The 57,671-nt window shown below is 67.6% G+C and carries 40 protein-coding genes, 10 pseudogenes and 1 riboswitch (2 of these 51 running past the window's edge); of the genes and pseudogenes, 35 read left to right on the top strand and 15 right to left on the bottom strand.

Going from position 1 to position 57,671, the window contains the following annotated elements; translation table 11 throughout:
* Both tatB and tatC read left to right on the top strand, forming a co-directional pair.
* Nucleotides 1–425: the 3' portion of a Sec-independent protein translocase protein TatB gene (gene tatB, locus DL544_RS20875; RefSeq protein ID WP_053500646.1), read on the top strand. 34 nt of this gene lie to the left of the window's left edge; only the last 425 of its 459 coding nucleotides appear in the window; its start codon lies beyond the left edge, outside the window; the stop codon is at nucleotides 423–425.
* Nucleotides 422–1,171, top strand: coding sequence for a twin-arginine translocase subunit TatC (gene tatC, locus DL544_RS20870; protein ID WP_005420449.1), 750 nt, complete (start codon nucleotides 422–424; stop codon nucleotides 1,169–1,171). Before tatB ends, tatC begins: the two co-directional genes overlap by 4 nt.
* Nucleotides 1,172–1,254: 83 nt before the next feature.
* Here the strand turns inward: tatC and DL544_RS20865 are convergent, their stop codons facing one another.
* The 3 genes and pseudogenes from DL544_RS20865 to DL544_RS20855 all read right to left on the bottom strand — a co-directional run bounded on the left by DL544_RS20865 (nucleotide 1,255) and on the right by DL544_RS20855 (nucleotide 4,768).
* Nucleotides 1,255–2,166 (bottom strand): BPSS1780 family membrane protein, encoded by a 912-nt coding sequence (locus tag DL544_RS20865; RefSeq protein WP_005420447.1) that lies wholly within the window; start codon nucleotides 2,164–2,166, stop codon nucleotides 1,255–1,257.
* A gap of 49 nt (nucleotides 2,167–2,215) precedes the next feature.
* A pseudogene (locus DL544_RS20860) lies at nucleotides 2,216–2,961 on the bottom strand (glutamine amidotransferase).
* Complete coding sequence (locus DL544_RS20855) at nucleotides 2,933–4,768, bottom strand: GspE/PulE family protein (protein WP_065177804.1); 1,836 nt, start codon at nucleotides 4,766–4,768, stop codon at nucleotides 2,933–2,935. Before DL544_RS20855 ends, DL544_RS20860 begins: the two are co-directional and overlap by 29 nt.
* Before the next feature lie 83 nt (nucleotides 4,769–4,851).
* Here DL544_RS20855 and glyQ point away from each other — a divergent pair, with 83 nt between their 5' ends.
* The 4 genes and pseudogenes from glyQ (at nucleotide 4,852) to DL544_RS20835 (ending at nucleotide 13,818) form a co-directional block, all read left to right on the top strand.
* The gene (gene glyQ, locus DL544_RS20850) at nucleotides 4,852–5,763 is read left to right on the top strand and encodes a glycine--tRNA ligase subunit alpha (protein WP_005420440.1); all 912 of its coding nucleotides are present in this window, start codon (nucleotides 4,852–4,854) and stop codon (nucleotides 5,761–5,763) included.
* Nucleotides 5,764–5,850: 87 nt separating this feature from the next.
* Nucleotides 5,851–7,926: a glycine--tRNA ligase subunit beta gene (gene glyS / locus DL544_RS20845; protein WP_065177805.1), complete on the top strand. Its 2,076-nt coding sequence runs from the start codon at nucleotides 5,851–5,853 to the stop codon at nucleotides 7,924–7,926.
* A 242-nt stretch (nucleotides 7,927–8,168) separates the two neighbouring features.
* Nucleotides 8,169–9,965, top strand: coding sequence for an autotransporter assembly complex protein TamA (locus tag DL544_RS20840; protein WP_139728174.1), 1,797 nt, complete (start codon nucleotides 8,169–8,171; stop codon nucleotides 9,963–9,965).
* Nucleotides 9,962–13,818: pseudogene (locus DL544_RS20835) on the top strand (translocation/assembly module TamB domain-containing protein). Before DL544_RS20840 ends, DL544_RS20835 begins: the two are co-directional and overlap by 4 nt.
* Before the next feature lie 50 nt (nucleotides 13,819–13,868).
* Here DL544_RS20835 and DL544_RS20830 read toward each other — a convergent pair.
* Nucleotides 13,869–14,969 carry a hypothetical protein gene (locus DL544_RS20830; RefSeq protein ID WP_065177807.1) on the bottom strand — a complete coding sequence of 367 codons (1,101 nt, stop codon included), beginning with the start codon at nucleotides 14,967–14,969 and terminating at the stop codon, nucleotides 13,869–13,871.
* Nucleotides 14,966–15,742: a hypothetical protein gene (locus DL544_RS20825; protein WP_005420424.1), complete on the bottom strand. Its 777-nt coding sequence runs from the start codon at nucleotides 15,740–15,742 to the stop codon at nucleotides 14,966–14,968. Before DL544_RS20825 ends, DL544_RS20830 begins: the two co-directional genes overlap by 4 nt.
* A gap of 122 nt (nucleotides 15,743–15,864) precedes the next feature.
* On the opposite strand from DL544_RS20825, the gene DL544_RS20820 reads away from it, so the two are divergent.
* Both DL544_RS20820 and DL544_RS20815 read left to right on the top strand, forming a co-directional pair.
* Nucleotides 15,865–18,012, top strand: coding sequence for a S46 family peptidase (locus DL544_RS20820; protein WP_139728017.1), 2,148 nt, complete (start codon nucleotides 15,865–15,867; stop codon nucleotides 18,010–18,012).
* 135 nt (nucleotides 18,013–18,147) lie between these two features.
* Nucleotides 18,148–21,594 (top strand): hybrid sensor histidine kinase/response regulator, encoded by a 3,447-nt coding sequence (locus DL544_RS20815; RefSeq protein ID WP_139728016.1) that lies wholly within the window; start codon nucleotides 18,148–18,150, stop codon nucleotides 21,592–21,594.
* Nucleotides 21,595–21,673: 79 nt separating this feature from the next.
* Here DL544_RS20815 and DL544_RS20810 read toward each other — a convergent pair whose 3' ends face one another.
* From DL544_RS20810 to acs, 3 genes are all read right to left on the bottom strand, one after another.
* Nucleotides 21,674–22,249, bottom strand: a complete 576-nt coding sequence (locus DL544_RS20810; RefSeq protein ID WP_005420421.1) for a manganese efflux pump MntP — start codon at nucleotides 22,247–22,249, stop codon at nucleotides 21,674–21,676.
* An 88-nt stretch (nucleotides 22,250–22,337) separates the two neighbouring features.
* A riboswitch (yybP-ykoY riboswitch) is annotated at nucleotides 22,338–22,427 on the bottom strand.
* 181 nt (nucleotides 22,428–22,608) lie between these two features.
* Nucleotides 22,609–23,274, bottom strand: coding sequence for a response regulator transcription factor (locus DL544_RS20805; protein ID WP_005420420.1), 666 nt, complete (start codon nucleotides 23,272–23,274; stop codon nucleotides 22,609–22,611).
* Nucleotides 23,275–23,353: 79 nt separating this feature from the next.
* Nucleotides 23,354–25,297 carry an acetate--CoA ligase gene (acs, locus tag DL544_RS20800; protein WP_139728014.1) on the bottom strand — a complete coding sequence of 648 codons (1,944 nt, stop codon included), beginning with the start codon at nucleotides 25,295–25,297 and terminating at the stop codon, nucleotides 23,354–23,356.
* A gap of 243 nt (nucleotides 25,298–25,540) precedes the next feature.
* Here acs and DL544_RS20795 point away from each other — a divergent pair, with 243 nt between their 5' ends.
* The 7 genes and pseudogenes from DL544_RS20795 to xth all read left to right on the top strand — a co-directional run bounded on the left by DL544_RS20795 (nucleotide 25,541) and on the right by xth (nucleotide 31,291).
* Nucleotides 25,541–26,968, top strand: coding sequence for a DcaP family trimeric outer membrane transporter (locus tag DL544_RS20795; RefSeq protein WP_053498792.1), 1,428 nt, complete (start codon nucleotides 25,541–25,543; stop codon nucleotides 26,966–26,968).
* Nucleotides 26,969–27,156: 188 nt separating this feature from the next.
* Entirely contained in the window at nucleotides 27,157–27,459 is a 303-nt protein-coding gene (locus DL544_RS22695; RefSeq protein WP_479692453.1) for an MFS transporter, read from the top strand.
* Nucleotides 27,417–28,238: pseudogene (locus DL544_RS22690) on the top strand (MFS transporter). Before DL544_RS22695 ends, DL544_RS22690 begins: the two are co-directional and overlap by 43 nt.
* A 232-nt stretch (nucleotides 28,239–28,470) precedes the next feature.
* Nucleotides 28,471–28,749, top strand: a complete 279-nt coding sequence (locus DL544_RS22685) for a hypothetical protein (RefSeq protein ID WP_479692427.1) — start codon at nucleotides 28,471–28,473, stop codon at nucleotides 28,747–28,749.
* Nucleotides 28,750–28,877: 128 nt separating this feature from the next.
* A pseudogene (locus DL544_RS22680) lies at nucleotides 28,878–30,207 on the top strand (aldehyde dehydrogenase family protein).
* A gap of 11 nt (nucleotides 30,208–30,218) precedes the next feature.
* On the top strand, nucleotides 30,219–30,362 hold the full coding sequence (locus DL544_RS22245) for an aldehyde dehydrogenase family protein (protein ID WP_306287070.1): 144 nt from the start codon (nucleotides 30,219–30,221) through the stop codon (nucleotides 30,360–30,362).
* Nucleotides 30,363–30,523: 161 nt separating this feature from the next.
* The gene (gene xth, locus DL544_RS20780; RefSeq protein ID WP_005420392.1) at nucleotides 30,524–31,291 is read left to right on the top strand and encodes an exodeoxyribonuclease III; all 768 of its coding nucleotides are present in this window, start codon (nucleotides 30,524–30,526) and stop codon (nucleotides 31,289–31,291) included.
* A gap of 70 nt (nucleotides 31,292–31,361) precedes the next feature.
* Here the strand turns inward: xth and DL544_RS20775 are convergent, their stop codons facing one another.
* Nucleotides 31,362–31,613, bottom strand: coding sequence for a GlsB/YeaQ/YmgE family stress response membrane protein (locus tag DL544_RS20775; RefSeq protein ID WP_005411656.1), 252 nt, complete (start codon nucleotides 31,611–31,613; stop codon nucleotides 31,362–31,364).
* Nucleotides 31,614–31,697: 84 nt separating this feature from the next.
* On the opposite strand from DL544_RS20775, the gene DL544_RS20770 reads away from it, so the two are divergent.
* From DL544_RS20770 to DL544_RS20730, 9 genes and pseudogenes are all read left to right on the top strand, one after another.
* Nucleotides 31,698–32,297 carry a 4'-phosphopantetheinyl transferase family protein gene (locus tag DL544_RS20770; RefSeq protein WP_065177813.1) on the top strand — a complete coding sequence of 200 codons (600 nt, stop codon included), beginning with the start codon at nucleotides 31,698–31,700 and terminating at the stop codon, nucleotides 32,295–32,297.
* Nucleotides 32,298–32,336: 39 nt separating this feature from the next.
* Complete coding sequence (rsmG, locus tag DL544_RS20765; RefSeq protein ID WP_005420388.1) at nucleotides 32,337–32,975, top strand: 16S rRNA (guanine(527)-N(7))-methyltransferase RsmG; 639 nt, start codon at nucleotides 32,337–32,339, stop codon at nucleotides 32,973–32,975.
* Nucleotides 32,976–33,087: 112 nt separating this feature from the next.
* A complete protein-coding gene (locus DL544_RS20760) occupies nucleotides 33,088–33,885 on the top strand; it encodes a ParA family protein (RefSeq protein WP_005420387.1) in 798 nt (265 codons plus the stop codon).
* Nucleotides 33,885–34,807, top strand: a pseudogene (locus tag DL544_RS20755) (ParB/RepB/Spo0J family partition protein). The gene DL544_RS20760 and the pseudogene DL544_RS20755 overlap by 1 nt, the downstream one beginning before the upstream one ends.
* A 125-nt stretch (nucleotides 34,808–34,932) precedes the next feature.
* A complete protein-coding gene (locus DL544_RS20750) occupies nucleotides 34,933–35,667 on the top strand; it encodes a suppressor of fused domain protein (RefSeq protein ID WP_053498802.1) in 735 nt (244 codons plus the stop codon).
* A 45-nt stretch (nucleotides 35,668–35,712) separates the two neighbouring features.
* Nucleotides 35,713–36,678 (top strand): NAD-dependent epimerase/dehydratase family protein, encoded by a 966-nt coding sequence (locus DL544_RS20745; RefSeq protein ID WP_005420382.1) that lies wholly within the window; start codon nucleotides 35,713–35,715, stop codon nucleotides 36,676–36,678.
* A gap of 90 nt (nucleotides 36,679–36,768) precedes the next feature.
* On the top strand, nucleotides 36,769–37,491 hold the full coding sequence (locus tag DL544_RS20740) for a glycosyltransferase family 2 protein (RefSeq protein ID WP_005420380.1): 723 nt from the start codon (nucleotides 36,769–36,771) through the stop codon (nucleotides 37,489–37,491).
* Complete coding sequence (locus tag DL544_RS20735) at nucleotides 37,491–37,838, top strand: lipid-A-disaccharide synthase N-terminal domain-containing protein (RefSeq protein ID WP_019661748.1); 348 nt, start codon at nucleotides 37,491–37,493, stop codon at nucleotides 37,836–37,838. The genes DL544_RS20740 and DL544_RS20735 overlap by 1 nt, the downstream gene beginning before the upstream one ends.
* A gap of 264 nt (nucleotides 37,839–38,102) precedes the next feature.
* A pseudogene (locus tag DL544_RS20730) lies at nucleotides 38,103–39,880 on the top strand (DUF885 domain-containing protein).
* Between the two features lie 94 nt (nucleotides 39,881–39,974).
* Here the strand turns inward: DL544_RS20730 and DL544_RS20725 are convergent.
* The 5 genes and pseudogenes from DL544_RS20725 to DL544_RS20705 form a co-directional block, all read right to left on the bottom strand.
* Nucleotides 39,975–43,183: pseudogene (locus DL544_RS20725) on the bottom strand (efflux RND transporter permease subunit).
* Between the two features lie 10 nt (nucleotides 43,184–43,193).
* Nucleotides 43,194–44,399, bottom strand: coding sequence for an efflux RND transporter periplasmic adaptor subunit (locus DL544_RS20720; protein ID WP_139728012.1), 1,206 nt, complete (start codon nucleotides 44,397–44,399; stop codon nucleotides 43,194–43,196).
* The gene (locus DL544_RS20715) at nucleotides 44,396–45,649 is read right to left on the bottom strand and encodes a TolC family protein (protein ID WP_139728010.1); all 1,254 of its coding nucleotides are present in this window, start codon (nucleotides 45,647–45,649) and stop codon (nucleotides 44,396–44,398) included. The genes DL544_RS20720 and DL544_RS20715 overlap by 4 nt, the downstream gene beginning before the upstream one ends.
* A gap of 64 nt (nucleotides 45,650–45,713) precedes the next feature.
* Nucleotides 45,714–46,043 (bottom strand): annotated as a pseudogene (locus tag DL544_RS22675) (hypothetical protein); the annotation flags it as partial.
* Between the two features lie 203 nt (nucleotides 46,044–46,246).
* On the bottom strand, nucleotides 46,247–46,636 hold the full coding sequence (locus tag DL544_RS20705) for a RidA family protein (protein ID WP_065177819.1): 390 nt from the start codon (nucleotides 46,634–46,636) through the stop codon (nucleotides 46,247–46,249).
* A 108-nt stretch (nucleotides 46,637–46,744) separates the two neighbouring features.
* Between DL544_RS20705 and DL544_RS20700 the strand changes: the two genes are divergently transcribed.
* A complete protein-coding gene (locus DL544_RS20700) occupies nucleotides 46,745–47,638 on the top strand; it encodes a LysR family transcriptional regulator (protein WP_139728008.1) in 894 nt (297 codons plus the stop codon).
* 143 nt (nucleotides 47,639–47,781) lie between these two features.
* Complete coding sequence (gene dnaQ, locus DL544_RS20695; protein ID WP_065177821.1) at nucleotides 47,782–48,291, top strand: DNA polymerase III subunit epsilon; 510 nt, start codon at nucleotides 47,782–47,784, stop codon at nucleotides 48,289–48,291.
* A gap of 13 nt (nucleotides 48,292–48,304) precedes the next feature.
* Here dnaQ and DL544_RS20690 read toward each other — a convergent pair whose 3' ends face one another.
* Nucleotides 48,305–49,519 carry a glycosyltransferase gene (locus DL544_RS20690; RefSeq protein ID WP_065196788.1) on the bottom strand — a complete coding sequence of 405 codons (1,215 nt, stop codon included), beginning with the start codon at nucleotides 49,517–49,519 and terminating at the stop codon, nucleotides 48,305–48,307.
* A gap of 280 nt (nucleotides 49,520–49,799) precedes the next feature.
* Here DL544_RS20690 and rpmB point away from each other — a divergent pair, with 280 nt between their 5' ends.
* From rpmB to DL544_RS20645, 9 genes and pseudogenes are all read left to right on the top strand, one after another.
* Nucleotides 49,800–50,036 carry a 50S ribosomal protein L28 gene (gene rpmB / locus DL544_RS20685; RefSeq protein ID WP_005411638.1) on the top strand — a complete coding sequence of 79 codons (237 nt, stop codon included), beginning with the start codon at nucleotides 49,800–49,802 and terminating at the stop codon, nucleotides 50,034–50,036.
* Between the two features lie 10 nt (nucleotides 50,037–50,046).
* A complete protein-coding gene (rpmG, locus tag DL544_RS20680; protein WP_169411268.1) occupies nucleotides 50,047–50,214 on the top strand; it encodes a 50S ribosomal protein L33 in 168 nt (55 codons plus the stop codon).
* 483 nt (nucleotides 50,215–50,697) lie between these two features.
* A complete protein-coding gene (locus tag DL544_RS20675) occupies nucleotides 50,698–50,946 on the top strand; it encodes a hypothetical protein (protein ID WP_005420350.1) in 249 nt (82 codons plus the stop codon).
* A 125-nt stretch (nucleotides 50,947–51,071) separates the two neighbouring features.
* Nucleotides 51,072–52,490 (top strand): cardiolipin synthase, encoded by a 1,419-nt coding sequence (gene cls, locus DL544_RS20670; protein ID WP_065177824.1) that lies wholly within the window; start codon nucleotides 51,072–51,074, stop codon nucleotides 52,488–52,490.
* A gap of 45 nt (nucleotides 52,491–52,535) precedes the next feature.
* On the top strand, nucleotides 52,536–53,957 hold the full coding sequence (locus tag DL544_RS20665; protein WP_139728006.1) for an FAD/NAD(P)-binding protein: 1,422 nt from the start codon (nucleotides 52,536–52,538) through the stop codon (nucleotides 53,955–53,957).
* Nucleotides 53,958–53,966: 9 nt separating this feature from the next.
* Nucleotides 53,967–56,158, top strand: a pseudogene (gene uvrD, locus DL544_RS20660) (DNA helicase II).
* A 118-nt stretch (nucleotides 56,159–56,276) separates the two neighbouring features.
* Nucleotides 56,277–56,603 (top strand): low molecular weight protein tyrosine phosphatase family protein, encoded by a 327-nt coding sequence (locus DL544_RS20655; protein ID WP_065177827.1) that lies wholly within the window; start codon nucleotides 56,277–56,279, stop codon nucleotides 56,601–56,603.
* A 217-nt stretch (nucleotides 56,604–56,820) separates the two neighbouring features.
* Nucleotides 56,821–57,374, top strand: a pseudogene (locus tag DL544_RS20650) (hypothetical protein).
* A gap of 204 nt (nucleotides 57,375–57,578) precedes the next feature.
* Nucleotides 57,579–57,671 carry the beginning of a universal stress protein gene (locus DL544_RS20645; protein WP_005420335.1) on the top strand. Its footprint extends 354 nt past the window's final position, so 93 of the gene's 447 nt are visible here — the first part of the coding sequence; the start codon lies at nucleotides 57,579–57,581; its stop codon lies beyond the right edge, outside the window.

The following is a 57,671-nucleotide window of genomic DNA, read 5'->3' as shown; positions in this document are numbered from 1 at the left end:
TCGCGGTGGTCGCCCTGGTGGTGCTCGGTCCCGAGCGCCTGCCCAAGGCGGCCCGCTTCGCCGGCCTGTGGGTGCGCCGTGCCCGCAATCAGTGGGATTCGGTGAAACAGGAACTGGAACGCGAACTGCAGGCCGAGGACATCAAGCGGCAAATGCAGGAGGTGCGCCAGGGCATGCAGGACACCGAGAACCAGCTGCGCGCCAGCGGCGAGGCGATCCGTCGCGAAGCGCAGCAGGCGCAGCAGCAGGGCGATGCGCTGGCGCAGGAAGTACGCGCGCCGGCGCCTGCGGATCCGCCGCCGCATATGGGCGGCCTGCCGCCTGCCGATGCACCGGTACAGGAGGGCATTGCGCCAGAGCCGATGCCGGCGACACCCCCTGAAGCCGGTGCTCCGACGCCGCAGCGCACGGAGCGCCAGCCATGAGTGAACAGGATTTCGGCGAAAGCTCGCTGGTCGAACATCTGGTGGAACTGCGCGGCCGCCTGGTGCGCGCATTGCTGGGCCTGGGCGTGGTGCTGCTGGCGCTGCTGCCGTTTACCCAGAAGCTGTACAACGCGCTGGCCGAACCGCTGGTCTCGCAGCTGCCCAACGGGCAGACGATGATCGCGACCAATCCGGCCGGCGCCTTCTTCGCGCCATTGAAGCTGACCTTCTTCGTTGCCCTGTTCGTGGCGGTGCCGTGGCTGCTGTACCAGCTGTGGGCCTTCGTCGCCCCGGGGCTTTACGCGCGTGAGAAGCGCCTGGCGGTGCCGCTGCTGGTGTCTTCGGTACTGCTGTTCTACACCGGCTGTGCCTTCGCCTACTTCCTGGTGCTGCCGGCGGTGTTCCATTTCCTGACCACCTTCAGCCCGGACGTGATCGCGATCACCCCGGATGCGAATGCCTACCTGGATTTCGTGCTGGCGATCTTCTTCGCCTTCGGTGGCAGCTTCGAACTGCCGGTGGCGATGGTGATCCTGGTGCTGCTGGGCTGGGTGACGCCGCAGCAGTTCAAGGAAGGCCGTGGCTACGCGATCGTCGGCATCTTCGTGCTGGCGGCGGTGCTGACCCCGCCGGACGTGGTCTCGCAGCTGATGCTGGCGATCCCGATGTGCCTGCTCTACGAGCTGGGCATCCACGCCGCACGCTGGCTGGTGCCGTCGTCGGCCGTGAAGAAACCCGCCGCCTGAAAAAAACAAAAGGGGACGGAGGGGATTAAGTCGCTATCGGCACAGTGGCACAAACGACTTAATCCCCTCCGTCCCCTTTTTCGTCAGGCGTGGAAGATGTCGCTTGAGGTCGGGGTGGTCGGGACCGGCGGTGCGGCGCGACTGCCACGGTGCACGAACATCTGCTTCCACGCGGCATAGACCGCGCCGACATACAGCGGCATCAGCACCGTGGTCAGCACCAGCTGGGCGATGAAGGCGGCGGCCAGCGGGCCACCGATCAGCATCGCGATCTGGATCACGATCACGAACAGGATGTAGATGCAGAACGCGGCGATCAGGCCGAGCACGGCGAACACGATCATCGCGCCGATGTTCTCGATGCAGCCCTGCAGGCTCAGGCGCAGCGCGTGCATGCCGCTCTGCTTGTCGAACACCACCAGCGCCGGCTGGGTGAACATTGCCAGCGACAGTGCGACCGCGCTCAGGAACACCAGCAGCATCCACAGCGCGATGCGCTTGGCCGGCAGGTTGGCCACCAGCGCCGCGGCATCGTCCGGCTTGATCTGCTGGCCACTGCGGCTGATCTCTTCCATCTTGGTCATGACCTCGCTGAAGGCGGTGAAGCCTTCGCGACCGATCATCATGAACAGCAGCGCGCCCAGCAGCAGTACCGCCAGCACCTGGATCGCCAGCGGCACCAGCAGGTGGCTGACGCGGTGGTCGCGGATCGGCTGCAGCAGGTGCGAGGACAGGCCCGGGCGGCCTTCGTCGATCTCACCCACGGCGTAGAGCATGCCGCCGAACATGATCGGCGAGATGGCCAGGGTCATCAGCTGCACGGCCATGCCGGCGGCGCCGGGAATCAGCGTCGACAACAGGGTGACCACCCAGCTCACCAGCAGCCAGGCCAGGCCGATCCGGGCCAGCTGCAGCGGCGCACGCCGATACAGCGAGAACGTATCCAGCAACCACTGGGCGCCCGCCGAGGCCGGCAGCTTGCGAATCTCTTTCATGGACATCCGGGAAGGACAGGAGGGGACGGGCGGTTGCCCGTGCCGCTGATTATCCCTGTTTTGCCGCCGGCTGGGCTGAAGACAGCCGCGCCTGTCGGACGAAGCGGCGCAGCAGCTGGCGGGCCAGCGGTGCGGCGCTGACTGCGCGCTCGATGCTGCGCGCACAGCCGCCGTGGCGGCCGATGCAGTCGGCGCGGGCGCGCACGTAGCCGCGCATGTGGTGGGTGGCGAATTCGGGTGGAACTGCACGCCCCAGGCCTGGCGCCCCCAGCGGAACGCGTGGCAGCCATCCAGCGGCGAGCGTGCAAGCACCTCGGCACCGTCGGGCGCGCGCAGCACGGTCTGCAGGTGGGTGGCGTGGGCGGCAAAGTGCTGCGGCAGGCCCTGGAACAGCGGATCCTGTGCCGCCTGTGGCTGCAGCTCCAGTTCGATCGTGCCGGACTCGCGCCCGGCCGGGTTGTAGGCCACCTCACCGCCCAGCGCATGCGCCAGCAGCTGGTGGCCGTAGCAGATGCCGAACACCGGCAGGTCAGCGTGGGCGGTCTGGCGCAGCCAGGCCGCGCTGCGCTCGCTCCAGTCGGCGTGGTCAGTAACGAAGGCGGCCGAGCCGGTCACCAGTACCCCGGCAAAACCGTGCGGATCGGGCAGGGCGCCACCGTGTTCGACATCGACCACCACCGTCTCATGTTCCTCCAGCCCGGCGGCGACGCGGATCCAGTGCGGAAAGCGCCCGTAGCGGCGCAGCGACGGTACCGGGCGGCCGGTTTCAAGGATCAGGAAGGGGGCTGGGTTCATCCGGGGGCGGCAGCACTGACAGGACTTCCTCGATTGTAGTCAGCCCCTGCGCCACCTTTTCAAGCCCGGCCTGGCGCAGGGTTCGCAGCCCTTCAGCGCGCGCGGCACGGGTGAAACCGGCCAGATCCATGTCGGCGCGGATCTGCCCGCGCAGCCGCGAGCCCAATGGCAGCAACTCATACAGGCCGATGCGGCCGAGGAATCCGGTGCGCCGGCACTCCAGGCAACCGACCGGACGACAGGGCGTGGCGGCATCTGGATATGCAGCCTGGCTATCAGCCAGCACCGCCCAGTCGGCCGCACCGAGGGTGTGCGGCTGCTTGCAGTGCGGGCACAGGGTGCGCACCAGGCGTTGGGCGAGGATGCCGTTGAGGGTGCTGGCCAGCAGGTAGTGCGGCACGCCCAGGTCGAGCAGGCGGGTGACCGCCGACGGTGCATCGTTGGTGTGCAGGGTGGACAGCACCAGATGGCCGGTCAGCGAGGCCTGCACCGCCATCTGCGCGGTTTCCAGGTCGCGGATCTCGCCGATCATGATGATGTCCGGGTCCTGCCGCAGCAGGGTGCGCACGCCGCTGGCGAAGTCCAGGTCGATGTTGGCCTGCACCTGCATCTGGTTGAACTCGGGCGCGATCATCTCGATCGGGTCCTCCACCGTGCACACGTTCACGTCCGGCGTGGCCAGCCGCTTCAGCGTGGAATACAGGGTGGTGGTCTTGCCCGAGCCGGTCGGGCCGGTGACCAGCACGATGCCGTGCGGGCGCTCGACCAGTGCATTCCAGCCAGCGGCCTCCTGCGGGCTGAAGCCGAGCTGGTCGATGCTCTTGAAGGCGGCATCGGGGTCGAAGATGCGCATCACGCACTTCTCACCGAAGGCGGTGGGCATGGTAGACAGGCGCATCTCGACCTCGCGGCCACCCGGCGAGCGGGTCTTGATGCGGCCGTCCTGCGGGCGCCTGCGCTCGGCCAGGTCCATGCGGCCGAGTACCTTGATGCGGCTGACCACCGCGGTCATCACTGCCGGCGGCACCTCGAACACCTTGTGCAGCACACCATCGATGCGGAAGCGCATGCGTCCCATCTCGCGGCGCGGTTCCAGGTGGATGTCCGAGGCGCGCTGCTCATAGGCGTACTGCAGCAGCCAGTCGACGATGTGCACGATGTGCTGGTCGTCGGCATTGACGTCGCCGGTGCGGCCCAGCTCGACCAGCTGCTCGAAGCTGGGCAGGGTGGTGTTGGCCTCGCCGCGGACGTCGCCGCGCGCGCCACGCACCGAACGGGTCACCCCGTAGAACTCCATGGTGTAGCGGTGCAGGTCGAGCGGATTGACCACCGCCAGCTCGATGCGGCGGCGTGTCAGGTGCTGCAGGTCGCGGCGCCATTCCTGCACCAGCGGCTCGCTGGTGGCCACCAGTACCCGTTCGGCATCCACTGCCAGCGGCAGGAAGCGGTGGCGACGGGCATAGGCGTGGGAGACCAGCGCGGTGACCGCAGCGACGTCGACCCGGGTCGGATCGATGCGCAGGTAGTGGTTGCCGGTGCGTTGGGCCAGCCATTCGGTCAGGCGTTCCAGGGTCAGTTCGCCGCCGTCGCGGGTGGCCAGCTTGAGGTTGGACAGCAGCACCAGCGGGTGCACTTCACTGGCATTGCGCGCGCCCTGTGCGGAAAACCGCATGCGCTCGCCCTCGTGCTCGGCGACCAGGCCGTCGGCCAGCAGCGCCGCACCCACCTGCTCGAAATGCAGGCGGCCCCACGGCAGCGGGACGCCGCCTGGCTCGCCGGGCGTGCCCACCGGCAGCCGATGTTCCATCTGCCTGCTCCTCCCGGGTACGGAATGCCCCGCAGGTCGGCCGTTATACTAGCGCACCCCCTTGCCGGCCAAGACTCGTACGCATGTCCGCGACCCCGACCGTTCCGATCACCTTCCAGGGCCTGATCCAGACCCTGAACCAGTTCTGGGCCCAGCAGGGCTGCGTGCTCATCCAGCCGCTCGACCTGGAGGTGGGCGCCGGTACCTTCCACCCGGCCACCTTCCTGCGGGCGATCGGGCCGGAAAGCTGGAACGCGGCCTACGTGCAGCCGTCGCGCCGCCCGACCGACGGCCGCTACGGCGAGAACCCGAACCGCCTGCAGCGCTACTACCAGTACCAGGTGGCGATGAAGCCGGCGCCGGACAACATCCAGCAGCTGTACCTGGATTCGCTGAAGGCACTGGGCATCGATCCGCTGGTGCACGACCTGCGCTTCGTCGAGGACAACTGGGAATCGCCGACGCTGGGCGCGTGGGGCCTGGGCTGGGAAGTCTGGCTCAACGGCATGGAGGTGACCCAGTTCACCTACTTCCAGCAGGCCGGTGGCCTGGAGTGCCGCCCGGTGCTGGGCGAGATCACCTACGGTCTCGAGCGCCTGTGCATGTACCTGCAGAACTGCGACAACGTCTATGACCTGGTCTGGACCTACGGCCCGGACGGCCAGCCGGTGACCTACGGCGACGTCTACCACCAGAACGAGGTGGAGCAGAGCACCTACAACTTCGAATACGCCGACGTGGACGAAATGTTCCACCGCTTCGACGCCTGCGAGCGTGAAGCGCAGAAGCTGGTGGAAGTGGGCCTGCCGCTGCCGGCCTACGAGCAGGTGATGAAGGCCAGCCACACCTTCAACCTGCTCGATGCGCGCCGCGCGATCAGCGTGACCGAGCGCCAGCGCTACATCCTGCGCGTGCGCGCGCTGGCCCAGGCGGTGGCCAGGGCGTATTACGAGCAGCGCGAGAAGCTGGGCTTCCCGGGTGCGAAGAAGGCCTGACCGCCTTCCTGCACCGTCCCGCTTTTCATCAACTACCCGGGGCGCCGGACGCGTTGCGCGCTGCGCCCCCACCACAGGATCGAACCGATGAGCCAACTGTCCCCCCTGCTGATCGAACTGGGCACCGAGGAGCTGCCGGTCAAGGCGCTGCCGGGCCTGGCCCAGGCGTTCTTCGACGGTGTTGTCGAAGGCCTGCGCAAGCGTGGCGTCGCGCTGGAGCTGGGCGATGCCCGCCCGCTGTCGACCCCGCGCCGGCTGGCCGTGCTGCTGCCGGGCGTCGGCCTGGAACAGCCGGAACAGCACAGCGAAGTGCTGGGCCCGTACCTGAACATCGCGCTGGACGCCGAAGGCCAGCCGACCAAGGCCCTGCAGGGCTTCGCCGCCAAGGCCGGGATCGACTGGACCGCGCTGGAGAAGACCACCGACAACAAGGGCGAGCGCTTCGTGCACCGCGCGGTGACCCCGGGCGCGAGCACCGCCAGCCTGTTGCCGGAAATCCTGCGCGAGGCGATCGCGGCGATGCCGATTCCCAAGCCGATGCGCTGGGGCGATCACGCCTGGGGCTTCGCCCGCCCGGCGCACTGGCTGGTGCTGCTGCACGGCGCCAACGTGGTCGAGGCCGAACTGTTCGGCCTGCAGGCCGGCCGTGCCAGCCGTGGCCATCGCTTCCACCACGACCAGGCCGTGTCGCTGGCGCAGCCGCAGGATTACGTTGAAGCGCTGCGCGCCGCGTTCGTGCTGGTCGACCCGAGCGAGCGACGTGCGCGCATCGTCGCCGAGGTCGAGGCCGCTGCAGCCGGGGCCGGTGGCAGCGCCCGCATCACCGACGACAACCTGGAGCAGGTGGTGAACCTGGTCGAATGGCCGTCGGCGGTGCTGTGCAGCTTCGAACGCGCCTTCCTGGCAGTGCCGCAGGAAGCACTGATCGAAACGATGGAGATCAACCAGAAGTTCTTCCCGGTGCTGGATGCCGCCGGCACGCTGACCGAGAAGTTCATCGGCATCGCCAACATCGAATCGAAGGACGTGGCCGAAGTGGCCAAGGGCTACGAGCGGGTGATCCGCCCGCGCTTTGCCGATGCCAAGTTCTTCTTCGACGAGGACCTGAAGCAGGGCCTGATGTCGATGGGCGACGGCCTGAAGACGGTGACCTACCAGGCCAAGCTGGGCAGCGTGGCCGACAAGGTGGCGCGCGTGGCCGCACTGGCCGAAGTGATCGCAGCCCAGGTCGGTGCCGATCCGGCGCAGGCCAAGCGGGCTGCCGAGCTGGCCAAGAACGACCTGCAGTCGCGCATGGTCAACGAATTCCCGGAACTGCAGGGCATCGCCGGCCGCCACTACGCCGTGGCCGGTGGTGAATCGGCCGACGTGGCGCTGGCCATCGACGAGGCCTACCAGCCACGCTTCGGTGGTGACGACATCGCGCTGTCGCCGCTGGGCAAGGTGCTGGCCATCGCCGAACGCGTGGATACGCTGGCCGGTGGTTTCGCTGCAGGCCTGAAGCCGACCGGCAACAAGGACCCGTTCGCGCTGCGCCGCAATGCGCTGGGCCTGGCCCGCACGATCATCGAAAGCGGCTTCGAACTGGACCTGCGCGCGCTGATGGCCAGCGCCAATGCCGGCCTGGCCGCGCGCAACGTGCAGGCCGATGTCGGCGAGCTGTACGACTTCATCCTCGACCGCCTGAAGGGCTACTACGCTGACAAGGGCGTGCCGGCCACGCACTTCAACGCCGTGGCCGAGCTGAAGCCGGCTTCGCTGTACGACTTCGATCGCCGCCTGGATGCAATCGGCACCTTCGCCGCGCTGCCGGAGGCAGAGGCGCTGGCCGCGGCCAACAAGCGCATCCGCAACATCCTGCGCAAGGCCGAGGGCGAGATTCCGGCGCAGATCGACGCGGCACTGCTGCAGGAAGATGCCGAGCGCGCGCTGGCCGAAGCGGTCACCGCCGCCATCGATGACACCGGCGCCAGCCTGCACCAGAAGGACTATGTGGCGGTGCTGGCACGCCTGGCGCGCCTGCGTCCGCAGGTCGACGCGTTCTTCGATGGCGTGATGGTCAACGCGGAAGATCCGGCACTGCGTGGCAACCGCCTGGCGCTGCTGACGATGCTGGGCGAGCGCCTGGGCAAGGTGGCGGCGATCGAGCATCTGTCGAGCTGACGCCCGTATCGGTAGTGCCGGCCGCTGGCCGGCATTGCCCCGATCTGTGGGTGCCGGCCAGCGGCCGGCACTACCGGAACATCGCCGGCGTTGTCTATCGGGGTCATTGCCGACATCGTGGACGATGCCGGCATCCTGATTGGTCGGTTGCGACAATCGACACTTTGCGGTGTATTTTGACCGCCACTTAACAACCGATCCGCAATGACGTGATGCATTTCGCATCGTCACCTCCGGTCGGTATGCTGTGCCGCATGCAGCCAAAGAAATACGCCCTGCCGCTGATGGTCCTGTCGCTGGCCGCCACTTCCGTGGTCCATGCGCGCGGCACCATCGACAAGGTGGACATCAAGAGATTGGACAAGGGCGACGACGCCGCAATCATCGAGAACATCCAGGAATCGCTGTCGCTGTACGACACGATCGGCAAGGAGCAGGGCGAATCGCGCCTGGAGTACCTGCTGTCGCAGGCCGAGCGGCAGACCCGCCAGGCGCTGGAGCCGTTCGGCTACTACAACCCGGTGATCAAGGTCGAGGCGCCGCGTGAGGACGAGCACGTGCGCGTGCTGATCCACGTCGACAAGGGCGCCCCGGTGACCGTGCGCCGCGAGCACATCGACATCACCGGCCCGGCGATGTACGACCAGTACCTGCAGGACGACCTGGCCGCCTTCAAGCCCCGCAAGGGCCAGCGCTTCGAGCACACCCAGTACGAAGCCAGCAAGATCACCATCACCCGGCGCCTGGCCGAGCGCGGCTACTTCGATGCCGACTACACCCAGCGCCAGGTGCAGATCACCCGCGCCGACAACGCCGCTGACATCGACCTGACCTGGGACAGCGGCCGCCGCTACAACATGGGCCCGGTGCGCTTCGAGCAGGATTACTTCGTCGACAAGCTGTTCGATCCACTGGTGTACTGGGACCAGGGCAGCTACTACCACGAGGGCAAGCTGGACCGGCTGCGCGAGTCGCTGACCAAGCTGGACTACTTCAGCGTGATCGACATCCAGCCGCGCCCGGACCAGGCCGACGAGAACGGCGAAGTGCCGGTGGACGTGAAGCTGACCCGGGCCAAGCGCACCATCTACACCGCAGGCCTGAGCTACGGCAGCGAGAGCGGCCCGGGTGTGCGCGGTGGCATCGAGCGGCGGTTCCTGAACAACCGCGGCCACAAGATGAACACGCAGCTGGACTATGCGCAGAAGCGCAAGAGCCTGGTTACCAGTTACCGCATTCCGGCCTTCAACTGGCTTGATGGCTGGTACACCTTCGCTGCCAGCGCGTATGACGAGCAGACCGACTACATCGACCTGCGCAACTTCAAGCTGATCGCCAGCCGCAGCGGCGAGATCAACGAACACTGGACCGCGATCGCCTCGATCAACGCGCTGCGCGAGCGCTGGCGCTATGCCTCCGGCACCGAATTCACCGACGCGGTCTACAACACCTCGACGCTGGTGTACCCGCAGATGGTTGCCGACTACGTCAACGTCGACGACGAGATGTTCCCGCGCAAGGGCATCAGCGGCGCTGCAACGGTGCGTGCCGGCGTGGAAGGCGCCGGCTCGGATACCAGCTTCGTGCAGGCCAACGCCGTGTTGCGCTGGTACATCCCGGTGGGTGAAAGCAATCGCCTGATCCTGCGCGGCGAGGGCGGCACCACCTGGACCAGCGATCTGGTGGCGATGCCGCCGAGCCTGCGCTACTTCGCCGGTGGTGACCGCAGCATCCGCGGCTACGCCTACCGTGAGGTCGGCCCGCGTACGCCGAAGCCGGACAAGTACGCGCTGGGTGCCAAGAACCTGGTGATCGGCTCGGCCGAGTACGAGCACTACTTCAACGGTGGCCCCTGGGGTGCGGCGGTGTTCGTCGATACCGGCAGTGCCTTCGACAACACCATCGACCTGCATACCGGCGTTGGCTTCGGCGTACGCTGGAAATCGCCGGTGGGCCCGGTGCGCATCGACGTGGCGCACGGCCTGAACAACCCGGATTCGCAGTTCCAGCTGTACCTGAACATCGGAGCGGACCTGTGAGCGCGTCCGCACCGACCCCGAACACCCCGCCGCCACGCGTGCGCTTCTATCGCCGTCGCCGCTTCTGGGCATGGTCGGGTGTGGGCGTGCTGGGCCTGGTGCTGCTTGCCCTGCTGGCGGTCTACTGGCTGCTACAGACCGTGGCTGGCCGTGACGTACTGCTGGCGCAGGTGGTGGCGCGGCTGCCGGTGGGCGCCAGCTTCACCTGGGACAAGGTGGACGGCCCGGTGGCCGGACCGCTGACCCTGTACAACGTCGACTTCCGCTATGACGACATCCATTTCCACGCCGAGCGTGCCCACCTGGAGCCGGACCTGCGCCCGCTGTTGGGCCGCAAGCTGCTGCTGGACAAGCTGGAGCTGACCAACGCGACGTTGAACCTGGCCAAGAGCGATGAGCCGTTCAAGCTGCCGTCGTGGCCCGATTCCCTGCCGCAGATCGAGATGCCGCTGGCGATCCAGGCCGATGCCATCGCCATCGATGGCTTCCGCATCAGCCAGGCCAACGAACCGGTGATCGACATCAGCCGCGTGCGCGGCGGCATCGAGATCGCCAACGGCGAGTTCCAGGCGCACAAGCTGGTGGTGGACAGTGACATGGGCAACTTCACTGCCCAGGGCCGTTACATCCCGGCCAAGGACTACGACACCGACGTGACGGTGACGGCGGTGTTGCCGGCACCGCGTGGGCGCACAGCCGCTACCGTCGGCCTGGTCGCCCGCGGTGACCTGTCGCACATGGAAGTGGCGGTGGCCGGGCGTGCACCGAAGCCGCTGCACGCGATGCTGGTGTTCGATGGCCGCACCGACCCGACGTGGAACGCCAGCGTGCGCAGCGACGAGCTGGATCTGGCGTTGCTGTCGCCGGCCTTGGCGAGCTCGGCGATCACGCCGTTGTCGCTGGATTTCACCGCTGCTGGCAAGGGCGGCAATGCCAACCTGCGTGGCAGGGTGAAGCAGGGCGAGCAGGAACTGGAACTTGCACCGTCCGTGGTGTCATTGCAGGACCAGGTGCTGAAGGTTTCGCCGCTGCTGCTGAAGGGTCTCGGTGGCGAAGCCCGCCTGGAGGGTACCGCCGATTTCAGCCAGGAAGACCAGCAGAAGCTCAACTTCTCGGTGGTCGCGCGTGACCTGAGCTATGTACCGGCGCCCGATCCGAACACCGCCGGCAGCGCACCGGTGCCGGTCACTCTGAAGGAAGCACGCTTCGGCCTGGCCGGTACCCTGAAGGCCTGGGCGGCGATCGGCCGCGCCGAGGTCGAACGCGAAAAGCAGAAGGCGCAGCTGCAGTTCGACGTACGCGGCAATGACCAGGCCGCGTCGATCCACCAGCTGCAGGCGCAGACGCCCGGTGGCCAGCTGCAGGTGGAAGGCCAGGTGGCGTGGGCGCCGCAGCTGGACTGGGACGCCAAGGCCACGCTGAAGGACTTCGACCCGGCTACTTCGTGCCGGGCTGGAATGGCCGCCTGTCCGGCAACCTGGCCTCCAAGGGCCGCCAGCTGCCGCCGCCGGCCAATGCCGCACCGGGCACCGCCGGTACGCTGGAAGCCACGGTGGACCTGCCCTCGCTGAAGGGCATGCTGCGCCAGCGCAATCTCGACGCACAGGGCAAGTTCGCGCTGCAGGGCGCGCAGGGCCAAGGTGACCTGAAACTGGCGCTGGGCAGCAGCCGGGTGACCGCGTCGGGCAAGGTCGGCGACCGCCTCGACATCGATGCGCGTTTCGAGCCATTGCAGTTGAGCGACCTGCTGCCGGCCGCCGACGGTGGCCTGCGTGGCCAGGTACAGGTGAAGGGCCCGCGCGATGCGCCGGACATCACCGCTGACCTGGTCGGCAACAACCTCAACTGGGACGGCTACGGCGCCGAGAGCGTGAGCATCAAGGGCCGCCTGCCGTGGCGCGGCGACAGCGGCACGCTGGCCGTGCAGGGCCAGCAGGTCAACGCGGGCATGTTGCTGGAGCGGCTGAACATCGACGCACAGGGCAGTGTGTCCAACCTGCGCCTGGCCGCGCAGACCCGCAACGAGATGGGTGCGGTCGAGCTGCAGGGCAGCGTGCGCCAGCAGGGCACGCAGTGGCGTGGCGAGCTGGCGTCGCTGCGCATCGCACCGGTGAAGGGCGATGCCTGGGCGCTGCGTGCACCGGCGGCGTTCGCGATCAACGGCAGCACCTACACCCTGTCCGAAGCCTGCCTGGCCGCCGCGAGCAGCGGCGCGCTGTGCGCACAGGCCAACTGGCCGCGCGAAGGCCTGGTGGTGCGCAGCGACGCGCTGCCGCTGGCGCTGGTGCAGCCGTGGTTGCCGCCGCAGTCCGGGCGCCGCATCTACCTTCGCGGCGATGTCAGCCTGGACGCGCACATCCGCCCGCGCGGCAACGCCTGGGAAGGCCATGTGGAGGTGCGCTCGAAGGAAGGCGGCGTGCGCCTGGGCGAGAACCGCAACACCGTGGGCGATACCACCCGCGGCGAGCTGGTGCGCTATGACCAGTTCTCGCTGAAGCTCGACATGACCCCGGCCAGCATCAAGGGCTACCTGGGCATGGGCTTCCAGGGCAATGGCTTCGTCGACGCCAAGATGCAGACCGGCTGGGAAGCCAGTGCGCCGCTTAATGGTGAGCTCTACCTCAACATGTCGCGGCTGTACTGGCTGGAGCTGTTCTCGCCGGACATCGTGCGACCGACCGGTCTGATCGAAGGCCACGTCAGCCTGCGCGGGACGCGAGGCCAGCCGTCGCTGGGCGGTGACGCACAGCTGAGCAACTTCAAGGGCGAATTCCCCGCGCTGGGCCTGACTTTCGACCAGGGCAAGGGCAGCTTCGTGGCCCAGCCCGATGGTTCGGCCAAGATCACCGCGCAGGCCAACTCGGGCCAGGGCACGCTGTACGTGGACGGTGGCCTGTCGTGGTTCGGCGATGCGCAGCCGCTGCAGCTGAAGATCCATGGCGAGAACGTGCTGCTGTCCAACACCAGCGAACTGCGCATCGTCGCCAACCCCAACCTCGACTTCACCCTGGCCAAGGCGGCGATGGAGCTGCGCGGCACCGTGCACGTGCCCGAGGCCGACATCGATCTGGAACGCCTGGACCGCGGCACCTCGGTGTCCGAAGACGTGGTGGTGCTCGACCCGGCCGATCCGGAAGAGTCGCGCACCTCGCCGCTGGACATGGACCTGACGGTCAGCCTGGGCGACAAGGTGAAGATGACCGGGTTCGGCCTGAAGGGCGCGCTGACCGGCAAGATGCAGGTCTGGGCCAAGCCCGGCCGCGAAATGACCGCCAATGGCGGCCTGGAAGTGAGCGGCCGCTACAAGGCGTATGGGCAGGACCTGACCATCACCCGTGGCAACCTCAACTGGAACTACAACGCGGTGTCCGACCCGCGCATCAACATCCGCGCCGAGCGCCGCATCGGTGATGTCACCGCCGGCATCGACGTGACCGGGCGTGCCCAGCAACCGCGTGCCGACGTGTGGTCCGATCCGGCGATGTCGCAGTCCGAGGCACTGGCCTATCTGGTGCTGGGACGCAGCCTGACCGGCGCCAGCAGCGACCAGGCGCAGCAGGTCAACGCGGCCTCGGCGGCGCTCTCGGCTGGCAGTGGCCTGCTCGCCTCGCAGCTGGGTGCCAAGCTGGGCCTGGATGATGCAGGCGTGAGCCAGTCGCGCGCGCTGGGTGGTTCGGTGATCGGCGTCGGCAAGTACATCTCGCCCAAGCTTTACGTGGGTTACGGAGTGTCGCTGGTGGGCGCCGGTTCGGTGATCACGCTGAAGTACCTGCTGCGCCGCGGGTTTGATGTGGAAGTGGAATCGAGCACGGTGGAAAACCGTGGTTCGATCAACTGGCGGCGGGAGAAATGACCGGGTCGGGGCGGCGCCCTTTCATTGAAAGGGTCCGACCCCCGGCTTCTTCAGCTGCGGCGCAGCCGCTGGCGGTGCCCGGACAGGTCCATGCTCCACAGCAGCAGCGCACCCAGCAGCGCCGGCAGCACGCTGAGCACGGACAGCATCATCAGGAATGACACTGGCAATTCCATGCGGACGGGCTTGCCCCGGCGCAGCTGGTAGCGGATCCATGCCGTGGCCAGCACGGTCCAGGCCAGCAGCCAGCACAGCGGTGCCAACCACAGCGAAGGCGAGGGCACCCACAGGTAGACGGCGGTACCGACCACTGCGATGGCTGCGCAGGCGACCGGCAGGGCCAGCCAACGCAGCCGGGAAGGCGGCACGGACGGGTCTTCAGGGGCGCTCTGCCAGACGAACAGATGACGCAGGCCAATGGCCAGCAGCGTGCCGAGCAGTGGCGCCAGCGCTGCCGTGCCCAGCACGATCGCCCTGCGCTGCTCTTCCGACTGGTAGGGCAGCAGCGTGTTGGCGATCTGGGTGGTGGCCAACGCGATGAAGGCCATCAACGTCAGTGCCACGCTTGCCAGCAGTGCACGCAGCAATGACAACTGTGCTGCGGTGAGGCGGGTGACATCGCTGGCGCCGGCCCAGAAGCGGGCTTGGCCCGCATCGATGCCGGGCGGCAGAGGACGGTCCTCCTGGCAGCCCAGTACGTCCATCAACGCTGCGGCCTGGCGCGGCACGCGCAGCGGCAGCGCGGACATCAGGTTGCGCAGGTGCGAACGCGGTTCGCGCAGCTGCTGAAGGCGGCTGGCAGCGTCATCGTGGCTGGTCCAGCGTCCGCCACGCGCCTCCATCTGCTGGGCCAGCAGATCGGTCTGCGCGGGCAGTTGCAGCCAGTCCTGCCAGGCGTGTTCGGCCAGCTCGCGCAGTTCGCCTGGTGCCAGGCCGCAGCCCGCGTCGTCCCAGCCGAAGGCCTGGTAAAGCGCCGCGGCTTCGGACAGGTTCATGGGCGCCTGCCGCGCGCGCAGCGCCTGCAGCACCCTAGCACTGGCTTCAGCGCGCTCGTCCAGGGACCACTGGCTGCGCAGACCCTGCAGGTACACCGCGAAAGGTTGCGGGTCGGTGGATTTGGCGCGCTCCAGCAGGTCCATCCAGTTGCTCATGGGTTTGCCTCGTGTGGGGGCTGCAGGCTTGAACGATCACTGTCTGCATTGCCGGGGGAGCTGGAAAATGCCCCGCGGAGGATTGCGATGGCGGCCAGCAGGGCGCACGTCAGAAGCAGTGCCAAAGCGACCGTTCGCCGCGTGAAGCGTCTGCGTGACGGCACGGAATGGTGCAGGGCGTCGCATGCGGCCGCCCAGAACATGACCTGCCTGCGCTGCAATGGCGGTGGGAGCGCCACGTGCGCCATCACAGGTACGCCGACAAGGTAATGCAGCGTTTCACGCATTTCGTGCCGCGTGCGCACGGACAGCGCCTGGATGCGCGCGCGCAGTGGGTGCCAGGGGCCACTGAGCCGGGCGACACGGGTGCGGGCCTGCACCACCGAAACCGGCGCATTCTCAAGATGCATGTAACGGGCGAGCGCGGTCTCGTTGCCTGGCACCAGCAACCAGCACAGGTGCATGCTGTGGCCGAGGGCGGCCATGTCGTAGCACTCGCGGATACTGTCCCGGTCATACCACTGGAAGCGGTCGGCCAGCTGCTCGAAGTTCGCTTGCGGGAACGGCGTAGTGCCCTTCATCAGCCGTTGCCAGGTTGCCAGGTTCACCGCGCCAGCATCCGCAGGGGGCTGCAGTTCCGGGGACTGCTGCAGCCAGGCTGCGAAGTCTGCCGGATCGCGTTGCTGACCGTTGCGGACGATGCGGTCGGCAAGCGCCTCGGCGGCAGATGGCCCTGTCGAATGCGTGGTGCCCAGATCGATTCCTGCGATCATCGGTCCTTCCCTGGTATCCGTGCCTGATTCTAGCCAGCATCGGTGCCCCCAACCATCAGCCGTTGCCCCACGCGGCCCCAGCGGCTATGGTCCCGGGCTGTTCTGTCGTACCGGATTGCCTCATGTCACCACGCAAAGCCCTTCCCACCGCCCTGGCCCTGGGCCTGACCCTCGCCGCCGGTGCCCACGCCGATGAAGGCATGTGGATGCCGACGCAGCTGCCGGAGCTGGCCAAGCCGCTGCAGGCCGCTGGCTTCAAGGGTAATCCGGCCGACCTGGCCAATGTCACCGCGCCGCCGCTGAGCGCCGTGGTGCGCGCCGGTGGTGGTACCGGTTCGTTCGTGTCCGCCGACGGCCTGCTGCTGACCAACCACCACGTGGCGATGGGCGTGATCCAGTACAACAGCTCCCCAGAGCACGACCTGATCAACGGTGGCTTCATCGCCAGGGACCGTGCCGATGAGCGCCCGGCCAACCCGGACTTCCGCGTGCTGGTCACCGTCGGCTTCGACAAGGTGACCGACCAGGTGCTGGCGCAGGCCCGCGGCAAGACCGGCCGTGCCTACTTCGACGCCGTCGATGCCGCCAGCAAGCAGATCGTGGCCGAGTGCGAGAAGGATGGCAGTGTGCGCTGCTCGGTGGCCAACATGTACTACGGCACCGACTTCTACCGCATCGCCCAGCTGGAACTCAGCGACGTGCGCCTGGTGTACGCGCCGCCGCGTGCGATCGGCAACTATGGCGATGAGATCGATAATTTCATGTGGCCGCGCCACACCGGCGACTTCACCCTGCTGCGCGCCTATGTGGGCAAGGACGGCAAGCCGGCCGCCTACAGCAAGGACAACGTGCCCTACCAGGCGCCGGCACACCTGCAGATGTCGGTGGAGGGCCCGAAGGAGGGCGACTACGCGATGCTGGCCGGTTATCCGGGCATCACCTACCGCCACCGTACCGCGGCAGAATTCGCCGGCCAGATCGACACCGTGCTGCCGCGCCGCGTTTCGGTGTTCCAGCAGATGATCGACACCATCGAGGCGGCAACTGCCAAGGACGCGCAGGCACGTACCCGTTACGCTTCGCAGCTGCAGTCGCTGAAGAACAACCGCAAGCGCGCCGCCGGTGAGCTGGAAGGTCTGCTGCGCAGCGACGCCAAGGCCCAGCGTGCCGCCGACGAGACCGCGATGCTGGCCGCCACCGACCGCAGGTACCAGAGCGACATCAAGGCGCTGCTGGCCAACCTGTCACAGGGCGCGGCGGTGGGCGAGCGTGACCTGCTGCTGGACCAGATGGCCGCACAGAGCCAGTTGCTGCGCTCGGCGCTGCTGCTGGAGCGCCTGCGCATCGAATCGGCCAAACCGGACGCGCAGCGCGAGAGCGGTTACCAGCAGCGCGACCAGGCGATGATCGAAGGCGTGCTCAAGCAGGTCCAGCGCCGCTACGCACCGGAGGTCGAGAAGGCCCTGCTGACCACCCTGCTGACCCGTTACCAGCAGCTGCCGGACGCGCAGCGCGTGGCCGAGTTCGACGCCGCCTTCGGCCGTACCCCGCAGCAGCTGGCCAAGGCACTGGATACCCTGTACGCCGGCACCCAGCTGGGTGACGAGGCGCAGCGCCTGTCGCGCTTCGCGGCTGCGCGCGAAGGCAAGGCCCTGGCCGCCGATCCGCTGATCGCCGTGGCCGGCCCGCTGGTGGCCGCGCAGCTGCGCATCGAGAACGAAAGCAAGACCCGCGAGGGCGAGCAGCTGCGCCTGCGCCCGGCCTACATGCAGGCGCTGTTCGCCTGGCGTGCCAAGCAGGGCCGCGCCGTGTACCCGGATGCCAACCGCACCCTGCGCATCAGCTACGGCAAGGTCGAGGCACTGCACCCGCGCGATGGCGTGACCTACTCGCCGGTGACCACCGTGGCCGGCATCGTCGAGAAGAACACCAACGCCTATCCGTTCGACGCACCCAAGCCGCTGCTGGCCGCGATCGCCAAGGGTGACTTCGGCAGCACCGCCGATCCGGCACTGAAGACCCAGACGGTCAACTTCCTGACCAACCTGGACACCACCGGCGGCAACTCCGGCTCGCCGGTGCTCAATGCCAAGGGCGAACTGATCGGCCTGAACTTTGACAGCAACTGGGAGTCGGTCAGCGCCAGCTGGTGGTTCGACCCGCGCTACAAGCGTGCCGTGCACGTGGACATGCGCTACCTGCGCTGGCTGCTGGCCAAGGTCTACCCGGCGCCGGAACTGCTGAAGGAAATGGGCGTGCCGGCCCAGTAAGAAGCCGGCCACGACCCACGGTCGTGGCCCGCACCGCGTAAGCCCCCACACTGGTGGGGGCGGTTGCCCCCAACGAGCCCGTACACCCGGCCGCGCCTGGCCTACACTGCGGGTTCCTCCGACGGAAACACACGCGTGGTCTCCAGTTGGGTCCTGCTGCTGGTCTCGGTTGCCTATGCCGCGCTGCTGTTCGGCGTGGCGTGGTGGGGCGACCGTCGGCCGATGTACCCCGACCGGCCGTGGCTGCGGCCGGTCGTCTACAGCCTGGCGCTGGCGGTGTACTGCTCGTCGTGGACCTTCTACGGCGCGGTCGGCACTGCCGTGCGCAATGGCGTGGGCTACCTGCCGATCTACATCGGCCCGCTGCTGCTGCTGTTGTTCGGCTGGCGCATCATCGAGCGCCTGGCGCTGATCGCACGCAGCCAGAACGTGGTCTCCATCGCCGATTTCATCTCCTCGCGCTTCGGTCGCTCGCGGCGGCTGGCGGCGCTGGTGGCGATCATCGCGCTGATCGGCATCATTCCGTACCTGGCGTTGCAGTACAAAGCGGTGGCGATGAGCCTGCAGGTGCTGACCGGCAACACCGGCCCGACCGGGTTCTTCACCGACCCGGCGCTATACGTGGCATTGCTGATGGCGCTGTTCGCCACCCTGTTCGGTACCCGCCAGGTCGATGCCACCGAGCACCACCACGGCATGATGCTGGCGATTGCCTTTGAATCGGTGATCAAGCTGCTGGCGATGCTGGCGGTGGGCGTGTTCGCCTACCTGTGGCTGAGCAACCGCACCGACGCGGTGGTCGAGTCGGTGCATACGCTGTTCACCGGCCTGCCGCCGGTCGGCTTCATCTCGCAGACCCTGCTCAGTTTCCTCGCCATCATCTGCCTGCCGCGCCAGTTCCACGTGGCCGTGGTCGAGTGCGGTGACGTGCGCGACGTGCGCCGCGCGCGCTGGATGTTCGGCGGTTACCTGGTGCTGATCTCGGGCATGGTGCTGCCGATCGCCACCGCCGGCGTGACCCTGTTCGGCACCGGCGGCGGCGTCGCCGACGACTCGATGGTGCTGGCGCTGCCGTTGGCCGAAGGCCGCAATGCGCTGGCGCTGATCGCCTACGTGGGCGGCTTCTCGGCGGCCACCGGCATGGTCATCGTCTCGTCCATCGCGCTGGCGACCATGGTCAGCAACGACCTGGTGATGCCGGTGCTGCTGCGTCGGAGCGGTGACCACCAGGAAGCCGCCGACGTCGCCTCGCGCGTGCTGTGGATCCGCCGCCTGGCGATCCTGCTGCTGGCGCTGATGGCCTACAGCTACTACCGCACCAGCAGCAACGACAGCACGCTGGCCTCGTACGGCCTGATGGCGTTCGCAGCGGTGGCGCAGTTCGCGCCCGGCCTGATCGGCGGCCTGTACTGGCGCGGTGCCAGCCGGCGCGGCGTCGAAGTGGGCATGCTGCTGGGCTTTGCCACCTGGCTGTACACCCTGCTGCTGCCGGCGATGACCATGGCCGGCTGGGTCGACGCCGCCTGGGTGCAGCACGGCCCGTTCGGCATCGAGTGGCTGCGTCCGCAGCAGCTGTTCGGCATGTCCGGCTGGGATCCGCTGACCCACGGCACGTTCTGGTCGCTGCTGGTCAATGCGGCCACGATGATGCTGGTGTCCGCACGCTGGCGGCCCGGCGTCGACGAGCGCCTGCGTGCGGCACCGTTCCTCGACCCGTATGCCGAGCGCCCGTCGGTGGCCGGCGGCTGGCCCGGCCACGTGCATGTGGGCGACCTGCTGGCGCTGGCCTCGCGCGTGGTCGGCGAGCGCCATGCGCGGCGTTCGTTCTTCGAGCAGGCGCAGTCACTGGGCCGTGAACTGCAATCCTCCGCGCCTGCAGACCGCCCGTGGGTGCAGTTCACCGAACGCCTGCTGGCCGCGTCGATCGGCGCGGCGTCCGCACGCCTGCTGCTGACCAGCCTGCTGCGTGGCTCGGGCATGGACTTGGGTGAAGTGGTGGCGGTACTGGACGAAGCCGGGCAGGAACTGCGCTTCAACCGCGAGATCCTGTCGACCACGCTGGAGAACATCAGCGCCGGGGTCAGCGTGGTCGATCCGGACATGCGCCTGACCGCATGGAACCGCCGCTACCAGGACATGTTCGGCTACCCCGACGGCATGCTCTACGTGGGCCGCCCGGTGGCCGACCTGATCCGCTACAACGCCGAGCGCGGCGAGCTGGGCGAGGGCGATATCGAAGTGCAGATCAACCGCCGCATCGGTTACATGCGCGCCGGTTCGCCGCACGTGTTCGAGCGCACCCGCAGCGACGGCAAGGTGATCGAGATGCGCGGCCAGGCGCTGCCGGGCGGCGGCTACGTGACCAGCTACAACGACATCACCGACTACAAGCACGCTGAAAGGGCGCTGCTTGAAGCCAACGAGACGCTGGAACAGCGCGTGGCCGAGCGCTCGCATGAGGCCGAGGTCGCGCAGCAGTCGAAGACCCGTTTCCTGGCGGCGATCAGCCATGACGTGCTGCAGCCGTTGAATGCGGCGCGCCTGTTTGCGTCCGCGCTGCGCGACAGCGATCACGTGAGCGACGAACAGAAGCATCTGGCCGAACGCGTGGACGCGTCGCTGCGCGCTGCCGAAGAACTGCTTGATGGCCTGCTGGACGTGTCGCGGCTGGATGCCGGTGGCCTGCACCCGGTGATCGGCGAATTCGATGTGAGTGCGTTGATGCGCGAGCTGGCCGCGCAGTACACGCCGGTCGCCGCAGGCCGTGGCCTGCGCCTGGACCTGTTCGCGCGCACGGCCTGGGTACGCAGCGATCGCCGCCTGCTGCGCCGCGTACTGCAGAACTTCCTGGCCAATGCGCTGCGCTACACACGCCAGGGGCGCATCGTGCTGGCCGTGCGCCAGCGCGGCGACGAGGTGGAACTGCAGGTGTGGGATACCGGCCCTGGCATTCCCGAACACCACATGCGGCAGATCTTCGACGAGTTCCACCGCTACCAGCAGCCGTTCGACTGGGGCGAGCAGGGGTTGGGCCTGGGCCTGTCGATCTGCCAGCGCATCTCGCGCCTGCTCGACCATCGCCTCAATGCACGCAGCCGCGTTGGCAGTGGCTCGATGTTCTCGATCATCCTGCCGCGGGTTGCGCCCTTGCCCGGCTACACCGAGCCTGCCAAGGCGACCCAGGCCGTGGCCACACCGGTGCGCAGCGATTCGCTGGCGGGCCTGCGGGTGCTGTGCGTGGACAACGACGAGGAAATCCTCGACGGCATGCGCGCACTGCTCGGCCGCTGGCAGGTGCAGGTGATCACCGCCGCCACCGTCGACCAGGCACTGGAGAAGATCGCCGAGCGACCGCAGGTGATGCTGGTGGACTACCACCTGCACGATCGCATGGATGGCCTGGATGCGCTGGTGGCGCTGCGCGAGGCGGCCGGCTACCCGCTGCCGGGTGCGCTGCTGACCGCCGACGGACGTGACGAGCTGAAGCGGATGGCACGCGAGCGTGGCTACCGCGTGCTGACCAAGCCGATCAAGCCGGCCTCGCTGCGCGCCTTCCTGGGCGCGCTGCGGGATGCGCAATAGATCCACGCCATGCGTGGATGCGACGCCAGGTAGTGCCGGCCGCTGGCCGGCAACCACGCAATCGCTCGCTTCCGATGCGTTACCCCACGCCGTGCAGGTGTTCGTACAGGATGGTCGCGCCGATGATCACCAGGATCACGCCACCGATGATCTCCGCACGCTTGCCGACCATGCTGCCCAGCACGCGGCCGAGCATGATGCCGGCGGTCACCATGGTCAGTGTGCACAGGCCGATGACCGCGGCCATCACGCCGATATGCACGTCCATGAAGGCCAGGCCGATACCCACCGCCATCGCGTCGATGCTGGTGGCGAAGCCGGTCAGCGCCAGCTTCCAGAAGCCGTGGTGCTGCGAGGGATCCTCGTCATCCTCGGCGCTGTCCGGGCGCAGGCCGTTGTAGATCATGTGGATGCCCAGCGCACCGAGCAGGCCGAACGCGATCCAGTGGTCGAAGGCTTCGACGTACTGCAGCGCGGCGCGGCCGAGCAGCCAGCCGATGATCGGCGTGATCGCCTCGATGACGCCGAAGATGATGCCGGCACGCAGTGCATCGCGGAACACCGGCTTGCGCATGGCCGCACCCTTGCCGATTGCGGCGGCAAAGGCATCGGTGGACATGGCAAAGCCGATCAGGAGGATCGAAATGGGGGACATGGACAGCGGCTGAGGTCGGGCAAGGACGGACGCACGGCTCGCGCTCGCGCCCAACCTGACGTTGCGCGCGCGGGCCGCTGGTCTCGCCAACCATCATGGTTGTCCACGCCACGGCGCACTGGCCGAGTATGTTGACGTGGACGATTCCTGCGAAGGAATCCGGCTACTCCCCAAGGGGACGCGAAGCTTAGCATCGCGATCCGCGCGTGGCGCATTTACAGACAAACGCGCAGGCAGGGCTGGTTTGTATAGCGATGGCTATAACACGGGCCAAGCAAAGGCGTGCCAAGCAAGCTTGGCACCTACCAGGGCGGTTTCAGACGTTCCAGGCGAATGCCGGCCAGCGGCCGGCACTATCGTCAGTCTTCTTCCGGCGGCAGCACGATGGCGTCGTCGTCGATGGCCAGCTTGCCGGCCATCAGCACGGCCTGGGTGCGGTTGGTCACGCCGAGCTTGCGCAGGATGGCGGTGACGTGGGCCTTGATCGTCGCTTCGGAGACGTTGAGGTCGTAGGCGATCTGCTTGTTCAAGCGGCCAGCGCCGAGCATCTGCAGGACACGGAACTGCTGCGGGGTCAGCTCGCGCAGGCGCTGGCCGACTTCGCGTTCTTCGCTGCCGGTGGGCGGCACGTTGTGCGCTTCCGGCGGTGCCCAGGTCTCGCCATCGAGGATGGTGCCCAGCGCATGGCCGATGGTGTCCGAATCCGCAGACTTCGGGATGAAGCCCAGCGCACCGTGGTCGAGCGCGCGGCGCATCACCGTGGCTTCTTCGCGCGCGGACACCACCACCACTGGCAGCTGGGGGTGCAGTGAGCGCATGTGCACCAGTGCGTTGAAGCCCTGCGCACCGGGCATGTTGAGATCCATCAGGACCAGGTCGGCGTCGTTGTGCTGGTCGGCCAGCGCGTACAGCGCTTCCACGCTGTCGGCCTCGAACAGCTGCACGCCGGGGATGACCCGCTGCACGGCTCCACGCAGGGCTTCGCGGAACAGCGGGTGGTCATCGGCAATCAGGAGGGTGGTCATGGTCGGGGGAACCGTGGGGGAAACCAGATGGGGTCAGAGCCCTTTCCTGGTGGAAAGGGATCCGACCCCGGGTTCTGCATCAGCGCACCTTGCGCTCGTCCACCAGCGACGCCACCACCGACGGATCGGCCAGGGTCGAGGTGTCGCCGAGCTGGTCCGGCGCGTTTTCGGCAATCTTGCGCAGGATGCGGCGCATGATCTTGCCCGAGCGGGTCTTCGGCAGGCCCGGTGCCCACTGCAGGTGGTCCGGTGTGGCGATCGGCCCGATCTCCTTGCGCACCCAGGCGATCAGCTCCTTGTGCAGTTCATCGCTCGGGGCCTCTTCGGCCACCAGGGTGACGTAGGCGTAGATGCCTTGGCCCTTGACGTCGTGCGGGAAGCCCACGACCGCCGCTTCGGCCACCTTCGGATGCGAGACCAGCGCGCTTTCCACTTCGGCGGTGCCGATGCGATGGCCGGACACATTGATCACGTCGTCGACGCGGCCGGTGATCCAGTAATAGCCGTCTTCGTCGCGGCGGCAACCGTCACCGGTGAAGTAGCTGCCCGGGTAGGTGCGGAAGTAGGTATCGATGAAGCGCTGGTGGTCGCCGTACACCGTGCGCATCTGGCCCGGCCAGGAGTCACGGATGATCAGGTTGCCCTCGGTCGGGCCGTCCTGGATCTCGCCATCGGCATTGACCAGCGCCGGCTGCACGCCGAAGAAGGGCAGGGTGGCCGACCCCGGCTTGAGGTCCATCGCGCCGGCCAGCGGCGAGATCAGGATGCCGCCGGTTTCGGTCTGCCACCAGGTATCGACGATCGGGCAGCGGCTGTCGCCGACCACTTCGTAGTACCAGCGCCAGGCTTCCGGATTGATCGGCTCGCCGACGCTGCCGAGCAGGCGCAGCGACGCGCGCGAGGTCTTCTTCACCGGCTCCTCGCCTTCGCGCATCAGCGCACGGATGGCGGTCGGGGCGGTGTAGAAGATGCTCACCTTGTGCTTGTCGATGACGTTCCAGAAGCGCGAGGTGTCCGGATAGTTCGGCACGCCTTCGAACATCAGCGAGGTCGCACCGTTGGCCAGTGGCCCGTACACGATGTAGCTGTGGCCGGTGACCCAGCCGACGTCGGCGGTGCACCAGTAGATGTCGTCCTCGCGCAGGTCGAACACCGCTTCATGGGTGTAGGCCGCGTACAGCAGATAGCCGCCGGTGGTGTGCAGCACGCCCTTCGGCTTGCCGGTGGAGCCGGAGGTGTAGAGGATGAACAGCGGGTCTTCCGCGTTCATGCGTTCCGGTTCGCAGGTGGACGGCTGGCTGTCCACCACATCGTGGAACCAGCGGTCGCGCGGGGCCTGTATGTCCACCGCGCCGCCGGTGTGGCGCACCACCAGCACGGTTTCAACCGTGTTCGTGCCCGGCAGCTTCAGCGCGGCATCGACGTTGGCCTTCAGCGGAATCCTGCGGCCACCGCGCAAGCCTTCGTCGGCGGTGATGATCAGCTTGCTCTGGCAGTCGCTGACGCGGTCGGCGATCGAGTTCGGCGCGAAGCCACCGAACACCACCGAGTGGATTGCACCGATGCGCGCGCAGGCCAGCATGGCTACTGCGGCGTCGACGATCATCGGCAGGTAGATGGTGACGCGGTCGCCTTTCTTGACCCCAAGGTTGCGCAGCGCATTGCCGAGGCGGCAGGTGCGCTCATACAGTTCGCGATAGGTCACGTGCTGGGCCGGTGCATCCGGGCCGTCCGGCTCGAACAGCAGGGCGGTCTTGTCGCCGCGCGTCTCGAGCTGGCGATCCAGGCAGTTCACGCTGGCATTGAGCTCACCATCCTCGAACCACTTGATGTGGAAGTCGGACAGGTCGTAGCTGACGTTCTTGATCTTCGTCGGCTTGCGCATCCATTGCAGGCGCTCGGCGGCCTTGCCCCAGAATCCATCCGGGTCGGTCACCGACGCCTGGTACTGCTGTTCATAGGTCTTCTTGTCGATGCGTGCCTTGGCGGCGAACTGCGGATCGACGGGGTAGATATCAGCCATGGCACCCTCACTTGCACGTTGACTTTGTATGTGCGGTCGCAGCATCGCAACGACCGATCCCCCTCAGTTTGCCCCATCCACCCCGGCCGCGTCACCACCCTGGTTAGACCATGGTCGAAAGTGAGCGCCCTGCAGGGCCGGGTTCGACCAATGGCGAATAGCCGCTATACATAATCGCCCCGCAGTCTCGGCTCGACCGTGCCCCACGCGCGGCATCACCTTGCCACTTGGGAGAGGGGCAACATGAGCCACCGTACGTTGAAAGCCGTGCGCACACCTTTGGCGGCCTGCCTGCTGGTCGCCCTGGTCGCACCGGGCATGGCGTTCGCAGAGACCGCCAAAGAGAAGGCACTGGAAGCACGCGTTGCCGAACTGGAACGCCAGGTCCAGCTGCTGCTGTCTTCGCAGCAACAACAACAGACCCAGATCAGCCAGACCCAGCAGGCGGTAACCGAAGTGCGCACGGTGCAGGCCGAGCAGAAGCCGGTTGCACAGGTGCCGGCCGGCAAGCAGCCGATCCAGGTCACCACCATCACCCCGGGCGCGGCACCGGGCACCACGGTCAAGATCGGCGGCTTCATCAAGGCCGACTTCCTGGCCACCCAGACCAGCGATGGCCAGCTGGCCGACGACGCCACCGGCCGTTCGCTGTACCTCCCGGGCCAGACCCCGGTGGAAGGCGCCGGCGGCAGCGGCAAGCGCTCGGGCACCGATTTCAACGCCCATGCCAAGTTCTCGCGCTTCAACCTGGGCATCGACAACGTCAGCGAATCGGGCAACAAGGCCGGTGCGTTCTTCGAGATGGACTTCTTCGGCAACTCGCTGGGCAACCAGACTGCCACCAATACCTACGGCGTGACCCTGCGCCACGCCTACATGTACTGGAACAACTGGCTGGCCGGCCAGACCTGGTCCAACTTCATGGACGCGGCCGCACTGCCGGAAGCGGTCGACTTCGTCGGCCCCACCGACGGCGTGATCTTCGTGCGCCAGGCCCAGGTGCGCTACACCCAGGGCGGCTTCAGCGTCGCGCTGGAAAACCCGGAAACCACCACCCTCACCGGCACCCGCAACCCGGTCACCGGCGCCTGGACCAACGCCAGCGCCAACTCCGACCGTGGCAGCCTGCCCGACCTGACCCTGCGCTATGGCTGGAAGGGCGACTGGGGCACCTTCGGTGTCGGCGGCATCGTCCGCCAGTTGAAGGTCGACAACCAGGCGACCGGCGCGAAGGCCGACAAGGTGGCCGGCGGCCTGACCCTGGGCGGCAAGTGGGTGATGGGTGACAGCGATTCGCTGCATTACCAGCTGACCGGTGGCGAAGGCATCGCCCGCTACATCGGCCTGGGCATCACTGCCGACAGTGCCTATGACGTGGCCCGCGACGAACTCAACCCGACCGGCGTGCTGGCCGGCTATGTCGGCTGGCGGCATGCGTTCTCGCCGAAGCTGCGCACCAACCTGATCTACGCGCGTAGCGACTACGACAACGACAGCATCCTCGGCCCGCTGGTGACCAAGAGCGTGCAGAGCATCCGCGGCAACATCTTCTATTCGCCGCTGCCCAAGGTCGATATCGGCGCCGAGCTGATGTATGGCCGTCGCGAAGTGGAGAACGGCAACAAGGGTGACATCACCCGGTTGCAGTTCACTACGAAGTACAGCTTCTAAGAGCGTGCCGGCCAGCGGCCGGCACCTACCGAGATGGGGTGCCGGCCAAGGTCGGCATCTACCGAATTGAGTGCCGACCAACGGTCGGCACCCACCAACAACGATTGCTTCGGAGGGGAAGCGTCCCATGTCCAGTACACCAGCACCGCACATAAAGCGGGCACCCTGACCAAGGGCCACAAGAAGTCATCTTCGCCTCGAGCCTCGGCACGGTCTTCGAGTGGTATGACTTCTTCCTGTACGGCTCGCTCGCGGCCATCATCGCCAAGCAGTTCTTCAGTGGCGTCAATGAAACCACGGGCATGATCTTCGCCCTGCTGGCGTTCGCCGCCGGCTTCTTCGTGCCCCGTTCGGCGGCCTTCTTCGGCAGCCTCGGCGATCGCATCGGCCGCAAGTACACCTTCCTGGTCACCATCCTGATCATGGCATCTCGACCTTCCTGGTCGGCGTGCTGCCCAACTACGCTTCGATCGGTTTCGCCGCTCCGGTGATCCTGATCATCCTGCGGCTGGCCCAGGGCCTGGCGATGGGCGGCGAGTACGGCGGTGCCGCCACCTACGTGGCCGAGCACGCGCCGGACGACAAGCGCGGCCTGTACACCAGCTTCATCCAGTGCACCGCCACGCTGGGCCTGTTCCTGTCGCTGCTGATCATCCTGGCCTGCCGCATGACGCTGGGCAACGAGGCGTTCGAAGCCTGGGGCTGGCGCATTCCGTTCCTGGTGTCGATCCTGCTGCTGGCATTTCGGTGTGGATCCGCCTGCAGCTGAGCGAATCGCCGCTGTTCCAGCAGATGAAGGCTGAAGGCAAGGGCTCCAAGACCCCCGTTCCGCGACAGCCTGAAGGGCGGCAACCTGAAGCTGATGCTGCTGGTCCTGCTCGGTGCGGCGGCTGGCCAAGCCGTGGTCTGGTACGGCGGCCAGTTCTACGCGCTGTTCTTCCTCAGCAGCATGCTGAAGGTCGATGCCACCACCTCCTACCTGCTGATCGCCGCAGCGCTGGCACTGGGCACGCCGTTCTTCATCTTCTTCGGCTGGTTGTCCGACCGCATCGGTCGCAAGAAGATCATCCTGGCCGGCTGCCTGCTGGCGGCCATCACCTACATCCCGATCTTCAAGGGCCTGACCCACTTCGCCAACCCGGCCATCGAAGAAGCCGCAGCAGCTCGCCGGCCCTGGTCGTCGCCGATCCGGCCACCTGCTCGTTCCAGTTCGATCCGGTGGGCCTGCGCAAGTTCACCAGCTCCTGCGACGTGGCCACCGCCGCGCTGACCAAGGCCGGCGTGCCGTACGACGTGCAGCCCGCCGCCGCCGGCTCGCTGGCGATGGTGAACGTGGGCAGCGCCAGCGTCCCCTCGTATGAGGCCGCAGGCCTGACCAAGGAAGAAGGCAAGGCCAAGGCCGATGCGTTCGGCGCGGAACTGAAGACCGCCCTGACCTCTGCCGGCTACCCGGCCAAGGCCGATGGTGCGCGCATCAACATCGCTGGCACCATCTTCATGCTGTGGCTGCTGGTGCTGTACGTGACCATGGTCTACGCCCGATCGCCGCCTACCTGGTCGAACTGTTCCCGACCCGTATCCGCTACACCTCGATGTCGCTGCCGTACCACATCGGCAACGGCTGGTTCGGTGGCTTCCTGCCGGCCATCTCGTTCGCGCTGGTGGCCGGTACCGGCAACCTGTACTACGGCCTGTGGTACCCGATTGCGATCGCACTGATGTCGGTGGTGATCGGCGGCCTGTTCCTGCGCGAAACCAAGAACGTGGATATCACCAAGTAACCGGCGTGCCGACCAACGGTCGGCACCCACCGGGTTTCAGGGCCGCGGTGCAGACCGCGGCCTTTCTGTTTGTCGACCGTGTCCACTGGGTTCGCATTCCGGTAGTGCCGGCGCTGGCCGGCAAACCCATGAATCTCCGAAGACATGAACCCATTGCCGGCCAGCGGCCGGCTACCATGGCGTTGCGCAGCACCCCGTATAGTCGGCCCATGACGACCACCGCCCCAGCCGACCTTCCCGCCCTCCTGCACACCCTGCGCAGTACCTGGCAGGCCCAGCGCCCTTCGCTGGACCAGCGTGAAGCCGACCTGCGCCGCCTCCGAAGCGCTGAAGCCACGCCTGACGAAATGGCCACGGCCATCGCCGAGGACTTCGGCCACCGCGTCCACGTCGAATCGAAGCTGGCCGATGGCATGAGTGTGCTGTCGGCCATCGACCACCTGCGCCGCCACCTGCGGCGCTGGTCGAAGCCGCAGCGCGTACGGGCCGGCTGGAAGCTGTGGCCGGCGCGCGCGCAGCTGCGGCCGACGCCACTGGGTGTGGTCGGGGTGATCTCACCGTGGAATTACCCGGTCACGCTGGCACTCGTGCCGCTGGCCACCGCCATCGCCGCTGGCAACCACGTGCTGTTGAAGCCCTCCGAACACACCGCGCACCAGTGCGTTCCTGGCTGATCTGCTGGCCAGCGTGTTCCCGCCCGATCGGGTGGCGGTGGTGCAGGGCGGGGCGGATGTGGCCGCGGCGGTGTCCTCGCTGCCGCTGGACCATCTGCTGTTCACCGGCTCGACGGCCGTTGGCCGCAAGGTGATGGCCGCCGCCGCCGAGCATCTGGTGCCGGTCACGCTGGAACTGGGCGGCAAGTCGCCGGCCATCGTCTGCCGCGATTTTCCGCTGGGCAAAGCCGCCGCGCGGCTGGCCACCGGCAAGTGGTTCAACGCGGGCCAGACCTGCATCGCGCCGGATTATGTGCTGATCGATACGGTCCGCCAGCGCGAGTTCGTACAGGCGCTGCAGCAGCAGGTGCGCGAAACGCTATGGCGACTTCAGCAATGCCGACGACTACACGCGCATCATCAACGAGGGCCAGTACCAGCGCCTGCAGGGCTATCTGGTGCAGGCGCGCGAACGTGGCGTGCCGGTGATTCCGTTGGCGCAGGTGGATGAGGCGCGCGCCGACGCGAGCGCCTGCTGGTGCCGACCGTGGTGCTGGACCCGCCCGACGATCTGGACCTGATGCGCGAGGAAATCTTCGGGCCGATCCTGCCCGTGCGGGCCTACCCGGATCTGGAGGCGGCGCTGGCGGACGTGCTGTCCCGCGAACGGCCGCTGGCGCTGTATCCCTTCAGCCATGACACGGCCACGGTGGAGCGCATCCTCGGCCAGGTGGTGGCCGGTGGCGTGACGGTAAATGACACGCTGCTGCACTTCGCCGCCGATGGCCTGCCGTTTGGCGGGTAGGGGCCAGCGGCATGGGCGCGTACCACGGGCGGGCCGGGTTCGATGCGATGAGCAAGCGGCTGCCGGTGCTGTGGCAGTCGCGCTGGGCGGCCAGCGACCGGCTGCGGCCGCCGTATTCGAAGATTGCGGGTTTGTTGAAGCTGCTGCTGCGGTAGTGCCGGCCGCTGGCCGCCAACTGCGGGGTCCTGCCGACGGTTCATGGGGTTGCCGGCCAGCGGCCGGCACTACCGGTGGGTGCAAACCTTGGTTGGCACGGGGCGGCCATGCGCCAACCCAGGTTGGCGTCTACCAAAGCCCACCCGGGTAGAATGCCCGCATGAAAATCGCCTCGTGGAACGTCAATTCGCTCAATGTCCGCCTGCCGCACCTGGAACAGTGGCTCAAGGCGTTCGGCCCGGACATCGTCGGTATCCAGGAAACCAAGCTGGAGGACCACAAGTTCCCCGACTCTGCGCTGATCGCTGCCGGCTACCGCAGCGTGTTCGCCGGCCAGAAGACCTACAACGGCGTTGCGCTGCTGTCGCGTGAGCCTGCACAGGACGTGCAGATCGGCATTCCCGGCTTCGAGGACGAGCAGAAGCGCGTCATCGCCGGTACCTTCGGCGACCTGCGGGTAATCAACCTGTACGTGGTCAATGGCCAGGACATCGGTACCGACAAGTACGAGTACAAGTTACGCTGGCTTGAGGCGGTGCATGCCTGGATCGCCGAAGAACTGCAGCGCCACCCGAAGCTGATCGTGATGGGGGACTTCAACATTGCCCCGGACGCACGCGACGTGCACGACCCGGAGGTGTGGAACGACAACCACATCCTGACCTCCACCGCCGAGCGCGGCGCATTGAACAAGCTGCTGCAGCTGGGCCTGCACGATGGCTTCCGCCTGCACAACGACGAGGCGGGCACCTTCAGCTGGTGGGATTACCGCGCCGCCGGCTTCCGTCGCAACCTGGGCCTGCGCATCGACCTGACCCTGGTCTCCGATGCGCTGAAGAGCGGTGCGGTGGCTTCGGGCATCGACCGCGAGCCGCGCACCTGGGAACGTCCGAGCGACCATGCGCCGGCGTGGGTACAGATCGGTTGAACGAACGGGCCCGGCATCGCCGGGCCCGTTCTGAAAGGCCCGCCGGCCAGCGGCCGGCGCTACCGCCGTGTCAGCGTATGCTCTTGCGGGTGAACAGATTGACGATCGCCAGCAGGATCACTGCACCGATCAGCGAGAACAGGAAGGTTCGAATGGTGATCGCTTCGTTGATGCCGCCGCCGAACAGCCAGCCGGAAATCAGCGCGCCGACGATGCCGACCACGATGTTGAGGATGATGCCCTGCTGGGCATCGCGCTTCATGATGATGCTGGCCAGCCAGCCTACGATGCCGCCGACGATCAGCCAGATGATGATGCCCATGATCGAACCTCCGGTGGGGAACGGTGACCAGTTGACGCGCACGGCCGTGAACCCGTCGTGGTGTCGTGTGACGGGCGCGTGCGCATGAGCCTGCCAGCCACCCTCGACGGCCCGTGGCGCTTTGGTCCGGTGACGGTCTGGCGGCGCCCGCACGTGCCCGGCCAGCGCGGCGAACCGCAGGCACGGCAGGTGCTGGCGCAGGCCCTCGGGGCCGATCCGGAGACGCTGCCGCTGGTCCGCGATGACAAGGGCCGGCCGGAGCTGAGCGGCGCATTGGCCCACTACGGCACCGGCTGGAGCCACAGCGGCGAGGTGCTGCTGGTGGCGCTGGGCGAAGGCGTGCGGCTGGGCGTGGACCTGGAACTGCTGCGGCCGCGCGCCCGACTGCTGGAGATCGTGCAGCGCTTCTTCCACCCGGAGGAGGTGGCGTGGCTGGAAAGCCTGGACCAGGCCGACCGCGAACACTGGTTCTTCCGCGTGTGGTGCGCCAAGGAATCGATGCTGAAGGCGCACGGCCAGGGTATCTCGTTCGGCCTGCACCGCCTGCAGCTGGCGCCGGGGGCCGATGGCGCCCTGCACCTGCGCTGGTGCGACCCGGAACTGGGCGAGGCCGCGCGCTGGCACCTGCACGAATGGCAGGCCACCGGTCAGTTCCGGGCGGCGTTGGCCTGGTATCCGCACTGAGGCGGGGAATCAGCGCGCAAAACCGGCGATAATGCCGGCATGAGCGAACACCCACTTCCCGCCAGCGTAGCTGCCACGCTGGAACAGGGCCTGGCCAGCATGGGCCTGGATGCCGCGCTGGCGCCGCCGCTGCTGCGCTACCTGGCCCTGCTGCACCGCTGGAACGGCACCTACAACCTCACCGCCATCCGCGACCCGCAGGAGATGGTCACCCGCCACCTGCTCGACTCGCTGGCGATGCAGCCGTTCGTGGCCGATGGCAGCCTGGCCGACCTCGGCACCGGCCCCGGGCTGCCGGGCATCCCGCTGGCCATCGCCTGCCCGGGCCTGCAGGTGACCCTGGTCGAGAGCAATGGCAAGAAGGCGCGCTTCATGCGCGAGGCCGTGCGCCAACTCGGCCTGGGCAATGCCCGCGTGGCCGAATCGCGCGCCGAGGCGCTGGACGAGGCCGGTCGTTACGACCAGTTGACCGCCCGTGCCATGGATACCCTGGCCGGCATCGTCCGTGTCGGTGGCCACCTGCTGCGGCCGGGGGGCGTGCTGCTGGCCATGAAGGGCGTCTACCCGCATGAGGAGATCGCGGACCTGCCGGCTGGCTGGCAGGTGCGCGAGGTGACCCCGCTGAGCGTGCCCGGCCTGGCCGGCGAACGCCACCTGGTTACTGTTACAGGCCCTTGATTCCCGCCGCCAGCCCCTTGTGCAACAACGGGTTGGCGATCCACGATTTCCGCAAGGGGCCGGTTGTACGCATAATGACCGGTCCCAGCACACGTCGACGAGGCACACCCGCATGGCCCGCATCATCGCCATCGCCAACCAGAAGGGTGGCGTCGGCAAGACCACGACCGCCGTCAACCTGGCCGCTTCCCTGGCCAACGCACCCAAGCGCGTGCTGCTGGTCGACCTCGATTCGCAGGGCAACGCGACCATGGGCAGTGGCGTGGACAAGCGTGAGCTGGCCGCCTCCACCTACGATCTGCTGCTGGGCGAGTCCAGCGCCGCCGATGTACGCGTGCAGACCGCCGAAGGCTACGACCTGCTTCCCGGCAACATCGACCTGACCGCCGCCGAGATCCAGCTGATGGCGCAGAGCGAGCGCGAGCAGCGGCTGAAGCGCGCGCTGGCACCGATCCGCGACGAGTACGACTACATCCTGATCGACTGCCCGCCGGCGCTGTCGCTGCTGACGCTCAATGCGCTGGCCGCTGCCGATTCGGTGATCGTGCCGATGCAGTGCGAGTACTACGCCCTGGAAGGCCTGAGCGCGCTGGTGGAAACCATCGAAGCGCTGCGTGCCAACCTCAATCCGGCGCTGGAGATCGAAGGCGTGCTGCGCACCATGTTCGACGTGCGCAACAACCTGGCCAACGCGGTCTCGGCCGAGCTCACCGAGCACTTCGGCGATCGCGTGTTCCGCACCATCGTGCCGCGCAACGTTCGCCTGGCCGAGGCACCCAGCCATGGCCAGAGCATCGTCGGCTACGACCGCGCCTCGCGCGGTGGCGTGGCCTACCTGGGCCTGGCTGGCGAGATCATCCGCCGCAACAACGAACGCAACAAGGCCACCAAGGCCGTGGAGACCGTCTGATGACCAGCAGCAAGCCGGCAGCCAAGAAGCGAGGCCTCGGCCGTGGCCTGGACGCGCTGCTGGGCCCGAAGGGCGCGGTCAGCCAGGTGCAGGCCACCACGGCGGTGATCGAGCCGCTGCCGGGGAAGTGCTGCGCAAGTTGCCGGTCGGCCAGCTGCAGCCGGGCAAGTACCAGCCGCGCCGCGAGATGGACGAGGGCAAGCTGTCCGAGCTGGCCGACTCGATCAAGTCGCAGGGCGTGATCCAGCCGATCCTGGTGCGCCAGCTGCCGGCGGGCAACTACGAAATCGTCGCCGGTGAACGCCGCTGGCGCGCATCGCAGCTGGCCGGGCTGGACGAAGTGCCGGTGGTGGTGCGCGAGCTGGAAGACCGCACCGTCATCGCGATGGCGCTGATCGAGAACATCCAGCGTGAAGACCTCAACCCGCTGGAGGAAGCCGAAGCGCTGCAGCGCCTGATCAGCGAGTTCACCCTCACCCATGCCGAGGCCGCCGAGGCCGTCGGCCGCTCGCGCGCGGCGGTGTCCAACCTGCTGCGCCTGCTGGAACTACCAGTGGCGATCCGCCTGCTGCTGGAAACCCGCCGCCTGGAAATGGGGCATGCCCGTGCGCTGCTGACCCTGGCCCCCGAACTGGCCGGCAAGCTGGCCCAGGAAGCGGCCGACGAAGGCTGGTCGGTGCGCGAGGTCGAGCGGCGCGCGCAGGCTTTCGCCGCCGGCAAGGTGCCGAGCAGCCGTCCGGTGGCCACGCCGAAGGTGCAGCAGGCCGACATCGCCTCGCTGGAAACCGAGCTGTCCGAAGCGCTCGGCGCCAAGGTGGCGATCAGCCACGGCCGTGGCGGCAAGGGCAAGCTGATCATCCACTACACCGACCTGGACACCCTGGACGGCGTGCTGGAAAAACTGCGCGCGCGCCAGGGCTGAGCCCGGCGCCGCGTCGGGGAGGCGGCCTGTTCCTGCCGCGCCCGGCGAATGACAGGGAACGCACTGCCACGCGCACCGCGGAATGCACTGTCTTCCGGCCCGTGGCCTCATCCAGGGAGCAGGACATGAGCAACGACTACGAAGACGTCAGCCCGGACGGCACCCAGATACTGGTACATCGCCGTGAGAAGGACTTTGTGCTCGCCATCGGCGAAGAACGGCACATCGAGGCGATCAGTGCTCACATCGAACACCACCTGGGACCGGTGTCCGGTGTCTTCCATGAAATCATCTCCGACCTGGTGCACATCGACGTGCACGTGGTGCCGGCCAATGACCACTGCCCGTACCTGCGCCTGGTCACCTCCGGCATGAGCGACCTGCCGATGACCGTGCCCGCCGAGGTGGATGCGGACGTGCCGCGCTACATGGAACTGATGGTGACCCTGCCGGCCGACTGGCCGATCACGCAGGACGCCTTCGAGGATGAGCGCAACTACTGGCCAGTGCGCCTGCTGAAGGGCATGGCGCGGTTGCCGCACGAGTACGACACGTGGCTGGGCTTCGGCCACACCATTCCCAACGGCCATCCCAGCGAGCCCTATGCGCCGGGCGTGGGTTTCGACGGTGCCATCGTGCTGCCGCCGGTGACCGCCCCGGAGGACTTCGCCACGCTGGAGCTGGAGGATGGCAATACCATCAGCTTCATGAGCCTGGTTCCGCTGTACCCCGAAGAGATGGACCTGAAGCTGAAGAAGGGCGCCGACGCCCTGCTCGACCGCTTCGATGCGAAACAGATCAACGATGTGATCGAGCCCGGCCGCACCAACGTGGCGAAGAAGCGTTTCGGTTTGTTCTGAGACCGGTAACATCAGGGGCCTGAACTTCGTTCCCAGGCCCCTGCCATGACCATCCTGCTCACCGGCGCTGCCGGCTTCATCGGTGCCTACACCGCCCGCGCGCTGCTGGAGGCCGGCCAGGCCGTGGTCGGCCTGGACAACTTCAACGATTACTACGACCCGCAGATCAAGCGTGACCGCGTGGCCGCGCTGTGTCCGGCGCTGGACCTGCGCACCCTGGACCTGACCGACCAGCAGGGCCTGGCCGCACTGTTCGACGAGGTGCGGCCGACCGCGGTGATCCACCTGGCCGCGCAGGCCGGCGTGCGCTATTCGCTGGAAAACCCGCATGCCTACGTCGACAGCAACCTGGTCGGCTTCGTCAACATGCTCGAGTTGTGCCGCCACCGTGGCGTGCAGCACCTGGTGTATGCCTCCAGCAGTTCGGTCTACGGCGATTCGGCCACGCCGCCGTTCTCCGAAGACCAGCGCGTGGACCAGCCACGCTCGCTGTACGCGGCGACCAAGGCGGCCAACGAGCTGATGGCCTACACCTACGCGCAGCTGTACGGCCTGCATGCCACCGGGCTGCGATTCTTCACCGTGTATGGCCCGTGGGGCCGGCCGGACATGGCACCGCTGCTGTTCTCGCGCGCGGTGCTGGCCGGTCGGCCGATCGACGTGTTCAACGAAGGCCGCATGCAGCGCGATTTCACACATGTCTCCGACATCGTATCCGGTATCCTCGGCGCCCTCGCGCATCCGGCCGACGGTCCGGTGCCGCACCGGGTGTTCAACCTCGGCAACCATACACCGGTCGAGCTGGAGCGCTTCATCAGCGTGATCGAGCAGGCCGCCGGCCGCCCTGCGCAGAAGGTCTACAAGCCCATGCAGCCCGGCGACATGGTGCGCACGATGGCCGATACCCGGCGCGCACATGACGCTTTCGGCTTCGATGCGGTGACCCCGATCGAACAAGGCCTGCCGCCTGTGGTGCAGTGGTGCCGCGAGTATTTTGGCGATCGCGCCTGAGGACGGATCCTCACGCCGCCGGGTTCATCTTCGGATAACCTCGGTTTCGGAGAATGCGCGGTCTTTGTCCCCCCTTTGGCCGAGTGCCTTATGAGCCAACCCGAGCTTTCCGTTGTCGTCCCGGTGTTCAACGAGCGCGACAATGTTGCCCCGCTGGTCGCCGAAATCACCGCTGCGCTGCGTGGCCGGCTGCCGTTCGAGATCGTCTACATCGACGACCACTCGCGTGATGACACCCTGGCGGTGCTGCAGGGATTGAAGGCAACCACCCCGGAACTGCGCGTGCTGCACCATGTGAACCAGAGCGGGCAGAGCACGGCGGTGCGCACCGGCGTCAAGCACGCGCGCGCGCCGTGGATCGCCACCCTGGATGGCGATGGCCAGAACGATCCGGCCGATATTCCCAAGCTGCTTGCCGCACGCGACGCCGCCGAGGCGCAGGTGAAGCTGTTCGCCGGCTGGCGCGTCAACCGCCAGGACAGCGGCAGCAAGCGCTGGGCCAGCAAATGGGCCAACGCCATCCGTGCGCGCATGCTGCGCGACGACACGCCCGACACCGGTTGCGGCATCAAGCTGTTCGAACGCAGCGCGTTCCTCGACCTGCCGTACTTCGACCACATGCACCGTTACCTGCCGGCGCTGATGCAGCGTGCCGGCTGGAAGACCACCAGCGTGCCGGTCAATCACCGCCACCGTACCGCCGGCGTGTCCAAGTACAACAACCTCGGCCGCGCGCTGGTCGGCATCCGCGACCTGCGTGGCGTAGCCTGGCTGATCACCCGAAGCAAGCGCACCGCGGTGGAGGAGCGCTGATGGATCTGGAGCTGCACTGGCTGGATCAGCCCCTGACCTGGCTGTACTGGACCGGCCTGCATGTGACCGGCTGGAAGCTGATCGGCTACACCGGCGCACTGATGTTCGGCGGCCGCTGGCTGGTCCAGTTCATCGCCTCCAAGCGCGCCGGCAAACCCGTCATCCCGCGCCTGTTCTGGTACATGAGCGTGCTCGGCAGCCTGATGACCCTGAGCTACTTCCTGTTCTCGGCCAAGCAGGACTCGGTGGGTGTACTGCAGAACCTGTTCCCGGCGTTCACCGCGCTGTACAGCCTGCACCTGGACATCAAGCACCGCGGCTGGAAGCGGGACAAGGCCAGTCACTGAGGCTGCGGGGTCGGATCCCTTTCCACTGGAAAGGGCTCTGACCCCTGTCAGGATCCCGGCGCATCCTCGCATGGCGTGGATCTACTGCATGTTCAGCGGCGGTGCCCTGTCGGCGCTGGGTTTCCCCGTGTGCCAACCAAGGTTGGCATCTACCAGAGCGGCCGGTTCCCGGTCCTGCCTGCGCTGCAGGCAGGACCTTCGTCCCATGCCATGGGCCGTGGGCGGTGCCATGATCGGGGTCTGCCTTCCCGGGAACCTGTGCTCGTGAAAACCCGTCTTGCCGTTGCCCTGTTGATCGCCCTGTCCGCCCCCACCGTGGCCCTGGCCGCTGCGCCCGCCGCCGCCGCCGCCGCGCCCGCCAGCGTGGCCACCGAATCGCCCGCGGATGCCGCCTTCCGCGCGCTGTACGAGAAGGAATGGAAGTGGCGCCAGCAGGGAGGTGGTGAAGCCAGCGAGGACGAAGACGCCCCGGCCAACGCCACCCGCATGCCTGACGTCGGCCCGGCCGCGCAGCAGGCGCGTCTGAAGGTGTGGGACGAGACCCTGGCCGCACTGAAGAAGATCGACCCGAAGACCCTGTCGCCGGACAACCAGGTCAACTACGCGATCTATCGCGACCAGGTGTTCAACCTGGCCGAAGAGACGCGCCTGCGCGGCTACGAAATGCCGTTCAACGCCGATTCCTCGTTCTGGTCCAACCTGTCCTTCATGGCCCGGCGCGAGATGAAGACCGTGCAGGACTACCAGAACTACATCGCACGGCTGAACGATGTGCCGCGTTACTTCGGCCAGCAGACCGAGAACATGCGCGCCGGCCTGAAGCGCGGCTTCAGCGTGCCGCGCGCGTGCTGGATGGCCGCGAAGTGTCCATCGCCACCGTTGCCGAGCTGAAGGACCCGACCGAATCGCCGCTGTACGCGCCGTTCAAGAAGCTGCCCAACAGCATCCCGGCCGCCGAACAGGCCAGGCTGCAGGCGCAGGCGCGTGAAGCGATCAGCGGCAAGGTGGTGCCGGCGTTCCAGCAGCTGCGCACCTTCTTCGTCAACGAGTACGTGCCGCAGGCGCGCACCACCCTGGCCGCCGAAGCGATGCCCGATGGCAAGGCCTACTACAGGCAGCAGATCCACGAGTACACCACGCTGGACCTGTCGCCGGACGAGATCCACCGCATCGGCCTGGAGGAAGTCGCACGCATCCAGGGCGAGATGAACGACATCATCAAGCAGGTGAAGTTCAAGGGCAGCTTCGCCGAGTTCCTGACCTTCCTGCGTACCGATCCGCAGTTCTATGCGAAGACGCCGGAAGAGCTGCTTTCGCGCGCCGCGTGGATTTCCAAGCGGGCGGACGGCCAGCTCGGCAAGTACATGACGTTGCCGCGCGCGCGCTTCACCATCGTGCCGGTGCCACCGGACATTGCACCGTTCTGGACGGCCGGCCGCGGTGGCATGGGTACCTACTGGCTCAACACCTACAACCTGCCCTCGCGCCCGCTGTACAACCTGCCGGCACTGACCCTGCATGAATCCGATCCGGGCCATTCGCTGCAGGGCGCGATCGCCGCCGAGCAGAAGAACCTGCCCGAGTTCCGCCGCAACGCCTACATCTCCGCCTATGGCGAAGGCTGGGCGCTGTACTGCGAGAAGCTGGGCGTGGAGATGGGCATCTACGAAACCCCGTACGAGGATTTCGGCCGCCTGACCTACGAGATGTGGCGCGCCGCGCGCCTGGTGATCGACACCGGCGTGCACAGCAGGGGCTGGACCCGCGAGCAGGCGCTGGCCTACCTGCGTGACCACACCGCGCTGAGCGAGCATGAAGTGACCACCGAAGTGGACCGCTACATTTCCTGGCCGGGCCAGGCGCTGAGCTACAAGCTGGGCGAGATCGCCATCGTGCGCCTGCGTGCGCAGGCCGAGAAGGAGCTGGGCGACAAGTTCGACATCAAGGGCTTCCACGACACCCTGCTCAAGCAGGGCTCGGTGCCGCTGCCGGTGCTGGAACAGCAGATCCAGGCCTACATCGCCGAGCGCAAGAAGGCCTGACCGGTACCGGGTAGTGCCGGCCGCTGGCCGGCAATCCGACCCGGTCACGGGTCGGATCCCTTTCCCGTGGAAAGGGCTCCGACCCCCTCTCACCTCACCCCACCGCCCGCGGCTTGGCCACGCGTGCCGCAAACGTCGGCAGCACCAGCAGGGTCAGCACGGTGGCGGTGATCAGGCCACCGATCACCACCGTCGCCAGCGGTTTCTGCACTTCCGCGCCGGAACCGCTGGCGATCGCCATCGGAATGAAGCCGACGATCGCCACAAGCGCCGTGGTCAGCACTGCTCGGATGCGGCTGGAGGCACCGTTGATCGCCGCCTGCAGCGGCAGGTCGCCGGCATCCAGGCGTTCGCGGATCGCCTGCATCAGCACCAGGCCATTCAAGGTCGCCACGCCGGACACGGCGATGAAGCCGACCGCTGCCGATACCGAGAACGGCATGCCCCGCAGCAGCAGCGCGAGGATGCCGCCGACCAACGCCAACGGCACGCAGCTGAACACCAGAATGGCTTCCTTGCCGCTGCGCAGGGCCATGAACAGCAGGCTGCCGATCAGCAGGAACACTACCGGTACCACCGTCGCCAGCCGCTTTTCCGCGCGCTGCAGGTTCTCGAACTGGCCACCCCAGGTCAGGTAGGCACCCGGCGGCAGTGCCACGTCGGCTACCGCGGCCTGCGCTTCGCCGACGAAGCCGCCCAGGTCGCGGCCACGCACGTTGGCCTGCACCACCACGCGGCGGCTGCCGTTGTTGCGGCTGATCTGGTTCGGCCCTTCGCTGACCGTGATGCGCGCAACCGACGACAGCGGAATCACCAACCCCGACGGCGTGGCGATCGGCAGCGAGGCCAGCTGGTCCGGATCGTTGCGCGCGGCATCGTCCAGGCGCACCACCACGTTGAAGCGGCGGTCGCCTTCGAAGATCTTGCCCGCCGCAGTACCGCCGATGCCGGTGGACAGTGCATCACTCACATCCGCCGCAGTCAGCCCATACTGCGCCGCCGCCACATGATCGATCGCCACGTTCAGCGTGGGCAGGCCGGAGATCTGTTCCACCCGCACGTCGGCCGCGCCATCCACCGCACGCAGCTTCAGCGCCACCTGGTCGGCCACCTTCTGCAGCTGGCCGAAGTCATCGCCAAAGATCATTACGGCCAGGTCGGTACGCACGCCGGAAATCAGCTCGTTGAAGCGCAGCTCGATCGGCTGGCTGAACTCGAAACTGTTGCCCAGCTGCTGCCCGGCCAGCTTTTCGAAACGGGCCACCAGCGCGTCCTTGGCCAACTTCGGATCGGGCCAGTCCTTGCGTGGCTTCAGCACGATCACGCTGTCGGAGATGTTGGTCGGCATCGGATCGATCGCCGCCTCGGCGGTACCGGTACGCGAGAACACGGTCTCCACTTCCGGCTGCTTGGCAATCACCTTTTCCAACGCCAGTTGCATGGCCAGTGACTGCTCCAGCGACGTCGACGGCACGCGCAACGCCTGCATCGCCACGTTGCCTTCGTCCAGCGTCGGCATGAACTCGCGGCCCAGCATCGAGAACGAGCCGATGCCCACCACCACCATCATCACCGCACTGGCCACTACCGTGCGCGGATGCGCCACGGCCTTGCGGATCACCGGCTCGATGCGCGCGCGCAGCACGCGTATCAGCCTGGTCTCGTGCTCGCCGTCGTCCGCATGTGCATCTGCGTCCTTCGGCTTCGGCTCGCGCACCAGCAGCGCCGTCATCGCCGGCACGAAGGTGAAGGAGAACAGGAAGGCACCGACCAGGGCCAGCATGAAGGTCGCCGCCATCGGGTGGAACGTCTTGCCCTCCACACCTTCCAGGGTGAGGATCGGCGCGAACACCAGCAGGATGATCAGCTGGCCGAACGCCGCCGGGCGCGCCATCTTCAGCGCGGAATCGGCGGCCACGCGCAGCCGTTCCATCGCGGTCAGCGCCCGGCCCAGTTCGGCGCGGCGCTGGCCCAGCATCAGCAGCGTCGACTCGACCACGATCACCGCACCGTCCACCAGGATGCCGAAGTCCAGTGCACCCAGGCTCATCAGGTTGCCGCTGATGCCGAAGCGGTTCATGCCGATCACCGCGAACAGGAACGACAGCGGAATCACCAGCGCGGTGATGGTGGCCGCGCGCAGGTTGCCCAGCAGCAGGAACAGCACCACCACCACCAGCAGCGCGCCTCGGTGAGGTTCCGGGCCACGGTCTTGATGGTGGAATTGACCAGCACACTGCGGTCCAGCACCGGTGCGGCCACGATGTCGGCCGGCAGCGACGTGTTCACCTGTTCCAGACGTGCGGCTGCGGCCTGCGCCACGGTGCGGCTGTTGCCACCGGCAATCATCAGCGCGGTGCCCAGCACGGCCTCGTGGCCGTTGCGGCTGGCTGCACCCAGGCGCGGCGCGCGGCTCAGTTCCACGGTGGCTACATCGGCCACGCGTACCACCACGCCATTGCGGGTGGCCACCGGCGCCTGTGCAAGATCCTCGGTGGTCAGCGCCAGGCCATCGGCACGCACCACCAGGCCTTCACCGGCCCGCTGCACGAAGCCGGCGCCGGCCTGCACGTTGGAGCGCTGCAGCGCGGTAACCAGGTCGGCCAGGCCGAGGCCATGCGCGGCCAGTTTGGCGCTGTCCGGATGCACGCCGTATTCCTTGACGTAGCCGCCGACCGTATCGACACCGGCCAGCCCCGGGCTGGAGCGCATCTGCGGCGCGATGATCCAGTCCTGCACTGTGCGCAGGTAGGTCGCGCGCTCTTCCGGCGTGCGCAGCAGGTTGCCTTCCGGCGTGCGGTAGACCTCGCCGGCCTGCCAGCCGGCTTCACCGGGCTTGGCCAGCCTGGTCGGATCGAACGCGGTGAAGTCCACCGTCCACATCAGCACCTCGCCGAGGCCGGTGGTGACCGGCGACAGCATCGGCGACGCACCATCGGGCAGGTCTTCCGATGCCTCGCGCATGCGTTCGGCCACCTGTTGGCGGGCGAAGTAGATGTCGGTGGCATCGGTGAAGATCGCGGTGACCTGCGAGAAGCCATTGCGCGACAGCGAACGCGTGGTGGTCAGGCCGGGAATGCCGGCCAGCGCGGTTTCCAGCGGATAGGTCACCTGCCGTTCGATCTGCTCCGGGGTCAGCGCCGGGGCCACCGTGTTGATCTGCACCTGGCGGTTGGTGATGTCCGGCACGGCGTCGATCGGCAGCTTGCCCAGCTGGAACAGGCCCACGGCGGCGATCAGCGCCGCCATGAACACCACCAGCCAGCGGTGGCGCACCGCTGTTTCAATGATCAGCTTGAACATGATCGCCTCCTCAGTGGCCGTGCTCGGCTTCGCCCTTGGCCAGCTCGGCCTTGAGCAGGAAGGCGTTGGCACCGACGATGCGCTCGTTGCCACTCAGGCCACCGAGGATCTCGATGCGGTCACCGGCACGGCGCCCGGCCAGCACTGGCTGCGCCTTGAAGCCACCTTCGACGGCGACGAACACCGCGCTGCTTCCATCGACGTTCTGCACCGCATCGGCGGGCACGCTGAGCGAGCCGTCCTGGCCTTCGGTGACCACCACGGCCGATACCGGCGAACCGGCCGGCGGCAGCGATGCATCCACCGGCGTGGCGCGGATCACTGCGACGCCGCCCTGCTGCCGTACATCGGCGGCCGAACCGGTGACGGTAGCGGTGAAGCTGCCACCCGGCACGCTCACTTCCAGCTTCATGCCGGGCATGACCTGTGCAGCCAGCGCTGGCGGTGCGGTGAACACCAGCTCGTTCATCGACGGGTCGGCGACGTCGGCCACCGCACTGCCGGCGGCGACCACACCGCCCGGCGTGACCTGCACGTTGCCGACGATGCCGGCCACCGGGCTGGTGATGCGCACGCGTCCACTGGCATCGGGCGCACCGTTGGCGGCGGCCTGTGCCTGTGCGGCAGCGGCCTGGGCCTGTGCCGCCAGCGAACGCGCACGCGAGGCTTCCAGCTCCTGGCGGGCGACCACGCCCTGGTCGACCAGGGCCTTGTCGCGGCCATAGGCCAGGCGTGCGGCCTCGGCTTCGGCGGATGCGGCCAGCGCATTGGCGCGGAACACCGCTGCCTCGCCACTGACCACGATGGCCAGCGCCTGGTTCTGTTTCACCGCCGTGCCCGGCGCGACCAGTACGCGCTCGACGCGGCCGGTCACGGTCGAGGCCACCGAGGCACGGGCACCGACCGAGGGTTCCACCCGACCGGCGAGGCGGGTGGAACCGCCACCGCCGTGACCGACGGCAACCACTTCGATACCGGACGCCTTGATCTGCTCAGGGGTCAGCGGTACCACGCCTTCATCGGTGTCTGCCGGCGTCTTCGCGGATTCGGCCTTGGCTTCCTTGCTGCCGGGCGCGTGGCCATGGCTGTCGTCGGTGCCGGCCTTGGTCGCAGCGGGGTCTTCATTGGCAGGTGTCTGCGCGTTGCCAGCGCAGCCGGCCAGCAGCACAGTCAGCAGCATGCCGCCGATCAGCGGAAAAGTACGGGAGAGAGTCATGGGGCCTCCACAAAGGGTGCGCGCCCTTCAAGGCGGGCAAGATCGATTTCCGCGCCGACGCGCGACAGGCGCGCATCCACGGCGGCGGCACGGGCGGCGATAAGAGCGCTGCGCGTGCTGCGCAGTTCCAGCTGCGAGATGCGTCCGGCGTCGAAGCCGATGCGGGCCAGGCGATACGCCTCTTCGGCGGCGACCACGCTTTCATCGGCGGCGCGGGTTCGGCTGCCGGCGGCCTTCAAACCGGCCACGGCGGAGAGGCGTGCCGCCTCGCTGTCGCGGCGCTGCTGGTCCAGGCGCGCTTCGGCCGCGCGCTGGTCGGCATTGGCGGCGCGGATGCCACCGCGGTTGCGGTCAAACAGCGGGATGCTGAGGCTGAGCCCGAGGTTGTAGGCACGCTCGCCGCCCTCGCGGAAGCGGGTCTGCGCGGCGGTGACGCTGAGGTCGGGCAGGGCGCGCTTGCGCTCCACCTCGGCCAGTTTGCCCGCCGCATCGGCTTCGGCTTCAGCGATGCGCACTGCCAGTGCGGTATCGGTGGCACCGCGTGGCAGCGGCGGCGCACGGTCGAGCAGGCTGTCGCCGATCGACTGCACCGGCGCATCCAGCAGTGCAGCACCGGCCAGGCGGGCCAGCGCGGCATCGCGGAAGGCCTGCGCTTCATCCAGCGCGGCGTTGGCGTTGGCCACTTCGCTCTGCGCCTGCACCGCGCGCAGTTGCGGTTCGCGGCCCTGCTTGACCATCGCGTTGACGGCGTTGGCGTCATCGCGGGTGAGGCTCAGTGCCTCTTCGGCCAGGGTGTAGCGGCGCAGTGCACTTTCCGCCTGTGCGTAGACCACCGCCAGCTGGCTGGCCACATCGCTGCGGCTCTGCGTGCCACGCAGGTTGGCCGCCTGTGCCTCGGCGCGGGCCGCACGGACGCGCGCGCCGCGCTGGCCCCAGACCTCCAATGGCTGGGACAGGGTAAGCACGCTGTCGGCCTTGCCCATGCCGCCATAGGAACCGGTGCCCCAGGCGTTCTCGGCCGACCAGGACAGGGAAGGGTTGGGCAGTGCGCGGGCCTGGTCGGCGCGCGCGTCGGCGGCCTCGGCCAGCGCCGCACCGACGCGGGTACCGGGCAGCTGGTCCAGGCGTTCAAGCAGGGTGTCGTAGGAAGGGGCGGCTTGCGCCATCACCGATGCCGCCGGGGCCAGGCCCAGCAACACGGCGACGACCCGCCCGGCCGCACGCAGCGACCGAGGTGTCAGGATCGACATAGGGGGATTCCGGTTGTGAGTGAAACGGGAGCCCGCAATCGCGGGACGCGCTCAACTCACGCCCGGGGGGACGCGTCAATTCATCCTGGGCGACCGCATAGGTCGCCGCGTCGCCGGCATTCATCCAGCGCGCCGGCAGCGGCGCACCGAAGGCGGCGAGGGTGCTGGCCGGCAGGCTCAGGTTGGAGTGGTGGCAGTGGTTGTGGCTGCAGGCACCGGCGTGCTTGCTGTCACTGTCACCCTCGGCATCGTTGGCGTTGCTTTCCACGTGCACCGCAGTGGTGTCGTGCGGTTCGACCGCGCAGGCCAGCACGTCGGCCACCGGCACGACCACGAACGCCGCCATCAGCAGCATCATCAGGTACGTACGCAGTTGGCGGGTGATCCGGCGCATGGAAGGGAGGCTAGCAAGCGATTTTCGCCGGATACAATATCAATGGCCGCCTCGGGAATTCGTCGGAATCTCCCGTTCAGGTGGAGGGCCTGGGGGCATCCTGCCCTGGTGGGTGCGGACCTCCTGCCTTGGTGGGTGTCGACCTTGGTCGACACGCCTTTCGACCCCACCGCGTTGCCGGCCAGCGGCCGGCACTACCCGTATCACGGCAGCTTCGCGATCACCTTGATCTCGAACTGGAACCCATACAGCCAGGTCACACCGATACCGGTCAGGGTCGGGTGCGGCGCCTCGCCCCAGTACTCGGGCACGATCGCCCAGGCCTTTTCGAAGTTCTTCTCCGGGTCGACCAGGAACACGGTCACGTCGATCACGTCATCGAACGTGCAGCCTGCGGCAGCCAACACCGCATTGAGATTCTCGAAGGCGCGGCGCACCTGCGCCTCGAAATCCGGCTCGGGCGAGCCGTCTTCGCGGCTGCCGACCTGGCCGGAGACGAACAGGAAGCCATTGGATCGGATCGCCGGCGAGTAGCGGTTGCGCTCGTACAGGGCCTGGCGGCCGGTGGGGAAAACGACATCACGCTGTGACATGGGAAGGAATCCGTGGGAGAGAACGCCATCCTCCGCGCCAGTGCTGTCTGGATAAACCGCGATGATCAGCCTAGATTGATTGCCAATCCCAAACAATCATGGCCCGCCATGGACCGTTTCGAGGCGATGCGGGCCTTTGCCCGGGTTGTGGAAACCGGCAGCTTCACCCGCGCCGCGCAGACCCTGCAGATCAGCCGCACCACGGTCACCCAGCTGGTGCAGCAGCTGGAGGCACACCTGCGGCTGCGCCTGCTCAACCGCACCACGCGCCGGGTCAGCGTCACCGCCGACGGTGCGGCCTACTACCCGCGCATCGCCCGCCTGCTGGCCGAGCTGGAAGAGGTGGAGGGCGGGCTGGGTGACGCAGCCAGCCAGCCGCGCGGCCGCCTGCGGGTGGATGTGCCCGGACCCTACGCGCGGTTGCGGCTGGTGCCGGCACTGCCGGATTTCCAGGCGCGCTACCCGGAGATCCAGCTGGACATCGGCGTCAGCGACCGCGAGGTTGACGTCATCGCCGACAACGTCGACTGCGTGATCCGCGGCGGCACCCCGGCCGACCCGGCGCTGGTGGCGCGGCCGCTGGCGGCGCTGCCGATCGGTTTCCACGCCAGCCCCGGCTATGTGCAGCGTTTCGGCTTGCCGACCGATCCGCGCGCGCTGGAAGGGCCGGACCACCACACGGTCGGCTTCCTCAGCCCGCGCAGTGGCCGGGCGAGAGTATTCAGCGCACAGCGCGGCGATGAGCGCGTAGAAGTGCAGGGCCGCTACACGGTCGGTTTCGACGACGGCAACGCCTATCTGGCGGCGGCGCTGGCGGGGCTGGGCGTGGTCGCGCTGCCCAGCTACATGGCCGCGCCGCACGTGGCGCGCGGCGAATTGCTGCCGCTGCTGCAGGACTGGCGGCTTCCACCCATGCCGATGCATGTGATGTTCCCGCCGAACCGGCACATGAGCCAGCGGCTGCGGGTGTTCATCGATTGGTTGGTGGAAGCGTTGGGGTGATGCACACGCACCTGTAGAGCCGAGCCCACGCTCGGCTGCTTCTGGCATCACCAAGCCCGCGCTACGCGCGCCAGCCGAGTGTGGGCCCGGCTCTACCGGCATGCGAAAATCACCACAGCACGTAACAGGAAACATCGCCACGCATGAGTCGCATCGTCGCACTGGATACCGAAACCACCGGCATCTCCCACCGCCTGGGGCACCGGGTGATCGAAATCGGTGCCGTCGAACTGATCGACGGCCAGCTCAGCGGCCGCCAGTTCCACACCTACCTGCAGCCGCAGCGCAAGGTGGACTGGGGCGCACAGCGCGTGCATGGCATCAGCGATGCGATGCTGGTGGGCAAGCCGCTGTTCTCCAGCAAGGCCGCCGAACTGCTGGACTTCCTGCGCGGCAGCGAGATGGTCGCGCACAACGCCACCTTCGACGTGGGTTTCCTGGACAACGAGCTGCGCCTGGCCGGCATTCCCGGCACGCTGGCCCAGCACTGCCGCATCACCTGCAGCCTGAAGCTGGCGCGCGGGCGCTGGCCCGGCCAGGGCAACAAGTTGGACGATGTGCTGCAGCGCCTGCGCATCCCCGGCAACCGGGGCCTGCACGGTGCGCTCAAGGATGCCCATCTGCTGGCCCAGGTGATTCCGCACCTGCGCTGAGGCTTGCCCGCTGTTACATCGGACGTAACCAGCGCTCGATCATCGCCACGCCACAGGCCACCCCGTCTTCATCGCTCATCGCCACGCCCAGGGCCGCCGCGCGCGCGCGTACTGCGTCGGCTTCTGCGAAGGTGATGGCTGCTGCCAGCGTTGCTGCATCCAGTCGCTTCGGTGACAACGGTGCCGGTGCCACGCCCAACCGACACAGGCGATCGGCCCAGAAGAACTGATCCGCAGCGAACGGCATCACCAGCGAGGGAATGCCGGCCCGGCAGGCCGAATGCGTGGTGCCGCTGCCACCGTGGTGGATGGCGAGTGCGCAACGCGGGAACAGCGCTTCGTGTGGGGTCGGCCCCAGTACGAAGACCGAATCGGGCAAGCGCATCGCAGGCAGTCCCACCCAGCCAGGAAACAGCAGTACCCGGCGTGGCGCCAGCGCCTGCAGCAAGGCCGGCAGCACGCGTTCGCGATCAAAGCCGGTCATGCTGCCGAAGCCAAGGTAGACCGGCGGCGGGCCGGCATCAAGGAAGGCCCGCAGATCGGCCGGGGGCGCCCAGGGCGCATCAGGAAGCCGCCATTGGCCACAGACGATGTGGTCGGCCGGCCAGTCCGCCGGTGGCGGCAGCAGCTGCGGTGAGATGCCATAGAGCATCGGCAGGCCGGACCACAGCGCGCGGCGCGGCGATTGCCCCAACTGCTGGCGTGCCGCGTTGATCGGCCGGCGGAACTGGCGCCAGATCAGGCCGTTGACCCACCCGTAGCTGGCCCGGTTCAACCAGCCCGGCGAGCGTCCGGGCGGCAGGAACGGGGAGCGGAAGGCGCGCGTCGGGGTCAGCGGAATCATGCCGCTGCCGATGACGGGAATCCTGCGGCGTTCGCCCACGCTCATGCCGACGAAGGCCGCCAGGCCACCGGTCAGAATCGCATCGCAGCCTTCGGCGGCGGCATCGGCCTGGCGCATCCAGCCGCTGACATGCTGCAGCGCCATCCGTGCCAGGCCGGTACTGGCGGCGGCAACGCCGTTGCCACGCGAGACCAGTGCGACCACGTCGTCATGGATGTCACCTTCAAGGGCCGCGTGGGGCACATCCAGTGCCTGCGCGCTGCCCAAGGTGCCGCCATCGGCCAGTAGCGTCACCTCGTGGCCCGCGCCGATCAGCCCATGGCAGAGCATGGCCAGGGGACGTGTGTCGCCTTCGGTTCCGTAGGTCAGGGCCAGCAGCCGCATGGGAAGCTCCGCAGTGGTCCGGGCCAGTATGGCGGCTGGCGCAGGGTCCGGCCTGCCGTGTTCAGTCCCCGGCCTGTGGGTAACTTGCGCAAGTGCTTGAACCGGTGCATAATGCGCGGCTCGCTGTGTCCGGTTTTCTACCGGGCGGCGCCCCTGGGAGCACGTCCCCGGCCGCCCAACGCCAGCGTAACCCTTTGATTCTCTTGACGTGTGGTGGGCAACCATCGAGGCCGCCGTCTCCCGGGCTACGGGCTGACAACTACTATTATCGAGGTGCGCAATGTCCCGCGTATGCCAGGTTTCCGGCAAGCGAGTGCAGACGGGTAACAACGTCTCGCACGCCAACAACAAGACCCGTCGTCGTTTCCTGCCGAATCTGCACGAGCGCCGTTTCTGGGTGGCCAGCGAGAACCGCTGGGTCAAGCTTCGTGTTTCCGCGCATGCACTGCGCACCATCGACAAGAACGGCATCGATTCCGTTCTGGCTGAGCTGCGTGCGCGCGGCGAAAAGGTCTGAGGAGTAAAGCATCATGGCAGGCAAGCGCGATAAGGTCCGTATGATTTCCTCGGCCGGTACCGGCCACTTCTACACCACGGACAAGAACAAGAAGAACACCCCGGGGAAGATGGAATTCCTGAAGTACGATCCGGTCGTGCGCAAGCACGTCCTGTACAAGGAAGGCAAGATCAAGTAATCCGCACGGATTGCTGATCCCCGCGAAGAAACCCGCCCTTGTGGCGGGTTTTTTCATGTCTGGCACTTCCCCCTGGTGGGTGCCGACCCTGGTTGGCACTGCCGCACTCCCTGCGCACGCTGTCGCCAATGACGCCCTGCGCGGAATGATGGGCCGAATGCGATAAGTGATTGTGTCTACCGGTTCCGGCTCTTCGCGCGCTCCAAATCAATTGGAACGACGGGCCCTGCCGTGCCCATGATGGCAAGCCGCTGCGGTTGCAGTGGCCGGGCTTGCAATCCCGTGAAGTCAATCAATCAGTAGACTCGCCAGCCGTCGCCGGAGATCCCTCCGGCGACGGTTGGTGACCTATCCGCCTCTATGGCGGACGGTGCGAGGGGGCCTTGCGCCCGCCGGTTCGTTTGCTGATTGATTGCTTCCCGGTATTGCAACCACGCATCGTCCGCCACCTTCACGGTGGCCAGATCCGTTGAAGGAGGTTGCATGAACACCCCGTCACACCGGCAGGACCTGGAACTGGGCTGGCTGCGCCTGCAGCGCATGCTGCAAGGCATCGAGGGCATGGCGCTGCTGCTGTGCGACCACCATCTGGCACTGGCCAACGGTGCGCCGTCGCCGCTGCCGGAGGCGCAGCTGGAGCGGGCCGCACAGGCCATTGCCTGCATGGCGCTCAACGGCCGCCGCCATGCCGATTCGGTACGCCAGCTGTGCGAGGTGCCGGTGCGGCATTGAACCATCCTGTAGAGCCGAGCCCACGCTCGGCTGCTCTGCGGTCGGGCCGAAAGGCAGTCGAGCATGGCTCGACTCTACAAAGGCCGCTGGGCAGAATGGCCCATCACCTCCCGACGGGCGACACGATGCTGTTCGAGTGGTTGCTGGGTTCGTACCTGCTGCTGATCGACTGGCTGATCCGGCTGGTTGCGCTGTGCTGGATCCCCACCCGCACCACGCCGGGGGCGGCGCGCAGCTGGCTGTTGCTGGTCGGCTTCGTGCCGCTGCTGGGCCTGCCGCTGTACCTGCTGTTCGGCCACCCATGGCTGTCGCGCGAGCGCATCCGCCGCCAGGCCGAGGCCTCGCAGGTCATCCGCGAGGAACAGGCGCTGCAGCATCGCCTGCGCTGGACACCGCAGCCGGACACCGCCAGCGCCGAGATCGTGCCGCTGGTGCAGCGCCAGGGCGACTTCATGCCGGTGCACGGCAACGCGGTCGACCTGCTGACCGACTACGACGAATCGCTGCACACGCTGATCACCGACATCGACCAGGCCGAAGACCGCGTGCACCTGTTGTACTACCTGATGTTCGATGACGCGGTGGGCGAGGCGATCGTCGAGGCCCTGCAGCGAGCGGCTGCACGCGGCGTGCAGTGCCGTGTGCTGCTCGACGCGGTGGGCGCCAAGCGTGGCCTGCGCGCCTATCGCAAGCGCCTGCAGGCGCGCGACATCGAGGTACGCGCGATGCTGCCCGGTGGCCTGCGCTGGCGCCGCAGCGGGCGCATGGATCTGCGCAACCATCGCAAGATCGCGGTGATCGACAACGAAGTGGCCTATGTCGGTTCGCAGAACCTGGCCGGCCCGCAGTTCGTGCCCGGCCACCCGAACCGCGAGCTGGTGGCGCGCGTGCGTGGCCCGGCAGTGGCGCACCTGGAAGCAGTGTTCGCCAGCGACTGGTACATGGAAACCGGCCAGCGCCTGGACGTGATCGCCGATGTGCCCGAGTGCAGCGACGACATCGCCACCCAGCTGCTGCCAAGCGGCCCGGCCTATCCGTACAGCAATGCGCGCGATGCGGTGGCGGCGCTGATCCACCTGGCACGGCGACGGCTGGTGATGGTCACGCCATATTTCGTGCCTGACGAAGCTACGCTCAGCGCGTTGCGCATTGCGGCCTTGTCCGGTGTGCAGGTGCAGCTGATCCTCTCGGCCAGCAACAACCAGCGGCTGACCTCGTGGGCGCAGGAGGCGTACTACGACGAGCTGCTGCGCTGTGGCGTGCGCATCGCGCTGTACGAGCCGCAGTTCCTGCACGCCAAGCACATGAGCGTGGACGAGGACATCGCCGTGCTCGGCTCGATCAACATGGACATCCGCTCATTCGCGCTGAATGCCGAGATCGGCCTGGTCTGCTACGACCGCGCGCTGGTGCAGCAGCTGTGTGCGATCGAGGATGGCTACCTGCGCGAGTCGCGGCAGCTGGACCTGCAGCAGTGGCGCAGCCGCCCCACGTGGCGGCGCAGCCGCGAAGGCATCGCACGGCTGGCCGATGCGTTGATGTGAGGCGGCGGCAATCGCCCGCTTCGGCAACCCGGCCCGTCATCGCCGATGGCCTACAATCGGCGCATGACTGATTCACCGCGTAATGGCGAACTGGACCTGGCAATCATCGGTGGTGGTGCGGCCGGGGTGCTGGTGGCGATCCAGGTACTGCGCCAAGCCAAGGCGCCACTGGCGTTGGCCATTCTCGAACCGGCTTCGCAGCTGGCCCAGGGCATCGCCTATGCCACGCCGTGGCCGGAGCACCTGCTGAACGTGCCGGCGGCGAAGATGAGTGCGTTTGCCGACCAGCCCGGCGATTTCCTCGACTACCTGATGGCCGCCAACGCCTACCCGGGCGAGGCGCGCGAGGTGCTGGGCGAGCGCTACGTGTGCCGCCACTACTATGCCGCCTACCTGCAGCAGCGCCTTCGGGAGGCCGCCGCGGCCAGCCCGGCGCAGCTGCGGGTGATCGCGCAGCCGGTGCTGGGCCTGCAGCCGGATGACCATGGCTACCGCTTGCCACTGGGCGATGGCCAGGCGCTGCATGCCGCGCAGGCGGTGCTCGCCACCGGCAACAGCATGCGGCCGCTGCCGGTGGCCGGTGCCGAGGCACTGCCCGCCGATGATGTGATCGAGGCCTGGGACTACGACGGCGTGCGTACCCTGGCCGGCGAGCAGGCCGTGGCCATCGTCGGGTCTGGCCTGAGCATGGCCGACACTGTGCTGGCACTGGTCGCCGCCGGCCACACCGGCCCGCTGCACGTGATCTCGCGCCATGGCCTGCTGCCGCTGCCGCATGCGCATGGCGGCCTGCCCACGTTCGACCCGGCCACGCTGTTGCCGATGCGCCTGCGCCAGCGCCTGCGCGCGTTGCGCGGGTTTGCGCGCCAGGCACAGGCCGACGGCCTGCCGTGGCAGGGCGTGATGGACCGCATACGCCCGCATGGGCAGGCGCTGTGGTGCAGCCTCGACGCGGCCGACCAGCGCCGCTTCCTGCGCCATGGGGTGCGCTATTGGGACGTGCATCGCCATCGCATTGCCGAAGAGGTCGACGCGCAGCTGAAGGCGCTGCGCGACAGCGGCCAGCTGCGCATCCACCGGTCCCGCCTGCAACGCGTCTGGCGCGAAGGCAACGCCCTGCAGCTCTCCGGCCACGATGCCGGCGGCAATGAACAGCACTGGGCCATTGCCGGCGTGGTCAACGCCACCGGCGTGGAAACCCGCGCCGGCGCGCTGCGCAATCCGTTGCTGCAACAGCTGCAGGCCGAGGGCCTGGCACGCCCCGGCCCGCATGGGCTGGGCCTGGACAGCACGGTGCCGGGCGACCGCCTGCGTGCTGCCGGTGGCCAGCCGCAGGCACGGCTGGGCGTGCTCGGCAGCCTGCGCATCGGCAGCCTGTGGGAAAGCCTGGCGGTGCCTGAACTGCGTCAGCAGGCGCAGGCGCTGGCCAGCCAGGTGGTCGCAGGAGCCGCGACGGCGATGCCGTAAAATGGAGGCATGGATGTCTCCCACCTGCTTGATGGCCTGAACCCGGCCCAGCGCGAAGCCGTCTCCGCTCCCCCGGCCACCACCTGGTGCTGGCCGGTGCCGGTTCCGGCAAGACCCGCGTACTCACCCACCGCATCGCCTGGCTGCATGAAGTCGATGGCGTGCCGACCCACGGCATTTTCGCGGTGACCTTCACCAACAAGGCGGCCGGCGAAATGCGCCACCGCATCGACGCCCAGCTGCCTCATGGCAGCCGTGGCATGTGGATCGGTACCTTCCACGGCCTGGCCAACCGCCTGCTGCGCCTGCACTGGCAGGACGCCAAGCTGCCAGAAGGCTTCCAGGTGATGGACTCGGACGACCAGCTGCGGCTGGTCAAGCGCGTGGTGCAGGCGCTGGAGCTGGACGACGGCAAGTACCCGCCCAAGCAGATCGCGTGGTGGATCAACGCGCAGAAGGACGAGGGCCGCCGCCCGCAGCACATCCAGCCCGAACCGCACGACGCGTGGCTGGAAACCATGCGCCAGGCCTACATCGAATACCAGGCGCGCTGCGACCGCGCCGGCCTGGTCGACTTCGCCGAGCTGCTGCTGCGCGCGCATGAACTGCTGCGCGACAACCCGGCCCTGCTGGCGCATTACCGCGCCCGCTTCCGCGAAATCCTGGTGGACGAGTTCCAGGACACCAACGCCATCCAGTACGCCTTCGTGCGCGTGCTGGCCGGCGATTCCGGCCACGTGTTCGTGGTCGGCGACGATGACCAGGCCATCTACGGCTGGCGCGGTGCCAAGGTCGAGAACGTGCAGGGCTTCCTGCGCGACTTCCCGGGTGCGCAGACCATCCGCCTGGAGCAGAACTACCGCTCCACCGCCAACATCCTCGGCGCCGCCAACGCGGTGATCGCGCACAACCCGGATCGCATCGGCAAGCAGCTGTGGACCGACAGCGGCGACGGCGAGCCGATCGACCTGTATGCGGCGTACAACGAGATGGACGAGGCGCGCTACATCGTCGAGCGCGCCCGCCAGTGGGTGCGCGACGGTGGCAGTTACACCGAAGTGGCCGTGCTCTATCGCAGCAACGCGCAGTCGCGCGCGCTGGAAGAAGCGCTGCTGAGCGAGCAGGTGCCGTACCGCGTGTATGGCGGCATGCGCTTCTTCGAGCGTGCCGAAATCAAGGACGCGCTTGCCTACCTGCGCCTGCTGTCCAACCGCAATGATGACGCCGCTTTCGAGCGCGCGGTCAACACGCCCACCCGGGGCATCGGCGACCGCACGCTGGACGAAGTGCGCCGCGAGGCGCGCGCGCAGGGCATTTCGTTGTGGGAAGCGACGATGCTGGTCACCCAGGGCAGCGCGCTGGCCGCACGTGCGCGCAATGCACTGGCCGGCTTCCTGGGGCTGGTCAACGAGCTGCAGGCCCAGACCGTGCACATGACCCTGGCCGAGCGCGTGGACCACGTGCTGGCCCGCTCGCAGCTGCGCGAGCACTGGAGCAAGGAAAGCCGCAATTCGCTGGATTCGGAATCGCGTACCGACAACCTCGACGAACTGGTCTCGGTGGCGTCGCGCTTCGTGCGCCGCGCCGACGACATCGAGGAAGTGGGCGAGGACATGGACGAGCTGGTCGCGTTCCTGGCCTATGCCGCGCTGGAGGCCGGTGAAGGCCAGGCGCAGGCGGGCGAGGACGGCGTGCAGCTGATGACCCTGCACTCGGCCAAGGGCCTGGAATTCCCGCTGGTGTTCCTGGCAGGCATGGAAGACGGCCTGTTCCCGAGTGCACGTTCGCTGGAGGAAAGCGGGCGGCTGGAGGAAGAGCGTCGGCTGGCCTACGTCGGCATCACCCGCGCGCGCCAGAAGCTGGTGCTGAGCTATGCCGAATCGCGCCGCATCCACGGCCAGGACAACTACAGCCTGCCATCGCGCTTCCTGCGCGAGATTCCGCGCGAGCTGCTGCACGAAGTGCGCCCGAAGGTGCAGGTCTCGCGACCGGCCTCGCTGGGCAGCAGCCGGGTGATGGGCCATGCCTCCATCGAGTTGCCACCGATCAAGCTCGGCGCACTGGTCACCCATCCCAAGTTCGGCGAAGGCATGGTGACCGACTACGAAGGCAACGGCGCCCACGCCCGCGTGCAGGTCGAGTTTGCCGACGCGGGGAGCAAGTGGCTGGTGATGGCCTACGCCAACCTGACGGTGATCTGATCACCGTCGAGGGGCGGATCCCTCCCGCAGGGAGGGCGCTGACCCCAACGCGGTACACGTATGGGGTCGGATCCCTTTTCCGTTGGAAAAGGAATTCGACCCCGATTAGGCTGCGCTCATGACCCGCAACGTGCTCTTCCTCTGCAGCCAGAACCGCCTGCGCAGCCCTACGGCCGAGCAGGTATTTGCCGATTGGCCGGGCATCGAGACCGCCTCGGCCGGGCTGCTGGCCGACGCCGAGGAAGTGCTCAGCCCTGAGCTGCTGCAGTGGGCGGACCTGGTGTTCGTGATGGTGCGCGCCCACCGCAACCGGCTGTCCAGCCGCTACAAGGCATGGCTGAACGGCAAGCGGGTGGTCTGCCTGGATATTCCCGACGACTACGACTACATGGACCCGGTGCTGGTGGAGCTGCTGAAACGGAAAGTGCCGCCGTTCCTGCGCTGACGGGCTGTTGTAGAGCCGAGCCCACGCTCGGCTGCTTCTGGCTGGAAGAACAGCCGAGCATGGGCTCGGCTCTACAGGGGTGCGCAAAGGGCAGTCGAGCAAGCTATGCCGGTCGTCCTGACCGGCACCCTTCAGGCCGTCGCAAGCGACGTTGGCAGCGGCTCCTGCCGCTACCTTCGGCTCTACAATAGGCGGCACTTCTTCCAGGAACGCCCCCATGACCGAACCCGCGCTGCACGTCACCGTGACCTTGAATGCCCGGCTGCAGCCCGAACATCGCCACGAGCTGTTCGAAGATCCGCTCGATGCGCTGCTGCAGGCGGCCAATGTCGGCGAGATCACCGGTGGCGGCACCGCGATGTCCGACGACGGCGAGGTCGAATACGGCGATATCGAAGTGGCGCTGGTCGATGCCGATGGCGTGCCGAAGCTGATCGATCTGCTGGAACAGCTGGGTGCGCCGAAGGGCTCGAAGATCCAGGGCGCGGGTGAAGCCGATCGCAGCTTCGGCGTGACCGAGGGCCTGGGCATCTACCTGGATGGCCTGAACCTGCCGGACGAGGTCTACGAACAGTGCGATTCCAACCACGTGTTCGAGCAGCTGTCCGAGCGCATTGATGGCCTTGGCGAGATCTGCAGCTGGTGGCAGGGCCCGAGCGAGACCGCGCTGTACATGTACGGCCAATCGTTCGAGACGATGCGCGATGCGATCGCTGAATTCGTGGGCAGCTACCCCTGTGCCAGAACGCACGCGTGGTGCAGATCGCCTGAGGGCGGAAAATGTGGAGCCGAGTCATGCTCGGCTCATGCATCCGAAGCCGAGCATGGGCTCGGCTCTACAGAAGGGGGGCGGGCAAGCGGGTGGCGCGCACGGGCCGCTGCACGGCGCCGGATTGATCCTGCTCAAGGCGCCGCCTCCACATCCGGTGTGTAATGGTGTTGTTCCCATCTGGCAGACCGCCACGGAGCCCTACCATGTACAAGCGCATCCTGATTGCCACTGACGGGTCCGAGCTGGCCGACAAGGGCCTGGCCAAGGGCCTGGAGCTGGCCAAGGACCTCAATGCC

The organism is Stenotrophomonas sp. pho, assembly GCF_006228405.1.
GTDB lineage: Bacteria > Pseudomonadota > Gammaproteobacteria > Xanthomonadales > Xanthomonadaceae > Stenotrophomonas > Stenotrophomonas sepilia.
This window is presented reverse-complemented; position numbering and strand designations above follow the sequence as displayed.

Coding starts and splice junctions, on each gene's coding strand:
- rsmG (WP_005420388.1), top strand. CDS start 32,337: ATGAGCGAACACCCACTTCCCGCCAGCGTAGCTGCCACGCTGGAACAG.
- DL544_RS20865 (WP_005420447.1), bottom strand. CDS start 2,166: ATGAAAGAGATTCGCAAGCTGCCGGCCTCGGCGGGCGCCCAGTGGTTG.
- DL544_RS20735 (WP_019661748.1), top strand. CDS start 37,491: ATGGATCTGGAGCTGCACTGGCTGGATCAGCCCCTGACCTGGCTGTAC.
- DL544_RS20830 (WP_065177807.1), bottom strand. CDS start 14,969: ATGAGCAACTGGATGGACCTGCTGGAGCGCGCCAAATCCACCGACCCG.
- acs (WP_139728014.1), bottom strand. CDS start 25,297: ATGGCTGATATCTACCCCGTCGATCCGCAGTTCGCCGCCAAGGCACGC.
- glyS (WP_065177805.1), top strand. CDS start 5,851: ATGAGCCAACTGTCCCCCCTGCTGATCGAACTGGGCACCGAGGAGCTG.
- dnaQ (WP_065177821.1), top strand. CDS start 47,782: ATGAGTCGCATCGTCGCACTGGATACCGAAACCACCGGCATCTCCCAC.
- DL544_RS20665 (WP_139728006.1), top strand. CDS start 52,536: ATGGCCTACAATCGGCGCATGACTGATTCACCGCGTAATGGCGAACTG.
- DL544_RS20770 (WP_065177813.1), top strand. CDS start 31,698: ATGAGCCTGCCAGCCACCCTCGACGGCCCGTGGCGCTTTGGTCCGGTG.
- DL544_RS20675 (WP_005420350.1), top strand. CDS start 50,698: ATGAACACCCCGTCACACCGGCAGGACCTGGAACTGGGCTGGCTGCGC.
- DL544_RS20705 (WP_065177819.1), bottom strand. CDS start 46,636: ATGTCACAGCGTGATGTCGTTTTCCCCACCGGCCGCCAGGCCCTGTAC.
- DL544_RS20700 (WP_139728008.1), top strand. CDS start 46,745: ATGGACCGTTTCGAGGCGATGCGGGCCTTTGCCCGGGTTGTGGAAACC.
- DL544_RS20655 (WP_065177827.1), top strand. CDS start 56,277: ATGACCCGCAACGTGCTCTTCCTCTGCAGCCAGAACCGCCTGCGCAGC.
- glyQ (WP_005420440.1), top strand. CDS start 4,852: ATGTCCGCGACCCCGACCGTTCCGATCACCTTCCAGGGCCTGATCCAG.
- DL544_RS20810 (WP_005420421.1), bottom strand. CDS start 22,249: ATGTCCCCCATTTCGATCCTCCTGATCGGCTTTGCCATGTCCACCGAT.
- DL544_RS20825 (WP_005420424.1), bottom strand. CDS start 15,742: ATGATCGCAGGAATCGATCTGGGCACCACGCATTCGACAGGGCCATCT.
- xth (WP_005420392.1), top strand. CDS start 30,524: ATGAAAATCGCCTCGTGGAACGTCAATTCGCTCAATGTCCGCCTGCCG.
- DL544_RS20690 (WP_065196788.1), bottom strand. CDS start 49,519: ATGCGGCTGCTGGCCCTGACCTACGGAACCGAAGGCGACACACGTCCC.
- DL544_RS20745 (WP_005420382.1), top strand. CDS start 35,713: ATGACCATCCTGCTCACCGGCGCTGCCGGCTTCATCGGTGCCTACACC.
- DL544_RS20760 (WP_005420387.1), top strand. CDS start 33,088: ATGGCCCGCATCATCGCCATCGCCAACCAGAAGGGTGGCGTCGGCAAG.
- DL544_RS22245 (WP_306287070.1), top strand. CDS start 30,219: ATGGGCGCGTACCACGGGCGGGCCGGGTTCGATGCGATGAGCAAGCGG.
- DL544_RS20805 (WP_005420420.1), bottom strand. CDS start 23,274: ATGACCACCCTCCTGATTGCCGATGACCACCCGCTGTTCCGCGAAGCC.
- DL544_RS20795 (WP_053498792.1), top strand. CDS start 25,541: ATGAGCCACCGTACGTTGAAAGCCGTGCGCACACCTTTGGCGGCCTGC.
- cls (WP_065177824.1), top strand. CDS start 51,072: ATGCTGTTCGAGTGGTTGCTGGGTTCGTACCTGCTGCTGATCGACTGG.
- tatC (WP_005420449.1), top strand. CDS start 422: ATGAGTGAACAGGATTTCGGCGAAAGCTCGCTGGTCGAACATCTGGTG.
- DL544_RS20720 (WP_139728012.1), bottom strand. CDS start 44,399: ATGACTCTCTCCCGTACTTTTCCGCTGATCGGCGGCATGCTGCTGACT.
- DL544_RS20840 (WP_139728174.1), top strand. CDS start 8,169: ATGCTGTGCCGCATGCAGCCAAAGAAATACGCCCTGCCGCTGATGGTC.
- DL544_RS20740 (WP_005420380.1), top strand. CDS start 36,769: ATGAGCCAACCCGAGCTTTCCGTTGTCGTCCCGGTGTTCAACGAGCGC.
- DL544_RS20750 (WP_053498802.1), top strand. CDS start 34,933: ATGAGCAACGACTACGAAGACGTCAGCCCGGACGGCACCCAGATACTG.
- rpmB (WP_005411638.1), top strand. CDS start 49,800: ATGTCCCGCGTATGCCAGGTTTCCGGCAAGCGAGTGCAGACGGGTAAC.
- DL544_RS20715 (WP_139728010.1), bottom strand. CDS start 45,649: ATGTCGATCCTGACACCTCGGTCGCTGCGTGCGGCCGGGCGGGTCGTC.
- DL544_RS20775 (WP_005411656.1), bottom strand. CDS start 31,613: ATGGGCATCATCATCTGGCTGATCGTCGGCGGCATCGTAGGCTGGCTG.
- DL544_RS20855 (WP_065177804.1), bottom strand. CDS start 4,768: ATGGAACATCGGCTGCCGGTGGGCACGCCCGGCGAGCCAGGCGGCGTC.
- DL544_RS20820 (WP_139728017.1), top strand. CDS start 15,865: ATGTCACCACGCAAAGCCCTTCCCACCGCCCTGGCCCTGGGCCTGACC.